Source organism: Chelatococcus reniformis (assembly GCF_014640075.1).
GTDB classification, from domain to species: Bacteria; Pseudomonadota; Alphaproteobacteria; order Rhizobiales; family Beijerinckiaceae; genus Camelimonas; species Camelimonas reniformis.
Genome location: NZ_BMGG01000015.1, coordinates 1,060 through 44,573 on the forward strand (window position 1 = coordinate 1,060; position 43,514 = coordinate 44,573).

The 43,514-nt window shown below is 62.7% G+C and carries 40 protein-coding genes and 4 pseudogenes; 26 read left to right on the forward strand and 18 right to left on the reverse strand.

Annotated elements, in window-relative coordinates; genetic code table 11:
* The 8 genes from IEW34_RS30840 to IEW34_RS29405 all read left to right on the forward strand — a co-directional run.
* The coding region (locus IEW34_RS30840) for a DUF892 family protein (protein ID WP_244642305.1) at nucleotides 1-242 on the forward strand (242 nt) is incomplete at its 5' end.
* A gap of 309 nt (nucleotides 243-551) precedes the next feature.
* Nucleotides 552-1,064: a DUF4142 domain-containing protein gene (locus IEW34_RS29375; protein ID WP_188612819.1), complete on the forward strand. Its 513-nt coding sequence runs from the start codon at nucleotides 552-554 to the stop codon at nucleotides 1,062-1,064.
* 1,385 nt (nucleotides 1,065-2,449) lie between these two features.
* Nucleotides 2,450-2,767 carry a PepSY domain-containing protein gene (locus IEW34_RS29380; protein ID WP_188612820.1) on the forward strand — a complete coding sequence of 106 codons (318 nt, stop codon included), beginning with the start codon at nucleotides 2,450-2,452 and terminating at the stop codon, nucleotides 2,765-2,767.
* A 27-nt stretch (nucleotides 2,768-2,794) separates the two neighbouring features.
* Nucleotides 2,795-3,397, forward strand: coding sequence for a general stress protein (locus IEW34_RS29385; RefSeq protein ID WP_188612821.1), 603 nt, complete (start codon nucleotides 2,795-2,797; stop codon nucleotides 3,395-3,397).
* 395 nt (nucleotides 3,398-3,792) lie between these two features.
* Nucleotides 3,793-4,563 carry an alpha/beta fold hydrolase gene (locus IEW34_RS29390; protein WP_280516351.1) on the forward strand — a complete coding sequence of 257 codons (771 nt, stop codon included), beginning with the start codon at nucleotides 3,793-3,795 and terminating at the stop codon, nucleotides 4,561-4,563.
* 473 nt (nucleotides 4,564-5,036) lie between these two features.
* Entirely contained in the window at nucleotides 5,037-5,804 is a 768-nt protein-coding gene (locus tag IEW34_RS29395) for a potassium channel family protein (RefSeq protein ID WP_188612823.1), read from the forward strand.
* Between the two features lie 742 nt (nucleotides 5,805-6,546).
* A complete protein-coding gene (locus IEW34_RS29400) occupies nucleotides 6,547-6,693 on the forward strand; it encodes a recombinase family protein (protein ID WP_188612824.1) in 147 nt (48 codons plus the stop codon).
* 65 nt (nucleotides 6,694-6,758) lie between these two features.
* Nucleotides 6,759-6,947: a hypothetical protein gene (locus tag IEW34_RS29405; protein WP_188612825.1), complete on the forward strand. Its 189-nt coding sequence runs from the start codon at nucleotides 6,759-6,761 to the stop codon at nucleotides 6,945-6,947.
* A gap of 78 nt (nucleotides 6,948-7,025) precedes the next feature.
* On the opposite strand, the gene IEW34_RS29410 is transcribed toward IEW34_RS29405, so the two are convergent.
* Entirely contained in the window at nucleotides 7,026-7,514 is a 489-nt protein-coding gene (locus IEW34_RS29410) for a YciE/YciF ferroxidase family protein (protein WP_188612826.1), read from the reverse strand.
* Between the two features lie 300 nt (nucleotides 7,515-7,814).
* Here IEW34_RS29410 and IEW34_RS31190 point away from each other — a divergent pair, with 300 nt between their 5' ends.
* Nucleotides 7,815-8,426 (forward strand): NAD-dependent epimerase/dehydratase family protein, encoded by a 612-nt coding sequence (locus tag IEW34_RS31190; RefSeq protein WP_188612827.1) that lies wholly within the window; start codon nucleotides 7,815-7,817, stop codon nucleotides 8,424-8,426.
* Nucleotides 8,427-8,824: 398 nt separating this feature from the next.
* Here the strand turns inward: IEW34_RS31190 and IEW34_RS29420 are convergent.
* From IEW34_RS29420 to IEW34_RS29440, 5 genes and pseudogenes are all read right to left on the reverse strand, one after another.
* Nucleotides 8,825-9,391: pseudogene (locus tag IEW34_RS29420) on the reverse strand (transposase); the annotation flags it as partial.
* A gap of 226 nt (nucleotides 9,392-9,617) precedes the next feature.
* Complete coding sequence (locus tag IEW34_RS29425; protein WP_280516350.1) at nucleotides 9,618-10,760, reverse strand: iron-containing alcohol dehydrogenase; 1,143 nt, start codon at nucleotides 10,758-10,760, stop codon at nucleotides 9,618-9,620.
* A gap of 139 nt (nucleotides 10,761-10,899) precedes the next feature.
* Nucleotides 10,900-12,150 carry an ABC transporter substrate-binding protein gene (locus IEW34_RS29430; protein ID WP_210324622.1) on the reverse strand — a complete coding sequence of 417 codons (1,251 nt, stop codon included), beginning with the start codon at nucleotides 12,148-12,150 and terminating at the stop codon, nucleotides 10,900-10,902.
* Between the two features lie 84 nt (nucleotides 12,151-12,234).
* Nucleotides 12,235-13,137: an alpha/beta hydrolase gene (locus tag IEW34_RS29435; protein WP_444542167.1), complete on the reverse strand. Its 903-nt coding sequence runs from the start codon at nucleotides 13,135-13,137 to the stop codon at nucleotides 12,235-12,237.
* A gap of 87 nt (nucleotides 13,138-13,224) precedes the next feature.
* Nucleotides 13,225-14,322, reverse strand: coding sequence for an LLM class flavin-dependent oxidoreductase (locus IEW34_RS29440; protein WP_188612830.1), 1,098 nt, complete (start codon nucleotides 14,320-14,322; stop codon nucleotides 13,225-13,227).
* A gap of 405 nt (nucleotides 14,323-14,727) precedes the next feature.
* Here IEW34_RS29440 and IEW34_RS29445 point away from each other — a divergent pair.
* Nucleotides 14,728-15,822 (forward strand): annotated as a pseudogene (locus IEW34_RS29445) (IS5 family transposase).
* The gene (locus tag IEW34_RS29450) at nucleotides 15,819-16,163 is read left to right on the forward strand and encodes a hypothetical protein (protein ID WP_188612831.1); all 345 of its coding nucleotides are present in this window, start codon (nucleotides 15,819-15,821) and stop codon (nucleotides 16,161-16,163) included. Before IEW34_RS29445 ends, IEW34_RS29450 begins: the two are co-directional and overlap by 4 nt.
* Here IEW34_RS29450 and IEW34_RS31195 read toward each other — a convergent pair.
* Nucleotides 16,160-17,167: an IclR family transcriptional regulator gene (locus IEW34_RS31195; RefSeq protein WP_373288358.1), complete on the reverse strand. Its 1,008-nt coding sequence runs from the start codon at nucleotides 17,165-17,167 to the stop codon at nucleotides 16,160-16,162. The genes IEW34_RS29450 and IEW34_RS31195 overlap by 4 nt on opposite strands.
* Before the next feature lie 357 nt (nucleotides 17,168-17,524).
* On the opposite strand from IEW34_RS31195, the gene IEW34_RS29460 reads away from it, so the two are divergent.
* From IEW34_RS29460 to IEW34_RS29530, 15 genes are all read left to right on the forward strand, one after another.
* Complete coding sequence (locus tag IEW34_RS29460; protein WP_188612833.1) at nucleotides 17,525-18,547, forward strand: PDR/VanB family oxidoreductase; 1,023 nt, start codon at nucleotides 17,525-17,527, stop codon at nucleotides 18,545-18,547.
* A gap of 70 nt (nucleotides 18,548-18,617) precedes the next feature.
* Nucleotides 18,618-19,385 carry an SDR family oxidoreductase gene (locus IEW34_RS29465; protein ID WP_210324624.1) on the forward strand — a complete coding sequence of 256 codons (768 nt, stop codon included), beginning with the start codon at nucleotides 18,618-18,620 and terminating at the stop codon, nucleotides 19,383-19,385.
* A gap of 40 nt (nucleotides 19,386-19,425) precedes the next feature.
* Nucleotides 19,426-21,000: a class I adenylate-forming enzyme family protein gene (locus IEW34_RS29470; RefSeq protein ID WP_188612835.1), complete on the forward strand. Its 1,575-nt coding sequence runs from the start codon at nucleotides 19,426-19,428 to the stop codon at nucleotides 20,998-21,000.
* A gap of 76 nt (nucleotides 21,001-21,076) precedes the next feature.
* Nucleotides 21,077-22,675, forward strand: coding sequence for an AMP-binding protein (locus IEW34_RS29475; protein ID WP_188612836.1), 1,599 nt, complete (start codon nucleotides 21,077-21,079; stop codon nucleotides 22,673-22,675).
* A gap of 204 nt (nucleotides 22,676-22,879) precedes the next feature.
* On the forward strand, nucleotides 22,880-23,998 hold the full coding sequence (locus tag IEW34_RS29480) for a cytochrome P450 (RefSeq protein ID WP_188612837.1): 1,119 nt from the start codon (nucleotides 22,880-22,882) through the stop codon (nucleotides 23,996-23,998).
* A 23-nt stretch (nucleotides 23,999-24,021) separates the two neighbouring features.
* Nucleotides 24,022-24,423 carry a Zn-ribbon domain-containing OB-fold protein gene (locus tag IEW34_RS29485; RefSeq protein ID WP_188612838.1) on the forward strand — a complete coding sequence of 134 codons (402 nt, stop codon included), beginning with the start codon at nucleotides 24,022-24,024 and terminating at the stop codon, nucleotides 24,421-24,423.
* Nucleotides 24,420-25,592: a thiolase family protein gene (locus IEW34_RS29490; protein ID WP_188612839.1), complete on the forward strand. Its 1,173-nt coding sequence runs from the start codon at nucleotides 24,420-24,422 to the stop codon at nucleotides 25,590-25,592. The genes IEW34_RS29485 and IEW34_RS29490 overlap by 4 nt, the downstream gene beginning before the upstream one ends.
* A 109-nt stretch (nucleotides 25,593-25,701) precedes the next feature.
* On the forward strand, nucleotides 25,702-26,136 hold the full coding sequence (locus IEW34_RS29495; protein WP_188612840.1) for a PaaI family thioesterase: 435 nt from the start codon (nucleotides 25,702-25,704) through the stop codon (nucleotides 26,134-26,136).
* Nucleotides 26,126-27,247, forward strand: a complete 1,122-nt coding sequence (locus IEW34_RS29500; protein ID WP_188612841.1) for a thiolase family protein — start codon at nucleotides 26,126-26,128, stop codon at nucleotides 27,245-27,247. Before IEW34_RS29495 ends, IEW34_RS29500 begins: the two co-directional genes overlap by 11 nt.
* Nucleotides 27,244-28,440, forward strand: a complete 1,197-nt coding sequence (locus IEW34_RS29505) for a thiolase family protein (RefSeq protein WP_188612842.1) — start codon at nucleotides 27,244-27,246, stop codon at nucleotides 28,438-28,440. The genes IEW34_RS29500 and IEW34_RS29505 overlap by 4 nt, the downstream gene beginning before the upstream one ends.
* On the forward strand, nucleotides 28,433-28,903 hold the full coding sequence (locus tag IEW34_RS29510; protein WP_188612843.1) for a Zn-ribbon domain-containing OB-fold protein: 471 nt from the start codon (nucleotides 28,433-28,435) through the stop codon (nucleotides 28,901-28,903). The genes IEW34_RS29505 and IEW34_RS29510 overlap by 8 nt, the downstream gene beginning before the upstream one ends.
* Nucleotides 28,904-28,990: 87 nt before the next feature.
* Nucleotides 28,991-30,223, forward strand: a complete 1,233-nt coding sequence (locus IEW34_RS29515; RefSeq protein WP_188612844.1) for an ABC transporter substrate-binding protein — start codon at nucleotides 28,991-28,993, stop codon at nucleotides 30,221-30,223.
* 624 nt (nucleotides 30,224-30,847) lie between these two features.
* Nucleotides 30,848-31,573, forward strand: coding sequence for a helix-turn-helix transcriptional regulator (locus tag IEW34_RS29520; protein WP_188612845.1), 726 nt, complete (start codon nucleotides 30,848-30,850; stop codon nucleotides 31,571-31,573).
* A gap of 259 nt (nucleotides 31,574-31,832) precedes the next feature.
* On the forward strand, nucleotides 31,833-32,471 hold the full coding sequence (locus IEW34_RS29525; RefSeq protein WP_188612846.1) for an acyl-homoserine-lactone synthase: 639 nt from the start codon (nucleotides 31,833-31,835) through the stop codon (nucleotides 32,469-32,471).
* A 20-nt stretch (nucleotides 32,472-32,491) separates the two neighbouring features.
* The gene (locus tag IEW34_RS29530) at nucleotides 32,492-33,412 is read left to right on the forward strand and encodes a LysR substrate-binding domain-containing protein (protein WP_210324625.1); all 921 of its coding nucleotides are present in this window, start codon (nucleotides 32,492-32,494) and stop codon (nucleotides 33,410-33,412) included.
* A gap of 31 nt (nucleotides 33,413-33,443) precedes the next feature.
* Here IEW34_RS29530 and IEW34_RS29535 read toward each other — a convergent pair.
* The 11 genes and pseudogenes from IEW34_RS29535 to trbB all read right to left on the reverse strand — a co-directional run.
* Nucleotides 33,444-33,656: pseudogene (locus tag IEW34_RS29535) on the reverse strand (DUF2274 domain-containing protein); the annotation flags it as partial.
* A 25-nt stretch (nucleotides 33,657-33,681) separates the two neighbouring features.
* Nucleotides 33,682-34,857, reverse strand: coding sequence for a TraB/TrbI/VirB10 family type IV secretion system protein (locus IEW34_RS29540; RefSeq protein WP_188612849.1), 1,176 nt, complete (start codon nucleotides 34,855-34,857; stop codon nucleotides 33,682-33,684).
* Nucleotides 34,854-35,897: a P-type conjugative transfer protein TrbG gene (gene trbG / locus IEW34_RS29545; protein WP_188612858.1), complete on the reverse strand. Its 1,044-nt coding sequence runs from the start codon at nucleotides 35,895-35,897 to the stop codon at nucleotides 34,854-34,856. Before trbG ends, IEW34_RS29540 begins: the two co-directional genes overlap by 4 nt.
* A gap of 59 nt (nucleotides 35,898-35,956) precedes the next feature.
* The gene (trbF, locus tag IEW34_RS29550; RefSeq protein WP_188612850.1) at nucleotides 35,957-36,637 is read right to left on the reverse strand and encodes a conjugal transfer protein TrbF; all 681 of its coding nucleotides are present in this window, start codon (nucleotides 36,635-36,637) and stop codon (nucleotides 35,957-35,959) included.
* Nucleotides 36,637-37,998 (reverse strand): P-type conjugative transfer protein TrbL, encoded by a 1,362-nt coding sequence (gene trbL, locus IEW34_RS29555; protein ID WP_188612851.1) that lies wholly within the window; start codon nucleotides 37,996-37,998, stop codon nucleotides 36,637-36,639. The genes trbF and trbL overlap by 1 nt, the downstream gene beginning before the upstream one ends.
* A 4-nt stretch (nucleotides 37,999-38,002) precedes the next feature.
* Nucleotides 38,003-38,380, reverse strand: coding sequence for a putative entry exclusion protein TrbK-alt (gene trbK-alt, locus IEW34_RS29560; RefSeq protein WP_188612852.1), 378 nt, complete (start codon nucleotides 38,378-38,380; stop codon nucleotides 38,003-38,005).
* Between the two features lie 11 nt (nucleotides 38,381-38,391).
* Complete coding sequence (gene trbJ / locus IEW34_RS29565) at nucleotides 38,392-39,153, reverse strand: P-type conjugative transfer protein TrbJ (RefSeq protein WP_188612853.1); 762 nt, start codon at nucleotides 39,151-39,153, stop codon at nucleotides 38,392-38,394.
* A pseudogene (gene trbE, locus IEW34_RS29570) lies at nucleotides 39,150-41,585 on the reverse strand (conjugal transfer protein TrbE). The gene trbJ and the pseudogene trbE overlap by 4 nt, the downstream one beginning before the upstream one ends.
* A 3-nt stretch (nucleotides 41,586-41,588) precedes the next feature.
* Nucleotides 41,589-41,870, reverse strand: a complete 282-nt coding sequence (locus tag IEW34_RS29575) for a VirB3 family type IV secretion system protein (RefSeq protein WP_188612854.1) — start codon at nucleotides 41,868-41,870, stop codon at nucleotides 41,589-41,591.
* Nucleotides 41,871-42,203 (reverse strand): TrbC/VirB2 family type IV secretion system protein, encoded by a 333-nt coding sequence (locus IEW34_RS29580; protein WP_188612855.1) that lies wholly within the window; start codon nucleotides 42,201-42,203, stop codon nucleotides 41,871-41,873.
* Entirely contained in the window at nucleotides 42,200-43,201 is a 1,002-nt protein-coding gene (gene trbB / locus IEW34_RS29585; RefSeq protein WP_188612856.1) for a P-type conjugative transfer ATPase TrbB, read from the reverse strand. The genes IEW34_RS29580 and trbB overlap by 4 nt, the downstream gene beginning before the upstream one ends.
* Nucleotides 43,202-43,514: the final 313 nt, after the last annotated feature.

Genomic DNA, 43,514 nt, shown 5'->3' on the forward strand with positions numbered 1-43,514 from the left:
CAGCGGACGACGAGATCATCAAAAACTCTCTCGCGAACTTTGCCTTTGAGAACTACGAAGTTGCCAGCTACCGGAGCCTGTTGACCGTAGCGGAAGCGGGAGCGTTCGCGTTCGCGACCCCGTTGCTTACTCAGTCTCTCAACGAGGAGCAAGCGATGGCCGACTGGATTGGCAGCAACCTTCCCGCGCTGACGACGAAGTATTTGTCATTGCGTTCGCATGGCATGCAAGCTGACCGATGAGCGACTCGAACCCCGGCCCGGCCAATTTAGCAGGTTGGACCGTGGCCTACTTCAATTTTGAAACCGCCTACGGCTCAGTCGCTAGTACGGTCATTAGGACCAATGGTTCCGAGTTGCTTTCTGAAATGCAGGCTGTGGACCGTCATGACGAGACGTTCAGAATTTGCGCAGTCCTCGAATTGACCTATGTCAGCTCGTTGACTTAGCGTCCGCTGATAGTATGCAGCACGACCGCTAATCTCGAGCAAGTAACCGAACGTCCTTCTCAGGGCAATTTTTATGTCCGACTCCCATGGATTGGAGCATCCCATGCAAAGACGCGCGCTTATTCTGGCAGCCGCAGGTGTACTGCCGATTGTCTCTGTTGCATATGCAGCGCCGCCTACGGCAAGCCCGATCGGATCAATGGAGGAAAAACATGTCCGCGACACACTCGCCACCGGAAAGCTCGCTCTTGAAACGAGCCGGATTGCGCTTCAGAAGGCCCAGCATGCGTGGGTGAAGAAATTCGCTCAGTTCGAGGTTGCGGAGCAAGAGACGCTGGCCGACGTTCTTCGGGTGGCAAGCCCTGCTGCGACGTCGGCTCCGCCAGCCGGCCAACCTGATGAGGTGGGCGAGCTGGCCAAATACTCCGGAGCCGAGTTCGACGCCGCGTATATCAGGCTTCAGCTTGACGGGCACAACAACCTACTCGCCATCCAAGAGGAGTACATCAAATCAGGCAAGAACCCGTCACACGCGGGGATTGCCAAGCTGGCTCGCGGTCAGATCAAGGAGCACATCGAGCTGCTCAACACGATAAGGCAGCAGGGCAAGGGCTGAGCGAACCAAACGGTCGCCGCCGTCGAGGGCAACAGCGCTGAATGAACCCGCTGCTGAACGGCAAAGCCGCGGTCACCTCGCGGTGCGGGGGCCGCCTGATCCGCGACGCCGACTTAGCGGCCGCGGCGCACGACGTACTTGCGCCAGGTCGCTCGCCTCCTCGACGGTCGAAACCTGGCACTGCCCGCTTCAGCCATCAGGGGCACGCGCTGCTCGGAATGGCGGAGACGCCACTGGGTGGGTGACATGCCAGGCGCTCGCATCTGCGAGGTTCACGGCGGCACCGATCTCATCTGCGCTCATCGTCGTGCTGCCCAGCAGGTGCGCCGCTGGCTCAAATCGAACGTCGTCCAGCAGGCGCCCGAAGCTCGTGCCTTCCGCCGCGAAGACTCCAGCCCGAGCGCTTCACGCTGGTAGGCGAGCCCCAACTGTGGGAACATAGAACCTTGCGGCGCCATAGCTGCCAGTGAACTCCGCTTTCCCCGCCCCGGCCTGGCTGGTCTCGCAAAGAGGCGAACGTGCCAAACAAGAACTACTTGCGCGCGTGGATATCGACATCGAGATCGGCGACACCCAGCTTCCGCGGCAACGAGAGCTCATCGCCGACCTTGAAGCGCGCGGCCAGCCATCTGCCTTCCCGCGGGAGATCCTCAGAGAGCTGGAGCTGATCCAGGAGAGGCACATCGCTCTTCGCGAAAAGCTGCGGGCGGAAGTGACGCGACGCGCCTGGTTGCGCAGGACGCCGCCGCCGATCGGCGCATCAATGGCTCGATTGCGCCTCGGTCTGCGGGCGGCCGCCCAATCACCTCGGCCGATGGTCAAGGCCCGAGGTAGCTCTTCCCCCGGAGGCTCTGTTGGATCTCCAGCACCAGCATCGACGGGATGTAGGTCGGGGCGTTCGGGTCCAGACTCTCGATACGTGCCGCGCAGTTGCGGCCGTACTTCTGCGGCTTTCGGCGCAGATCATAAGGGCTGTTTGGCCAGCGGCGGATGAACCGATAGAGCTGTTCCCCCAACGTGGCGTTGGACCCGAATCGCGCGACGCAGGCCGCGCCTGGAGGCGCCGCCGCGAGGGCAAAGGCGGCAGGCGAACGGGGTCTCGAGGTGCGGGTACGCCGACGTGGTGTCCCAAAGTGGGCAGCGGGTATAGAACATTTATAGAACACATCGCTGTGCGCCCCACCGATTGCAGGTTTTGCTCACCCCACCGTCGCCAGCGCCAGTAGGCGAAACTGCTGTTCCAAAGCCAAATCACGGCCTCTCCGGCGGCGCCAGCCTCCCAAATACGCCCATGTATTGCGCATCGTGGCCATCAAAGTGGTGACTACCTGGAACAAACGCTTCCCGGCCTTCTTACCCTCGCGCCGTAGGTAAGGGATATCGCAATGAAAATGATGATTCTGAGCATCTGCGCCATCGGGTTGGCCAGCAGCGCACTCTCACAGACCGCCCCGGCGCAAAATCCCAATGCGCCTTCTAACCCGGCTGTCTCCGCCAAAGAGGGCAACAATCCGGGGGCGCCCGCTCCCGGCGCCAACAGCTTCACCGAAGCCCAGGCCAAGAGCAGAATTGAGGCGAAAGGCTACAATGAAGTTATGAGCCTGAAGAAAGGGGATGATGGGATCTGGAGAGGGGCCGCATCGAAAGATGGAAAAACCCACCAAGTTGCTCTCGACTATCAGGGAAACGTCGTCGCCAAGTAACATTAAACTCAACAGATGGGGATTATCATGAAACAAACCATAACCGGTCTCTTTGATTCTTACGATGCGGCTCGCTCTGCGGTAGAACAACTTGAGGCAGAGGGCGTGCCGCACAGTGACATCAGCTTGGTCGCCAATCACGGCGAGGGAGCCGCTGACGATCGAGTGCGAGAGAGCGATACAGGTGAGGATGCTGCAAAGGGCGCGGGCATCGGTGCTGTAATCGGTGGAGCGGGAGGCTTGTTGGCGGGCCTCGGCATGCTGGCCATCCCGGGGATTGGTCCAGTCGTCGCCGCAGGCTGGCTCGCGTCGACCGCGGCAGGAGCCCTAACGGGGGGAGCCGTCGGCGGTGCGGCTGGTGGCCTGATTGGAGCATTGACCGATTCCGGCGTCCCAGAGAACGAAGCCAATGTTTACGCAGAAGGCGTGCGTCGTGGCGGGACTCTGGTTTCGGCACGCGTAAACGACGAGCAGGCGTCGGCAACCCGAGCAATTCTCCAACGCAATAACGTCGTCGACCCGGTTCAAAGGGGCGAGACTTACCGAAAGGCAGGGTGGTCCAGGTTCGATCCTGAAGCCTCTCCCTACACACCAGCGGAGATCGAGCGCGAGCGCGCCAGTTACCGTTAAGCGAAGTAGCGTCCGCAGAGAGAGATGGCTCAGCTTTGGCCGGGCCATCTCCGTTTCGCGGTCAAGCTATCGGGCGGGCCACGTCGGATACGTATGGCTCGGCTAAATGTTCGGGCTCGCGTGGGCCTCGGTAACCGGACGCGACCGCTAGGCCCTCAGCATGAAGGAGCCACCCGCACGCGGCGGGACACAGGCGCTGTGCTCTCGATCAGGCCACAAAGGCGAGGAACAACATCCCTCGCCGCGCGTATCCAGCGAGGCCGACCATATGCGGTGGAGCAAAATTGCAAGAGAATTTGGCGCAACGGAGCTACTCCCGCGCATTGCCCGATCGAACTGGGCGTCGCTTCACCACACGACTGGCATACGTGGAAGCTGGTCGCGGCCCGCCGGTCGTGCTGATACACGGCGCGCTTGTTGCGCTGGACGACATGGTCCTGAGTATCATGCCCCTGCTCAGCCGGCAGTTTCGCACGATAGCGTTCGACCGCCCCGGGCACGGCTTCAGCAGGCGAGCAAGGCTGACGGAAGCGAGCTCGTGGGCTCAGGCGAGAGCTGTTCGGGCGGCGTGCGAGGAACTGGGGATCCTTCGCCCAATAATCGTTGGACATTCGTTCGGGGGCGCCGTGGCGCTCGCGCATGCCATTCTTTATCCGGCCCATACAACGGGGGTGGTCGCGCTCGCTCCAATCGTCAGCACTGAGCCACGGCTTGAGCAGCTTCTCTTTGGTCCTCTAGCTCCACCCTTGTGGGGTGACTTCATACAGTCACTCTCGGTGACGCGGGCGTTACAGGATCGACTGCTCAGGATACTGTGGCGCTCAATGTTCTTGCCCCAACAGGTCCCACCGGGGTTCGCTGCCCTGTTTCCATTCGAGCTCGCAGCACAGGATGGCGCCATGATCGCTACCGGCGAGGATGCTGTCGGGGCTATCCCGGCGCAGATGTTCAATGACCTCGCTTATATGACCTCGTCAGTCCCTGTGCGCGTTCTGGCTGGAACGCACGATCTGGTTGTGAACAATCATCTACATGGCGCGAAGCTGCCCCACCTGATGCCAGCTGCATCTATTGAGTGGTTGGATGGCCTTGGCCACATGCTGCACCATTTCGCCCCGGAGGCAGTGGCGTGCGCCGTCGAGGAACTGGCACGGCTTCCCAGCTGATCAATGCCGACGAGCCCTGACCCGGCACTCGATCGTACTCGGCCTGGGAAAGCTGCCTGTCACACCCGTAACACCTGTCACACCCGAAAAAATCAGAGAGAGAGGCTGAGGCGACGGCCTTTCCGCGCGGCTCCAGCCTCGCCGGGCCCGCGATTGTCCGCGAACGGGTCAAGGGTGACGGGATACTGCGGCGGCTCGCATGGCGTCTGAAGGAGGTCGAGGCGGCGCAGTTGGCCTACGGGATAGCTGGACGAGTCTACTACGGACGGATGGTGACGACGACCGACCCTCGCCAAGGCGGCGGGATCGACCTATCGTCGTCGCATGGGATGGCGGGTTGCGCGGAAGTTCGACGACGGCCGGCGGGCGGAGCGCAGGGTCCGACCCTTGCAGGAACGGTTCGCATGGCGCCGGATCGACGGGGTGTCCTCGTCGCCGCCTTCTAGGTTGCGTATCCGTCGCTGGGGTGAGCGATGACCAGTCTCGTCGCCAAGCTGAAGGAGCTGTACGACGGCGACAGCAAACAGGCTTACCGGTTCCGCTACGCGCTCCTCGCCTTTGATCTCGCGACCATCCTCTTCGTGATTGCGTCGTCTTTCTGGCCGTTGACGCCGCTCATCATCGTGCTGGACGTGATCATCGGGCTGATCGTCCTGAGCGACTTCCTCGCGAGGCTGTACATCAGCGACAAACGGATCCGCGAGTTCCTCCGGCCTTCGACCTGGGCCGACATTATCGCCATCGTTGCGTTCCTGGCGCCCGTGCTCGGACACGGGGCGGGGTTCCTCCGCATCCTGCGGACGCTGCGGCTCTTGCGAACCTACAACGTGGTGCAGCGCCTTCGTGCCGACAGTACGTTCTTCCGGCGCAACGAGGACGTCATTGTCGCGGTAACGAACCTCTCGGTCTTCCTCTTCGTGATGACTGGCATCGTCTACGCGACCCAGCATCAGTCGAACCCGGCGATCAGGCATTACGTGGACGCGCTCTACTTCACGGTGACGTCGCTCACGACAACCGGCTACGGCGACATCACGTTGCCGGGAACCACGGGCAGGGTCATCTCGGTGGTCGTGATGATCTGCGGCGTCACCCTCTTCCTTAGGTTGGCGCAGGTGCTGTTCAGGCCACACAAGGTTCGCTTCCCCTGCCCGACCTGCGCCCTTCAACGGCACGATCAGGACGCGGTGTGCTGCAAGGCATGCGGGACCGTTCTCAACATTCCCGACGAGGACGACTAGGCTTTGGAATGTCCCAGTCGAGAAGGGGGCTGGGTCGTGGTGGCGGAGACGGGGCAAAAGTGAGGGCGCCCATACTTTTGCGGCAGGTTGCCGAACCATGGGCGCCCACGGTTTTCAAAACAGTCGCCGGCGATGGTTTTGCTCAGGCTACCGCCACCCTAGCCGTCCCTCCCCGGGCCCCTAGATAGAACGGTCCCACGTCAACGCAGGAGCAAGCCATGGCCGATGAAAACCGCGGGCCTACAGGCCCTTGCGAGCGCCATGCTACGGAGTGCCCCAAGGAGGACGTGACAATGCGAATGGTGATCGAACTACCCGATGCGCCGGGGCGTCTCCGACTTCCTGAGCGGGGGCAGCTGGTCGCTGCTGGCCGAGTTCGTGGAAATCGAGAGCGGCGAAGGAGCGCGCGGCCGAAGCTCGCCGACGCGATGGCGCTCTGCCGGATCCATGGCGCAACGCTCGTCATCACGTGACGCGCATTTCCTGCTCGGGCTGCAAAAGGCAGGGGTGAGGTTCGTGGCGTCGGCATGCCCGAGGCGAACGAAATGGCCGTCGGCATCATGGCGGTGGTAGCCCAGGCCGCGAGGAAGATGATTTCCCGCCCGCACCAAGGCGGCGCTCCCGCTGCAAAGGCGCGGGGCGTCAAGCTTGGCAACTCGGCAAAAACCTGCGGAAGCATGACTAGGGGCGGCGCCTGGGCCGGGAGACGCAGACGGCTACCGCACGGGCGCGGGCCGGTGATTTGCGCCAGATCATTGCCGACTTGCGCACCAACGGGGCCACGTCGCTGCGGCATCTGGCGGACGGCCTCAATCAACGGCAGATCCCCGCGGCCCGCGGTGGCGCCTGGTCGGCTGCTCAGGTCAAGCGCGTGCTGGAGCAAGTCTGATTGGCAGGCGGGAACAAGGAGCCGTACCGCCGGTTTCGCGGTTCCTTCATCCCACGGAGGCCACGATGACAAACGTACCCGGATCCGCGCCAGCCATATCAATGAAGGAGTTCAACGACCGCGCCAAGCGCGTCTCTGGAGCTCTCGGCGAGGTTCGTCCCGAAGAGACCGAGGAGGCAGCGCCGGTAAGGCCGGAGGAGACCGTGAGCTTGGACAAGCTGGCCGAGGGCATCAAACCCCTGGAGGAGCGATAGCTCTGCCCCCGGCAGCGCCGCCGGCTCGCCGCCCTGATCCTTTGAGGACGGCGAGCAATTGCAGCGGGCCGCTTCGGTTCAGGCTGCCTGTGCGTTGACCATCTCCTCCGCCAATTCCGAGAGGATGCTGTCGGTGTTCTCCTCTTCGATCAACGTCTCTTTGAGTGGTCCTTCCGCATCACTCAAGCCAAGCTGCTTTGCCCAAGCCAGGAGCGTGCCGTAGCGGGTGATCTCGTAGTGTTCAACAGCTTGGGCCGCGGCGATAAGGCCGGCGTCGAGCGCCGGAGACCCCTTGAACTCCTTGATAACTTCCTCACCCTCGGCGAGAATCCCGCTCATAGCTTTGCATTCAAGGGCTTCGGGCTTCTCGCCGAGCGCTTTGAAAACCTTTTCCAGCCGGGTGACCTGCTCCTTCGTTTCCTCCAGGTGGACCCCGAAGGCCCCCCGAAGCTCATCCGACTGCGCTGCCGCCGCCATTTTCGGCAGCGCTTTCACGATGGCTTGCTCGGCGCCATAGGTGTCCTTGAGTTGGTGCAAAAGCAGGTCTTTCAGTGTCGCGTTTGGCATGTGGCCTCTCCTCAGCAGGGAATCAGGAAAGTGAGGCGCATGCCGTTGGTTCCAGGATGCGACGTCACATGAGACGTCGGTCCTGCGACCTTGCTTGCTGTCCGATGTAAGCTATCTGTTGACGTATCCCGCGCAGCGTCGTGCGCTGAGCTTCCGCGCCTCCCGCAGAGAATCACCCGCTGAGTTGCGAACTCCGACGGCGCAACATCATTCGTTGCTCTCTGGAGCAATCGCAGCACCAGGACCTTGGCGGAGTGTAGTCGTCCGCACCGTCGCAGTTCGATAAGCGAGAGGCGCGACGTGACGCTCGACCTTGACCGCCGTTCGCCATCGCCCAGGGGCTCGATACTCTTGCTGGGTGCGACCGGACTGCTCGGGGCCGCCGTGTTCGCCCGGCTCCGCGACCAAGGGACGGAGGTGGTTGCTGTTTCACGGTCGCGCGGGTCGGCGCTTCAGCGGCTGAGCGCGGATCGCGTTCTCCAGCTCGACCTTCGCACCGCCACCAGCGTGGAGCATTGGCTGCCGCACCTCATCGGCATTACGGCCGTCGTCAACTGCGCGGGCGTGCTCCAGGACAGCGCGCGCGACTCGACCTTGGCCGTTCATGTCGAAGCCCCGCGCGCCCTTTATGCGGCTGCCGAGCGCGCGGGGGTGCGCCGCATCAGAGGCCGAGCGCCAACTCATGGCGACTGGCCTCGACTGGGTGATCCTGAGGCCATCGGTCGTGGTGGGGCGCGCGGGCTATGGCGGGAGCGCATTGTTCCGCGGGTTGGCCAGCCTGCCTGTTCTGCCGCGGATGGATGGCGCAGGTCCGATCTCTGTCGTCCAGCTCGACGACGTCGTAGAGACCGTCATTCGGATGTTGCAGCCCGACGCTCCGACGCGCTTGGCTCTCGATTTGCCGGGCCCTGAGCCGATGCGGTTCGAGAGCGTGGTCGCCCAGTACCGTGCATGGCTTGGCTGGCGCCCGGCCAGAGTGATCAGCCTACCTTCACCGATCATGGCGGTCGCCTGGCGGCTTGGCGATTTGGCCGGTTGGCTCGGTTGGCGGGCCCCTATCGGGTCGACTGGCCGCCGCGAAATGGTCCGCGGCGCCGAGGGCGATCCGGGGAACTGGACGCAAGCGACCGGGATCGTGCCGCGCTCGCTCGGCCTCGCCCTCGCGGTCGAGCCTGCGTCGGTCCAGGAACGCTGGTTCGCCCGCCTATTCCTTTTGAAGCCGCTCATCTTTGCCGTCTTCGGACTGTTCTGGATCCTCACCGGCATCATCTCCATTGGCCCGGGCTATGGGATCGGGGTCGAGCTCATGGAAAAGGGCGGAGCAGATCGACGCCGGCCGTCTTGGCCAGGCGCACCAGCCGCTCGCGGGCTCGGTGCATCAGCAGGGCGTCGGTCGGGAAGCTGATCGCCTTCTCCTGCACCGTGGTGTCGACGATGACGCGGGTGAAGTCGGTCGGCTTGGCCGCGCGGGTCTTGACCGCGACCGCCAGGCTCTCCTGGACGAGCGCCGTCAACCGGTCCTCGCCCATACGTTGACGCCAGCGGGTCAGCGAGGAGCGATCGAAGGGCAACTCGTGCTGGAAAAACGCCTCGCCGCAGAAGAACTGGAAATAGAGGTTCTCGACCCAGCGCTCGCACAGCGCCTTATCCGACAGGTCGTGCATGTGCTTGAGGATGGCGAGGCCGGCCATCAACCGGGTGGAGAGCGGCGGCCGGCCCGGGGCGTCGGTATAGGCCGTGCCGAAGCTGCGTTCCAGGAGGCCCCAATCGATCGACCGCGCCAGCCGCACCCGCGGGTGATCGAGCGCGATGATCTGGTCCAGCCGTGCCCGGAACAGATCGCGTTGACCACCGTCGACTGGCTCTCTTGGCCGCATCGAAGCCTCCCCATCCCTGCCTGTGACAGCGATAGAATCACGACCATGCGGCCAGCGCAAATTGCAAGAAAACTGCCGTCCGTCAGGCCAAAATCGGCAAGTCCAAATACTTGAGAATGCCAGATCCTTGCGTGATATCAACCGCTTGAGCGTTCTTCACAGACGACTCTTCCGCAGCTGCGAACAGAGCACTGTGCTCGCCGCGAGAAGCTGCCCCCTCCCCTGACTACCAGGCGCATTCCAGCAGCGCGCCGAGCGTCTGTACATCCGGAATTGGCCTTGGGTTAGCTTGCACCCAAGCGTCGCGCAAGGCGACCTCAGCGATATGCGGGAGGTTATCCCGCCTAACTCCCGCATCCCTCAATCGCGCTGGCAATCCGAGGACGCTGACCAACTGAGCAACGGCATCATCAAGCGCCGCCTCTTTAGAGCCCATCGCCTCCAATAACGCAGATTGCCGATCATTGTTCGCCGACGCGTTGAACCGCAATACATGAGGCAGCATCACGCATGACGTCTCTCCATGCGGCATGCCTGCCACGCCACCAAGCGCATGTCCAATTCCATGGCTTGCCCCCATGTTGACCCCAGCCGCCATCCCCTGGCTGGCCAACCATGCCCCTATTTGGCAATCCAAGCGCGACGCCATGTCGTCCGGATCCTTCCTGGAGGCCAGAAGGGCGTTCGGCAGGAGGCTCGCGGCGTGAAGGGTTGTCGCATCGCTCAACGGCGTAGAGTTTGTCGAGCACCAGGTCTCCACAATATGGTCGATGGAACGCATTCCCGTGCCGTGCCAAAGTCGCGGCGGAGTGGCGAGGGTCATACGAGCATCCAGAATGACAATGCTTGGAGCGATTTCGGCGTGAAAGTAACCCTGCTTACGGCTCTCAGCTTCATTGGTGAAACCTGCTATACTTGTATACTCGCCGGCCGAAAGAGTGGTCGGGATCATGATATAGGGCGGACGTGGGTCGGCAGCAGGAAATGGCGGCAACAATCTATCCATTTCCTGGTGATCCAAAATATTATTTGCCAGGCACAATCTCGCAGCTTTGATTGCGTCGCAGACTGACCCTCCACCGAGACCAACAACACCATCCGCCTCCGTGTCCCGCAACAACGTCGCTATTCCCGTAACGTTCTCGCGCGGAACATGGGCGCGCACCGCGTCGAACTCGCCCGAGTAAGCCGCCCCGATCGCGGCTCGGATACCTTCTATCAGACCGCCTGAGTTCGCCAGGCTGCGATTCGTAACGAGCACAACCCGAGTTAAGCACAGCTGCCGAATCGCATCCGGCACAGCTTGCCTCGCGGGGACTCCATATGAGATCGACTGTCCAGGTGCGGGTCGATGATAGCCCGATCGCATGCTTTGCTATCTCCCTTGGATCAACTTAAAGGGTGTCTAGCGTCGCGGTTCGCGGCTGTCGCCGTCTGCTCCCTCCGCCCAGAGCACAAATGGCAACACCTCTTATTCGACGCCTCGAGACGGACCTGCCTGCCGCGAACTATTGGCCTGGGGGCTTCTCAACGTGCTGCCAACGTCGGCCATCAAATCGAACCATCGGAAAGTCTTTGAAGGGGCTGCGTTCAGTGGCGGTAACTTTAAACCTCAACCCCGGCATAAACAGAGGAGGGGAAATGTCGACATCGGTTGCCATCTTCATGATGTTCTGGCGCGTCAGATCATCGCCAGCTCTTTTCAGTATATCAACTAAGATACTGCTGGTTGCATATGCGTAAATGAAGGTGAAACTCTCAGCATCCTCCTTTGGCAGATAGCTGGCCATGAAAGCTCTATAGGCACGGACGTCGCTATCAGCACTCACTTTGGGATCAGTGACGTCTTTGACAGCCGTATGCGTCAGAATTCCCTTGGCATTTTCGAGCCCCGCTGGTGCAAGGACGAGGGGAATTGAACCCGACGTCCAACTCAAGTATATTTGCGGCTTCCAATCTAGTTCTCCTATTTTTCGAATCGCCTGGGCGGAAGCCTTTGCCAGCGCGCCCAGAACCACAACGTCAACCCCGGCATTTCGCAGGCTAACGATCTGCGAGTCGACCGTCGGATCGGCGAACTGATAAGGTTGTTCGCTCACTATGAAGCGTGCGGCGTCAGCTCCGAAGCCGTCCTTTAATCCGCTAATATAATCACGCCCAAAATCGTCAGCTTGATAAAGAATTCCAACCCTAGCATTTTCATTCCTCCGCTTAATGTCGATCGCAAACAGCTTCGCATCAAGGTAATATGCCGGAACAGCTTTTGTCGTCCAAGGATTCTCGCTCGCTATATCGAATGTGACTGCCCCGGAATTCGCCAGAATCTGCGGAACTTGTCTTTGCGTCAGATAACGGCGTACAGCAATATTACCCGCCGTTCCTTGCGAATTGTATATGAACAGGACGTTATCGGATTCGACCAGCTTACGCGTCTTTTCGATAGCCTTGGGCGGCGACAAGCCGTCGTCCTCGCATAGCAGCGTGAGTTTGCGGCCATTGACCCCGCCACGGTCATTCACCATCGAAAAAAAGGCTCGCGTCGCCGCGCACGTCAACCCGTAGGCCGACGCCGGACCGCTCAGCGGCACGGTCATTCCAATCTTGATATCGGTGTCGCTCGCGCCCGGGTCATACTTTCCTTGAGCGACCGCAGCACCCGCGATCAACATGGCCGAAAGCGGCAACATGCTTGCCACACGCCGCACGGTTTTCATTTCCCTGGCCCTCCCTTTATCTTTTGAGCCGCCGAACTCGATCATGAGCGAAGCGTGCGTCGCGGCCGCCCCTACAAGGCGGATGCAGCCGTTAAGCCGGCGCAGCAGGCTACAGAGCCGATGCGACGATCACAGAAGCCTCGCTTTGAGCTGAAGGGCGGCTAGTGCCACCTCACTCTCGGCGACCCCGATGAACTTGCCCATCGTGACAAAGCCGTGCAACTGGCCTTCAACGAGCCGATAGGTAACTGGAACGCCTGCTTGCTCGAGCTTGGATGCGTAAGCCCTCCCCTCGGAGAGGATCGGATCAACCCCAGCTGCCATGACATAAGCAGGCGGCAGCCCAGCATGGGATTCTGCCAGCATCGGAGATGCACGCCAGTCGCTGCGGTCGGCGACGCCGTTCAGATAATGATCGCGAAAATAGTCGAGCCCGCCCGTGGTCACCGGCACGCCCGTCGTGAGCTCCTTTTCGGGCGCGCCCCCCCATGTAAAGTCGACGGCCGGATAGATCAACAACTGGAAGCCGAGTTCTGGCCCGCTGCCATCGCGCGCCGCAATCGCGACCGCAGCCGCGAGATTGCCGCCGGCGCTGTCGCCGCCGACGGCAACACGCGAAGGGTCAACACCCAGCGTTGTTCCGTTCGCCGCAACCCATTTTGTCGCAGCAAAAGCATCCTCGAAAGCGGCTGGAAACTTGCAATCCGGGGCCAGCCGGTAGTCGACTGAAACGACTGCACATTCGGCGAAATTCGCTATCCAAGCGCATGGTACCTCATGTGTGTCGAGGTTGCCGACGACCCATCCGCCCCCGTGGAAGTATACGAGCACCGGAAGCTGATCGCTCGGTCGAGTGCCGCCCCCGCGGAAGAGCCGCATCGCGATCTCTCCGGCTGGCCCTGGCGCTGCGAGCTCGCGCACCTCGGCGACCGCCGGCATTGAGGGTTGCAGAGCATGGCGCGCGGCAATATAGGTCGCGCGGGCCTGCTCTGGAGTGAGCGTTTCAAATGGCGGCCGGCCCGAGCGCCTCATAAATTCGAGCACTGCCGCTGAGTCGGGATGGATGTACACGGTGTGTCTCCGCATCACCTACCGAGAGAGGGATACTTGTACTTGCGGCTACGTCGGCGCATTCGTCGCTTTCGCGGGGCCCCACGTCTTTAAGACGGGCAACACCTCCTTCGCGAATAGCTTCAGGCTCTCCTCGGCGAGAGCGTACGGCGTGCCGCCAAAGCGAAAGCCGGCAGCGAAATCAAAGTCGCCGATCACCCGCCGACGCTCTTCAAGCCCACGGAGGATCTTGTCCGGGGTGCCCCAGCTCGAAGCTCTCATGTAGCCTTCGATTGCTCCGGGCAAGCCGCCGCCCTTGCGCGCAAGTTCCGCTTTTTCTTGATAGCTGTCGTAGCCCTTCACGGTCTTGAAGTGCTCGCCCAATAGCTCGTACATGTGGAAGTTACTTTCAACGAACTTACCTTGATGTTTCCGCGCTAGCTCCTCCGTCGCAGCAAGATCCGTTCCGCACACGCAATACTCGGCGATCAGATGCGGAGGCAAAGATTTATTATGCAGCTGCTGATAGAGCTCCCGTCCGCGATTGATCGCGGGCGCGCGAAGCTCCCATGGTCGGTCCGCAAACATCATCATGCGTGCTCCCAGCTTTGCCGCGGACGCGATAGAGTCTTCGCTCGAGGCTACAGCGTAGATCCGGCCATCGAACGAGTGCTGTGGCTTCGGCCTCAGTTCTACAAGCGGCTGTCTGTAGAATGGCCCGTTACCCTCCATGATACCGGTCTCGAGCGCCCTCACGATCATGGGAGCAGCTTCGTCAAACCGGGCTCGGGATTCGTCCATGCTTACGCGAAAACCTTCAAATTCGCGGCGCGCCAGGCCACGCCCCAGGCCAAGTCGAAGACGCCCGCCGGATAGTAGGTCCAGCACAGCGGCATTCTCCGCAACCCGCAGCGGATCATGCCACGGCAAGATCACCGCGGCCGTCCCCACGTCGACGTTGGGGCAAAGCGCGGCGAGATGCGTCATGAGCTGAATGTTGTCGGGGATCATCGAATAGTTGAAGAAGTGATGTTCAGCCGTCCAGAGCACGTCGAAGCCGCTGTCGGCGGCAAGCCGCGCAAGCTTGATCTCCTCACTCCAGACCTGATGGTCGCTCATCCCCTCCCAGCCATAGCTGGAGAAAATCATTGTGAAGCCGACATCCATTGCGCTTTCCTCTTCCACACGAGCCGTCGTTGCGGCGCATGCTGCTGAAATAGGTACGCCACCCTATGACCCGAGGCAAGCGGATTCGTTCGCCTTTGGCGAACTTCTCCGCCATTGGCGGATTCGAATCGGGCTATCGGCCGGATCATCTGCCAAGCGAACGCATCCCACGGCGCCTTATTGGACGCGGGCTCTCCAGATCTGCCATTTTTAGTAAGGTTGATGATGACCTCGGCCGCGGATGCGAGCGATGTCCGCGGCCGTCGAACCGCTTGCCGTGAGCGCGATGGAGCCGATCGAAAGCGGGCGGTTGTTCGAGGTCCCCTAGCAGGGTGTTGAAGAAGTTCCTCGTCTTCGGGTTTCTGTGATGATTCACTGGCTGCGTGGGGACAGGAGGAATGTAGCGTGCGTGGCAGCGATCACGGGACGGGCGAGCTGTTCAGCTACGTGGATCTGGAGGCGCGGGTTCGGCGGGATCGTCCGCTACGGGCGATCCGGGAGGTCGTGAACGAGGTGTTGTCGGGGCTGGCGGGTGAGTTCGCAGCGCTGTACTCGCCGCTGGGGCGGCCATCGATCCCGCCGGAGAAGCTGCTCCGGGCGCTGCTGTTGCAGGCGTTCTACTCGATCCGGTCGGAACGGCTGCTGATGGAGCGGCAGGAGTATGATCTGCTGTTCCGGTGGTTCGCCGGGATCGGCGTCGACGATCCGGCCTGGGATCATTCGGTGTTCTCAAAGAACCGGGACCGGCTGCTGGCGGGGGATATCGCGGCGAAGTTCCTGGCCGCCGTTCTGGCCCAACCCCGGGTGAAGCGGCTGCTGTCGAGCGACCATTTCTCGGTCGACGGCACGCTGATCGAGGCCTGGGCCTCGCTGAAGAGCGTCAAGCCGAAGGATGGATCGGGCGAGCCGCCGGCCGAGGGTGGCGGGCGCAATGTGGAGGTCGACTTCCACGGGCAGAAGCGGAGGAACGAGACCCATGCCTCGACCACCGATCCGGAGGCTAGGCTCTACCGCAAGGGGCGAGGCAAGGAGACGAAGCTGTGCTTCATTGGGCACGGGCTGATGGAGAACCGTCACGGCCTGCTGGTCGACGCCTGCCTGACCTAGGCGGATGGGTATGCCGAGCGGGTGGCGGCCCTGCACATGATCGAGCCGTATGCGGACCGGCCGCGGCCGATCACGCTCGGCGCCGACAAGGCCTATGACACGAAGGACTTCGTCACCGATCTGCGCGCGATGAACGTCACGCCCCACGTGGCGCAGAACACCAGTGGGCGCCGTTCGGCGATCGACGGGCGCACGACCCGGCATGCCGGCTATGGGGTCAGCCAGCGCCTCCGCAAGCGGATCGAGGAAACGTTCGGCTGGATCAAGACGGTCGCCGGTCAGCGCAAGACCCGGTTCCGCGGCCGCGACCGCGTCGGCTGCGCCTTCACCTTCACGGTCGCAGCCTACAACCTAGTGCGGCTGCCCAAGCTGCTCGACGCAGCGCCGGCATGACGGCCTTCACAGAGCATCCGCTCGTCGGCCAATGGCGGATCGTCGAAGCCGATCTGTGGGATCGCGGATATCTCGACCTGTGCGGTCCCGCCACGATCACCATCGGCGCCGACAACCACGGTGAAATCACCTTCGGCGCGATGCAGGCCACCCTCGACCTCAGCTATAGCCCTTCCATGGTCTTCTTCTCGTGGGCCGGCTTCGACGAAATGGATGAAGTCAACGGTGACGGCTTCCCCAAACAGCTCGACGACGGCTCGATCGAGATCACCTTCGCCTACCACAATGGCGACGAGGCCATCCTCAAGGCCAAACGCATCACTTCTTCAACAGCCTGCTAGAGGGAGTCCTGCTGGGGTGCGGGGCGATAGCCCAGCCTCTCCGATATTCGCTGCGCACAAGCGATGACCTTGCGCGCCAGATCGCCCTCTGGTTTGGCATCCGAAGCCGCCCCTGGCTTGACAAGCGCTATGGCCAACGCAACGGTCCCGTCCTGTTCAAAAGCTGGCGCACCGAGAGCTATTACGCCGGGCGTGGTCGCGCCCACGTTGCTGGCGACTCCAAGCCGCCGAACTTCGCTGACGTCGCGCTCCAAGGCCGACAGTGACGGAGGATGTTGCTGGCCGCCGAACCGATGGCTCTCAAATTTTAGCGCGGCCCGTACAACTGAACGGGGCATATAGGCAGCAAACACGCGCCCGGTCGCGGTTGTCGACAGAGAGAGTACGGTTCCAGGCCTCAGCACAACATGCAGAGGATAGTCAGCCTCTATGACAGAAACGGCTGCGGGACCTAAATTGCCCCAAACCGAAATGGCGCCGGAATGATCGGCGCCACTGCAAAGCTTCCGGACCTCCTCGTTTGCGATTCGTAACGGATCTAACCGCTGAAGCGCTGCTAGTCCAATGTGCAACGCTTGCGGACCTAGATCGTATCTCCCGGAGTCCGGATCTTGTTCGACAATCCGCAACCTGCCGAAGCTTACCAAGTATGGATGCGCCTTTGCGGGCGTCATCCCTGCCTCACGCGCTAAGTCCTTCAGCGTCATCGCCTTCCGGCTTCTGGCGAGCGCGAGCAAGAGCTCTCCACCTATCTCGAGTGACTGAATTCTCCGTTGTCCACGTTCCATCGGTAACCCAAAGCGCGATCGAGGGAGGGCGCACTGTATCAGTGCGCCGGCGCTGTCGCCAAGCCTCAGCCATCGCTTGACGCATTTCCGCCATTGGCGGACGTGTTGTCCATTGACAAATTTTCTCGCTGCCCGATTATGGGTGGACGGGACGCGGCTATGTCGGCCAGGGGGTTCTACCCAAGGTCGGCTCAACCGGGTTCTCGCCGTCTGCATTCGAGGGCCGGCTCAGTCCCACGCCCGATCGGCCGCGATCGAAGAATGTGAACGATAGTTACCTGATGCTCGCGAGACGGGAGCTTTGCTGACAGAATTGTGGTGCCCCAAGGCGGATCAGACTTTGCTTGCCAGGATGTCGGCATATGAGACGTAGCCACACGGCAAGCGCCGTCGACGAAGGGATGCGGATCCGTGGGCGCGGCGCAATCAGGCGGATGGCGGGATCCAGGTTGCGCGAGCAGTCGATGATTAGCAAACGCCCCTTGCGTCGACCGAGCGTCCCGTCAGGAGTGCTTAGACCGAACTGAGAATGATGTGGAATCCAGTTCCAGCGTTAGAAGGCGCCGCTTATCCGTGACCATCGACACTGACCTAGGGCTCGATCTTACCGCCCTTCCATCAAACAATCAGGGGCTCCATGCCGACCCGGACGAGCTCGATTGGATCGACGCAATTGTCAGCCATGTGCGGGACGAGGCCCTGGGCGTCCGGTCGTTTGAGTTCGCTGCGGCGAGCGACATCCCGTTGCCAGACTGGCCCCCCGGAGCGCACATCGACATTGAGATCGATGGTGGACGGATTACGCGGCAATTTTCGCTCTGCGGAGCGGCAAATAGCGGTACCTGGACTGTCGCGGTTCTATACGAGTCCGCTGGCCGGGGTGGATCGGTCTGGATGCATCGAAACGCCGTTCCGAAGGCGCGGCTGAAGGTGCGCGGCCCCCGCAACCATTTCCCGCTCCGCGAGGGTGCGCATACCAAGCTGGTCGCAGGCGGAATCGGCATCACGCCGATCATTGCCATGGTGCGAGACCTTGAGGCGCACGGCAGGAGCTGGGAACTGCTGTATGGCGGACGGCGCCGCGAGACGATGGCATTCTTGGACGAGCTGATGCAATTTGGGCCGAAGGTCATGATCTGCCCGGCAGACGAACTCGGCCATCTCAACCTCGACGCCTTTCTCGGCCGCCGGGATCCGGATACTAACGTATATTGCTGCGGACCTGAGCAGCTTCTTGACGCGGTGCAGATTTTTGCCCGCGAATGGCCCGACGGCGCCCTGCACCTGGAGCGCTTCCGACCTATTCGGGGCCGGACGTTTGAAGATGATCGCCCCTTCGAGCTTGAACTCTCGCGCTCCGGCGCAACAGTCACCGTTGCAGCAGGCGAGACCATGGTGGAAGCCGCCGCGCGTATAGGCGTCCATATCCCGACGTCTTGCGGCGAAGGCATCTGTGGCACCTGTGTTTGCGACGTCATCGACGGCATGCCTGAGCATCGCGATTCCTTCCTCAGCGACCTCGACCGCAATGAGAATAGGCGGGTCGCTCCATGCTGTTCGCGCGCCCGGACCAGCAAACTGGCGATCGACTACTAGGACGGAATGCTCAAGCGGCTTCATCGAAGGATTACTGTCCCGCGATCCGATCAGAAAATGGATGTCTACAGTGAGTGACGCGACCCGAACCTATATCATTACCGGCGCGGCGGGAGCCATAGGCGGCGCTGCCGTCGAGCGTCTGCTGAGCAAGGGGGCAAACATACTCGCTACGGATATCAGTCAGCGCCGCCTGGACATTCTCACCGAGCGTATGGCGGGGGGCAGCGGCCGGCTGGCAACCTTTCGAGCGAACCTCAAGGACGAAGGCGAGGTTAACGCCGCCGTCGCCTGCTGTCTCGAAACCTTCTCGTCCCTACACGGCGTTGCGAATGTCGTCGGCGGCATCGTCGGAATGGACGCCGAATCTGTGGACCGGCCGCTGAACAGGACTGGCCTTGATTATTTCCGACGGACCTTCGAGCTGAACGTCGATACGGTCTTTCTGATGTGCCGAGCGGTCGAGCCGCATTTCACCGCGCAGTCCTACGGCAAGATCGTTAATGTCGCTTCTCTTGCCGCTTTCGCGAACCGCAACGAGCAGGGCGATTTCCCCTACAGCGCTGCTAAAGCGGCCGTGATCGCGCTGACGCACCGGCTGAGCCTTCTTCTCGGTCCAGCGGGGATCCGACTGAACTGCGTCGCTCCGGGATTGGTTATGAGCGACCTACCCCAGGAGGTGTTCGATGCCGGCTATGTCGAGCGCCACATAGCCGATACCGCGCTCAAGAACCTTGCGACCGCTCACGACCAGGCGGAAGCGATCGCCTTCTTTCTCGAACCGCAATCCGACGCGATCACCGGCGAGGTTCTCCGGGTCGCGGCCGGAATGCGTTGATCCGGCCAAACTAGTTGAGAAGACCTTGAGAAGGGCGAAGATGCTGAGATACGAATTTGATTGTCTGAGCAGTGACATCCTCGTCCACAATGCGCGGGCTTATGCCAACTCCGATGCAGTGGTCTGTGAGGATCGTCGACTGTCCTGGAAGGACCTCAATGCACGCGTAAACCGGCTCGCGAATCTGCTGACTACGCGCGGGGTGCACAAGGGCGATAAAGTCTGCACGCTGATGTCGAATTCGATAGAGGCTTTCGTCGCTTTTTGGGGCACGATCAAAGCAGGCGCAGTGATCGTGCCGCTGAACCCGATGCTCGATAAGGATGCCTTCGCACGCCTTGCCGACGCATCGGACGCGGTTGCGATGATGTCGGACGGCCTGAACTACGCCTTAGTCGACGCTGCGCGATCCACGCTGACGAAGGTGCGGCAAGACTTATATCTCGGATTTGGTTTTGCCGCGCGGGGTTGGGAGGATGGCGAAGCGGCGCTCGATGCGCACTCGGATGCCGAGCCGTGTGTGCGTATCGGGCCGGAGGATACGATGACGATCATCTATTCCTCGGGCACGACGGGCGAGCCAAAGGGGATCGAGCACACTCACGGGGCGCGGCTCTACTACTTTCTCGCTTTCTCGCTCTCAACCGAGATCAATCGCAATTCGGTCGCGATCTGCTCGACACCGATCTATGCGACCGGAACCTGGATCACGATGTTCCCCGCTATTCTGCGGGGTGCGAAGATCGTGCTCCTCAAGAAGTTTACGCCGGAGGACATCCTGCGTGCGATCGAGACTGAGGGCGGGACTCACACCTTTATGGTGCCTGCACAGTACATCGCCATGCTGCAGGCCGATGGCGGCCGCTATAATCTCTCCTCACTTAAAGTCTTCGTTACGGCCGGCCAACCGCTGCCGGAAGTGGTTCAGGAGCGACTGCTTAAGTCGTACCCGGGTGTCACGATTCGCGAGGTCTATGGAGCGTCGGAGGGTTATGCGACGATCAGGCTTCCGGACGATGTCGGCGAACACGCGCGCAAGTCCGTCGGCAAACCGAATCTTCTCGATGAATTCAGAATCATCGGCGAAGCAGGAAACGAACTGCCCGACGGCGAGACGGGCGAGATCGTGGCGTATGGGCCCGGTATTATGAAAGGCTACTACAAGCGAGAGGACCTCACGCGAGCCGCGACATGGATTAGCCCAGGCGGAAGAACGTTTGTCCGCTCCGGTGACGCCGGATTTATCGATCAGGATGGCCATCTGCACTATGTCGGCAGGATCAAGGACATGATCAAGTCCGGCGGTATCAATATATATGCGATCGACATTGAGGACGTCATCATGCGTCATCCGTCGGTGGAGGAGCTGGCGGTGATCGGCGTGCCGCATCCAAAATGGGGCGAGGCGCCGCTAGCGATCATTGTGCCGAAGGCGGGCGAGGCGACTGATCCCAACGATATTCGCGAGTGGGCTAACAGCCGGGTCGCCAAATATCAGCGCGTTGCAGCAGTGATCTTATGCGAAGATCTGCCGCGTGCCACGTACGGAAAGATTCAAAAGCAGGCGCTGCGGCTGCGGTATGCGGACTTCTTCGGGGCGGAAGCGTTGCTGTGACGCCCACGCCCGCAAAGCATCTACGGCTTCACGACGTGCTTGCGCCCTTCAGCAAATGAACCCGGGAAATATTCCGATGTCCGATATTCGCGCGTTCGACTATGCGACGGTCGTCCGCCGTCAAGCTCGGGAGCGCGGCGATCAAGTGTATATGCGCTTCGAGAACATGAGCTACAGTTTCGGCGACGCGCACCGCTTGAGCAACAAGATTGCGAATGGATTGCTTCGGCTCGGGCTCGGTAAGGGGGCGGGTGTCGCCCTGCTGCTCGACAATTGCCCCGAAATAGCCTGGTACTACTTTGGCCTGGGCAAGATCGGCGCTGTGGCGGTGCCCCTGAATACGGCGTCGAAAGGCGAGCTCTTGGCCGGCTATATCAGACGCTCCGAAAGTGCTGCTATCGTGATCGACGCGGCCTATGTGGGCAAACTTGCAGCACTTAGTCCGGTCGGCATTAATGTCCGGACTTGCATCGTCGTCGGCGAGGCAGATGTAAGTCCGCTGCGGTACGCCGGGCTAACCGTCGTCCCACACGATCGAGTCATGGAAGCGTCCGACGTGGAGCCGGACGTCAAGGTTCGCTTCAACGATATCGCTTATCTGTCCTTCACGTCCGGCACGAGTGGCCCATCGAAGGCGAACATATCGACCCATTCGCACGCCCTGTCGATGGCGAAGGCTGTCGCCGACGCCTTCGACTACGGTCCCGATGAGGTTATGTATTCCTGCCTTCCGTTGTTCCATGGCAACGCCATGAGGTCGCTCTTCATCCCGATGCTCACGGGCTGCAGCGTTGCGGTCGGTCGCCGCTTCTCGTCCTCCGGCTTCTTCCCGGACGTCAAGCGATATGCCGCGACACAGTTCAATCTGCTCGGGGCAATGGCCAACATCCTGTGGTCGCTCCCTGAGAGCGAGGAGGATCGAAGCCACGGCGCCACCAAATGCATGATCATACCTGTGCCGGCTTTTTCTGACGCTTTCAGCCGCCGCTTCGGGGTGCAACTCCTGTCGGCCTACGCGCTTACGGACTTCGGCTACGTTTCGTTTCTCAATGCGACCCACCATCCTACCAAGCGGGCTTCGGCTGGCAAGGTGCAGCCGGATGTCGAGCTCACCATCCTTGACGACGACGATTTCGAGGTCCCGGGGGGCGAGGTGGGTGAAATTTGCCTGCGTCCCCGGCGTCCCTGGACATCGGCCCAAGGCTACTTCGGGATGCCCGAAGCAACCGTGATGGCATGGCGCAACCTTTGGTTCCACACCGGTGACCGCGGATACCTCGATGAGGATGGCTTTCTTTACTTCGTCGACCGGAAGAAGGACGCCATTCGCCGCCGCGGCGAGAACATCTCCTCATTCGAGGTCGAGCAGATTATTCTTGGCCATCCCGCCATTCTCGACGTCGCGGTCTTTGCCGTCCAGTCGGAGATGAGCGAGGACGAGGTCATGGCCTCCGTCGTGCTGAAAGAAAACAATGCACTTCGAGAGGAGGAGCTGATCAGGTACTGCGCCCGCGAGATGGCGTATTATATGGTTCCGCGCTATGTACAGTTCGTCGAATCTCTGCCACGCACATCGACGGCCAAGGTAGAGAAATACAAGCTGCGCGAGGCGGCCGAGCGCGATATCTCACACGTCTGGGATAGAGAGCGAGCTGGACTAAAAATTGCGAGATAGTTTTCAACTCTCGCGCTCAGCGACCATTTTCGGTTGCTCCTGGCCGGCAAGTCCACAACGGAGCACGTGTCTGTGCGCTTGAGGAAAAGAAATGAGGCCCCTATGCCCCCCGTTTTCGACCCCGACGATATAGGGATCCGCAGGGACCCGCATGCTTTGTTTGCTCGCCTCCGGGCCGAGGAGCCAGTGCACTGGAGCCCGAAGATGAAGAGCTGGATCGTGACCGACTTCGCGCTGGCGACCAGAGCCCTGACCGAATTCGAGACATTCACCGCCGAGCGAATGCGGGACCTTGAACCTCGAGTCGCCCCGGAGCGGCGCGGTGATCTGCAGCAGCTGATGTACTGGCTGAATCACTGGATGCTCTTTCGTGATCCTCCGCAGCATTCCGAGCTTCGACGCCGTCTTTCCGCAATCCTGAATCCAAAGGTATTCCTCAACCTGTCGGGTCACGTCAGCTCGGTGATCGATCACCAGTTCGCCGCTATCGAGCGGGCCGCCCCAGTTGAATTCGTCTCGAAGTTCGCTCACCCGATGCCAGGCTACGTCGTCATGGATATTCTCGGCGTGCCTCGCGACCGCCTGCTGGAGACGAAGGGATACTCAAATGATATGATGCTATTCATCGGCGGCTCGCGCAACGCTGATGACAAATATCAAAGAGCCCGCGCCGGAGCGGAGGCGATCGCAGACATCTTCCGTGATGCGATCGCGCGACGCAGGCGCGGCCGGGACGGGAACGACGTCCTTGGGCTACTTATCAACTCTGAAGTTGATGGCCGCAAGATGTCCGAGGACGAGATCGTCGGGACAATGATGATGCTCTTGAATGGCGCGCACGATACCACCGCAAATGCGATCTCTAATACTGTGATGCTTCTTGCCGCGCATCCTGGGATCGCGCAGCGCTTGAGGCAACATCCGGCGCAGCAAACCACCGCGATAGAGGAAATGTTGCGCTACGAAGGGCCGATTCTCTCTGTTGGCCGTCTTGCTGGAAAGGACACTGAGCTTGGAGGCAAGAAGATCGAAGCCGGGAATCGGATCTACGTCATGCTCGTTGCGGCGAACCGAGACCCGAGCATCTTCGAGGCTCCGGATGAACTTCGCATAGACAGGTCGCCCAACCCTCATATGGCATTCGGCAAAGGGCAGCACTTCTGTCTTGGGGCGCCGCTGGCGAAGCTAGAGGTGCAGCTGACTGTCAAGCACCTGCTTCAGCGCTTCGAGCGGATCGAGATCAACACGCCTCCTGAGGACATGCAGTGGCACGACTCGCTGGTCGCGCGGGGACCGATGGCGATGTCGATCACGCTTCAATGAGCGATGGCCGGAGAGAGCACGACATGGGCGTCGAACCAAATCCGAACTGGGTCACCAAAGCCTTCTGGGAAGCGGCTGGGCAGCGTAGTCTGATTTACCCGTGCTGCGACCGCTGCGATAACCGCTTCTTCCCGCCGCGCCCGGCCTGTCCGAAGTGCCTCAGCCTGCAGTGGTCCTGGAAGGACAGCGCTGGCAAGGGCACGATTTATAGCGCGGTGACGGTGCACAAGGCGCCCATACCGGACATGGCGACGCCCTACGTGCTGGCTATCGTTACATTGGATGAAGGCGTGCACATGCTCGCCAACATCGTCGGATGCCGGCCCGCGGCAGCGCAGATCGGGCAGCGTGTCGCGGTAAACTGGGACACGTGCGCGCGCGGCTATACGGTTCCCAATTTTGAACTCTCGGCTGACCTGTCATGAGTCATATCGTCAAAAGCCCGCCTCCCCTTGCCGCGGCGGTTGTCGGCATTCACACCACTCAGCAGGGGATGAGCATCGACCGTCCTGCCGTTCACCTCGTTCTTGATGCCATTGCAGCGGCCCTCGCCGACGCGGGCATCGACAAATCAGAGGTTGACGGCATCAGCGCTCGTTGGCCTGGCCCGACCGGAACTGTGATGCTTCCGGGCTCTATCGACTGGGGGGCGCAACTCGGCATTCCGTTGCGCTGGGTCGACGACAGCTATCCGGCCGGTGTCCCAGCCCTGATGGCGGCGGCGGCGGCCATCACATCTGGCCTATGCAATACCGTCGTCGTCGCCGGCGGCCAATCGCGTACGCGGATTCCCGGCGCGGTCCTGGAATATACCCGGCCGGATAACGAGTTCACCGCCGTGTTTGGCTCCTATACGCCGGCTCAGTTCGCGCTGGTAGCTCAGCGTTACTTTCATGTCTTTGGCGCCGACCCGGCGAAGATGGCCGGGATCGCGGCAGCAATCCGGAGTATGGGCAGCATTCGCCCGGGTGCCGCGCTGTTCGGGCGGGGACCCTATGCAGCCGAAGACATCATGGCCTCGCCGATGATCGTCGAACCATTTCATCTCCTGGAGCTCTGCCTTGCCAGCGAGGGCGCGGTCGCCTACGTGGTCACTTCGCTCGACCGAGCGAAGGATTGCGCTCGTCGACCCGTGCGGGTGCTCGGCGGTGGGATGGAGTACAAGCGACAACAATATGTCGATCCGCCGCTGTACGATGAGGCGAAGAACCTCGGCGCCGACGCCATTGCACGCGCCACCGCCATGGCGGGCGTGTCTATCGGGGATATCGACACCTTCCAGCTTTACGACGCCAATGCCTGGGAGGTCGCCCGGCAGTTCGAGGCCCTCGGCTACTGCGCCGAAGGAGAGGGACTGGATTTCGTTATGGAGCGAGGCGCTGGGCCGGAGGGCCTGGCGATCAACACCGATGGCGGACTTCTGTCATTTGGCCATCTTGGCTCAAGCGGGCCGACGCTGAAGATCGTCGAAGCAGTAAGACAGCTTCGCGGCGATGCACCGACCTCTCAGCGCGAGGGTGCCGAGCTGGCGTTGGCCACCGGAGCGGGCGGCGGAGCGCTCTACTACAACCTCGCCATTCTCGGACGCGCCTGAGTAGCGGAAATACGGCGCTAGCATCGCCTAGCACCTCCAAGGCGAAAGTCGGACGCTAGCAGTTATACACTAACGTAACAATTCGTTCGGGAAAGGTTTCGTCAACTCAATGCCGATATCCGCGTGCCCACCGCAGACCCTTCAGCAAACCGAACTTGACGAACTGGCGATTCCCTCGCCGTTCCGTGACATGTTGGGAGTGCATGTCGCGGAATGGGAGCAGGGCCGCTGCGCCGTCGAGCTTGACGTGAGACCGGACCTTGTCAACTTTTCCGGTGCCATCGCCGGCCCGGTTGTCGCTGCCATGGTCGATATCGCGGGTGGCCTCGCCGGCTGCTACAGCCCCGACCGCGACAATCGCATCACAGCGGTGACGCTCAGCGTCACGATCGCTTTCATGGGCACCGTAAAAAGCGGGCGGGTCCGGGCCGTGGCAGTCAAGCAGGGCGGCGGCCGACGCGTCTATACAGCGACTGTACATGTCTATGGTGAGGACGGTCACATGATCAGCACCGGCCAAGGGACTTACCGGTATGTTTCCTAACATCGCGTCCGAGAAGATCTACGTCATTGGGCTGGCCATGCACGCGGCCGTCCACGCCGAAAGAGGCTTGCGCCTGGAGGAGATGGTCTTTGAGGTGTCCCATCGCGCTCTGCGCAACGCCGGGATCAGCCGCAAGCAACTTGACAACGTCGTAATTGCCGCGTGCGACGAGCTGGACGGGCGCCCGATATCCAGCATGCTGATGGCTGCTCCGGCTGGCGGCTACCTTGTAGACGAAATCAAGGTGACCGAGTCTGGCCTGAATGGCCTGGCTGCCAGCGTCGCGCGCCTTCGCTCGGGTGAATTCCAGGCTGGGCTCGTCGTGAGCTGGTGCAAGAGCTCAAAGACGGACATCAGCGCGGTCATGCGGCTTCGCAATGATCCGTTCTACTACCGCTCGCTGAATATCGGCGGCCTGGTTTCGGACGGAATGTTAGCCCAAGCCGTTGCGAGCGAGTTCGCGGTGACCCGCGATGAGATCGCACACCGCGTCAGAGCGGCTTATGCGCGGGGAGCGTCAAACCCCCGCGGCCTTGGCTCGCCCGTCCCAACCGTCGACGTCGTTGAAAATGGGGCCTTTACGGCGCTGCCAATGCGCGAAACGGACCTCGCACCGCTCAGCGACGGTGCGGTGACGCTCGTCCTCTGCACCGAGAGGTTTCTAGCTGACAACAGGCAGTGCGTGCCGCTCGCTACCTTGTCCGGTATCGGCTGGGCGTCCGATTCCTACCTGCTGGGGATGCATCGCCTAAGGAGTTTCACAGCCGCGCGCAACGCTTGGGAGATGGCCCTGGCGCAGTCGGGCCTGTCGGCAGACGAACTCGACTTCGCCGAGCTGGATACGCCGTCCGCTTGGCATGAAGCGGCCCTGGCACGAATTTTTGGGCTGATTGATGCCCAGATCTCCCCCTCGGGCAGCAACTTCTCCCAGAACCCGTTCTTCTGCATGGGCCTGATCAACGCGGCCGAGGCCGTTCTAAAACTATCCGGTGCGGGCGGCGAGCCGGCGAACGCGCGCCCCCGGCGCGCCGCGGCACACGGATGCCACGGATTTGCGCAGCAGGGCCATGTGGTCGCGATATTCGAGGCGATAGGGGGCCAAGTCAATTGAGCACACAAGACGTCGCCGTTCTCGGCACTTATCAGAGCGATTTCCGCACCCACGATATGTCGCAAACCTACGTCGAGCAGGTGCAGAAAGCGGCGATCGGAGCACACCGGGACGCCGGCATGTGTGTTGACGATGTGGACGCTGCGGTGATTTCGCTGGCGCCCACATTCTTCCTTGGGGTCGCCGATGCGGACCGTTGGGCGATCGACAACATCGTCTGCGCGGGCAAGCCAGTGCTTCGGGTCCATACCGGCGGTGCGACGGGCGGGTCGGCTGTCCACATAGCCTATTCGCTCATTCAATCCCGCATGGCGCGGTCGGTCCTGATCGTCGGCGCCGAACGGATTGCTGAAACACCCGATGCACAGAAGGTGTTGAACCTGATTTTCGACGCCTTCTATGAGCGGGACATGCCGCTTTCGACCAACACCCTCGTGGCTTTGCGGGCGTGCGCGTACCTTCATCGCCACGGCTTCACGCAGGAAGATCTCGCGCGCGTCGTCGTGCGGGCCCGGCGCAATGCGATGAAGAATCCGCACGCTCATCTCAAGGGTGATATCACCGTTGACGACGTGATGGCGTCGAAGATGATCGCCTACCCGCTCAAGCTGTTCGACATCTGTCCAAGATCGTCTGGCTGCGCGGCCATGATCCTGGGTAACATGGATATGGCCAAGCGTTACCGGACTAATCCGGCCTTTGTGAACGGAATTGGCTCGCTGAGTGACACCTATTGGATGGGCGACCGCACGGGTCCGACGGCCGATACCGATCTGGTTGAATACGATCTGATCCGGATGGCCGCGACGACCGCCTATAGGCGCGCGGGTGTAACCGATCCATTGAAGCAAATCCAGGTAGCCGAGTTTTACGATCCCTACAGCGTCAATACACCGATTTCCTTGGAGCAGGCGGGCTTCTGTAGCCGCGGCACTGCGCTGAGGCTCGAAAAGGACGGCTACTGGGATCGCGATACAGGCGCCGTAGCCGTCAATCCGTCCGGCGGCACGCTTTGCACGAACCCTATTGCGATCACGGGTCTGGTCAGGTGCATCGATGCCGCCACTCAAGTCATGGGGACGGCTGGCGATATGCAGGTCAGGAACGTGCGGCGCGCGCTCGCGACAGCCAGCGGTGGCACGGCACAGTTCTACAACTGTACAGTCTTTGGAGCGGAGCCAACTCATGGATAACGGGCTTGCGGAAGCCGGACACGACGTGATGTCCGACGAGATCACGCTGCGCTATGACTACGCTCTGGGCAAGGTCGCCGGGCGCTTCATGCGCGGGCTGAAGGAAGGCAAGATCCTTGCCACGAGGTGTTCCAAGTCCGGGCTCACCTATCTCCCGCCCCGCGCCTACTGCGAGCGCAGCTTCGAGCCGTGTGACGAATGGGTCGAGGCGGGTTCGCAGGGCGTTGTCGAGGCCTCGACCATTGTCGTGCGCGGCTACGAAGGTAAGCGAAAAGCGCCCGTCGCGATTGCGCTTGTGCGGCTTGATGGCGTGGATTCGGCGATCGCGAACTATGTCGACGGCCTCGATCTGTCCGATCCTGCGTCGGCGATGACGCGTATCGCGCCCGGAACACGATTGAGGGTGACATTCGCTGCCGAGCGCGAGGGCCGGATCACCGACTTTTCGTTTCTGCCGCTCTAGACCGACGGCGAGGGCATACGTGCAAAACAATAAAGAATATCGGCTCTCCGGCACATGTACGACCAGCCTTTAAGGAGGGGATGAGTTATGCGCAATATCGAACTTTCTCGCCTCGCGACTTTTGCGGGTTGCCTAGCATTCGCGGTTTCGTTCAACGGACTCGCGCATGCTCAGAAAAAATACGATCCGGGAGCGAACGATACAGAGATAAAGATTGGAAACATTTGCGCCTACAGTGGTCCGGCTTCGGCCTACGCGACTGTTTGCAGGATCGAGGCGGCCTACTTCAGGAAAATCAACGACGAGGGGGGCATCAACGGCCGCAAGATCAACTTCATCTCCTACGACGATGCCTATAGCCCGCCCAAAGCTGTTGAGCAGGCTAGGAAGCTCGTCGAAGGCGACGAGGTGCTGCTTATTTTCAACCCCGTGGGTACCGCGTCCAACGCGGCAATTCAGAAGTACATGAACGCCAAGAAGGTGCCGCAACTTTTTCCTGCGTCGGGCGCGACCAAGTGGGGAAATCCGAAGGCGTATCCCTGGACGATGGGTTGGCAGCCAACCTTCCGGAACGAAGGAATCATCTACGCTAAGATGATACTGCGCGACCAGCCCAACGCGAAGGTCGGCATTCTCTACCAGAACGACGACTTGGGAAAAGACTACCTGGCCGGCGTCAAAGACGGCTTGGGCGATAAAGCCAAGGCGATGATTGTGGCCGAGGCGTCCTACGAGCTAGCTGATGCAACGATCGACTCGCCTTTGCTCAGAATCAAGGCGGCTGGCGCTGATGTGCTGCTCAACTTCACGACTTCGAAGTTCGCGGTTCAGGCGATACGCAAGGTCGCCGAGATGACCTGGAAGCCAGTGCATTACCTCGCGAGCGTGTCACAGTCGGTCGGAGGCGTGATGAAACCGGCGGGACTGGAGAGCGGAAAGGGCATTATAAGTAGCTATTACCTAAAGGATCCAACAGACCCCGCCTGGAATCGTAATGACGCCATGATAAAATGGAGCACATTTCTAGATAAGTACTTCCCAGAAGCCGACCGCTCCAATGTATTGAATGTGTATGGTTATGCGGTCGCGCAGACCTTAGTCTATGTGCTCAGACAATCTGGTGACGATCTCACACGCGAGAATATCATGAAGCAGGCGGCCAATATCAAGGACCTCCGTCTGCAGACGCTCCTGCCCGGCATTATCATCGGCACGAGTCCGACCGACTATTATCCAATCAAGGCGCTACAGCCGCTGCGCTTCGACGGCGAAAAGTGGGTGCCGTTTGGATCAGTTCTCGTCGGGGCAACCGAGAAGTAGCCAGCCTTCTGCGACGCGCGTGACTTGCTGGCCGCCCCATCGCGTGCGAGCCACGGCGTTTGGTTCAAGCAGCCGCCCTTGAGCGGTCAGCGACGTTCGTTGCAAGACTGCGATACTAGGCGTTGATCGCGTAGGGGATTCCGGCGTCTGGCGAATTTGATTCAGGGGCAGAGCTAAGCGGAGGCTTAGCTTGGTGGGTTCGGCCCTACAGGCTGGATCTTCGAGACCACGCGCTGGCGCGGGGACAGCGGAGGCGAGAGCCGACGTTGACGTCGCGGCAGCGAAGTCTCGCCGCGCCGGACGGACCCCGCGCCGCCGAAGGGTGCCGTGCGTAACGTCAGAAGATGCGGCTCTGGGGAGACCGCATGGCCGAAGCGCGGGCGGCAAGGCGACCACTGGCCCCAGTGGCACCGATGGCTGCTCAGCGGCGGGTGCGGCTTGAGCCTCGCGACCAGGCGCACGGCACAGGGCGCAGGTCACCATACGCAAATGTGCAAAGGCACCTGCCACACAGATTGCAGCGTGTGCGCTTAGCTCCGGCCAACGCTCATGGCCGGAGGACAACAGCAGCTGTGCCGAATGATCTGCGCGAGTGCAGACCAATAGCTCGGCCGCGGAGCTTGGATGGAGTATCTCGAAACGGCGCTCAGCGAGCTATTGGACTCACTTGAGGCGGCCAATAGCGAGAGCGAATTTTATGCGGCTGCGGAGCGATTAGCCCGACGATCGGGCTTTCGCTGGTTTGCGTACTTTGCCAACGCCGGGGCGAACCGAAAGGCGTTGTCTTCATACCCCCGCTCTTGGGTTAGACGTTACCTCGACAAGAGTTATGAGCACCTGGATCCCGTCATCGCGAAAGCGCAGTCGACCCACAAGTATTTTCTATGGGATAGTCGCGCGACAAGCGTGAACGCAAAAGCGCAGCGCCGCTTTTTCGATGAAGCCGCCGAGTTCGGTATACGATGGGGCATCACACTGCCAATTCGCAGCGGACAGGGTCGCTTCGCTGCCCTCACGCTCGCAGCCGAAAGTGCTGACGCATTTTCGGCTCTATCCGAGATCGGTTCTATTGAGCTGCTGCAGATTGCGGCTCTATATTATCACGCACACGCTCACGCCAAACTTCAGTTCGGTCGGGTGCGTACCGTGGACAAGCTTCTGACAGAAAGAGAAGGACAGTGCCTGTGGTGGTCGGCTCAGGGCAAGACCACGTACGAGATTGCGACAATTCTCGGCATCAGCAAGCGCACGGTCGTGTTCCACCTTGAAAACGCGCGAAGCAAATTGCAGGTCTCGAACATTACCCAGGCGGTGGCCCAGGCTTTGCTGCGGCGCCTTATCGGGCCGTAGATCGCCGCCCTGCGGCCTCCGTTCGTAGCTGCCGTAGCCCGCGGCGACCAAGGAGGCCTAGGCTTGGATCGCCTACGGATCGGCGGGCAATCTCGCTGTCCTTCACACACGTAGGTCGAAATCCGACTGGGATGCTGGCTCGACGCTGAGATGCATCGAGCCTTGGTTTCGACAATTTACCATATACCTGGAAAATTCTACAGCTAAATCAAAAGCGCATAGATGGCTATTTTCGCGCATCGGTAGCACGGAGGACCCGATGCGCGTGCTTGCTCTTTGTACTTCCGAGGTCAGCCGCCACGCTCAATTGATCGCCGATATGCATGCGCTGCGTCAACGGATTTTCCGAGGTCGGCTCAAATGGGACATTTCAAGCTCAGGAATCGTTGAGGTCGATAGCTACGATGCTCTTGGCCCGACCTACCTGATCGGTCTCTCGGACGCCGATGAAGTCGTGGGTTGCGCACGGTTGCTGCCAACCACTGGCCCGACGATGCTGGCCAACACGTTTCCTGCTCTGCTTGGCGGTCATCCGGCTCCGTGCAGCCCAACGGTCTTTGAGAGTTCGCGCTTCTGCGTCGACACCGCGCATTTTGATGATGTCGGAGCGAAAGGCCTGCGCGAGATGACGTTTGTCATGCTTGCGGCCGTTCTAGAGTGGGGGCTTTACGGTAAACTGGACGCGGTTGTCACGGTGACCGATACGCGGTTCGAACGCATCCTGAAACGTGCGAGTTGGCCTTTGGAGCGTTTCGCGCCGCCGCAGCAGATCGGCAACACTCAGGCCGTTGCCGGCCGTCTTCCCATTGCGCAGAGCGCGCTAAGCGCAGTGCGGCAGGCGGGAGACCTCGCCGCTCCTGTGCTTGTTCTGCCTCGGGGCGACTGCGTCGCGGCCTGAGGGCCGGCTTGAACACATTCATGATGAACTTCGTTTCGATCAAGCACGCGTTGGCGGTCGCCGACCACCATAGCTTCCGCCGCGCCGCCAATGCGCTAGGCGTGAGGCAATCGGTCGTAAGCCGACGTGTGCTTGCCCTGGAGGACGTTCTCGGCGTCTCGCTGTTTGAGCGGCATCATCGCGGCGTCGTCCTCACGCGGGCGGGCGCGGAGTTCCTGGCAGCGATGCGTCGCGTCTTCGGTGATTTGGAGAGCGCGGCCCTCACGGCTCGAGCCGCCGGTCGCGGCGAGCTCGGCCGCTTGTCGCTTGGGCTCAGGACATCGCTTGCTGGCGGCCGCCTCAGGGATTCGCTGATCGTGTTCCTCGATCGCTTTCCCGATGTGGAGGTTAAGGTCATTGAACGCTCGCGAGAGGAGCTGATCGAGGGCTTGCAAGCGGAAACGATCGATATCGCCGTTGTCGGCCAGCTGATTGATCAGCTGCTCGCTGACAATGCGATGCCACTTTGGGACGAGCGGATCATGGTCGCCCTTCCGGAAGCGCATGCGTTGGCGACGCGGCCGTGGATTGCGTGGTCAGGCCTGAGGGGATGTCGCATGCTTGTGCAGCGCCGCGACGCTGGCATTCAGCTGCATGAATACCTCATCAGGGCGATCGAGGCGCCCGATGCTCGGCCCTTGATCGTCGAGCAGGATGTACCGCGGGACAACATCCTCGCCCTTGTGAGCGCCGGCCTTGGCGTGAGCCTCGTTGGCGAGGCCGTGACCACCGTGGTGTACCCTGGCGTGGTCTTTCGCGAGCTGCGTGAGCACGGCTTGAGCAGCACCATCCCGTACTTCGCCTATTGGAATGATAGGAGCGACAACCCGGCACTGCGCCGCTTTCTCAGCCTGTTGAGGGAGCGCTACCCGGTTCGCCGGTCCGATCCAACGAATGGCTGAGCGCGGCTGCCGCGCGGCCGCGGCCTTCATGCGAACGTCGCGCCTGGGCAAAGCCTCTATCGGTCGCCATGAAGCGCGTGAGCATGGGCGCGATAAGTTTGGCTGGATCGAGCTTGGCCTGCCTGGTCTCCCGCGCGAGCACTTCGGCATAAGCGACGAGATCGCGATGCACGGTGGCCGGCAACTCAACGGTGAGCTTGACCGGCTTGTCGTCGGCGATCGGACCGAGTTTCAACTTGGCCACGTGAGTCTCCCTGAACAGCGATGTGTCAGCCCGGATAAGGCGCGAGGACGAGGTCGCGCGTGACGATCACCCGAATGACGAATCCTGGCCGAACGGTGAGCGTCGGCGGGACGTTGAGCTGCTTGCGCACGATCTGCTGGCCGGCGTCGTTGATGGTGTCCTGGCCGCCGTTGCGGATAGCCCGGATCAACCGGTCCTCGTCATCGTTACCCAACTCAGCGCTGACGCTCAGGAGGGTGGAGAGGCCAGCGGCCTTGGCGAGATCCCCCCAGTGATAGTCGACGCCATCCTCGAGGCCGGCATAGCCCTGGGGGTCGGCGCCCGGCTGACGCTCGAGCACAATGGAGCGGCCGTCCGGGAATATCAGCCGGTTCCAGACGAGAAGGATGCGGCGCTGGCCGAAGCCGACGTCATTGTCGTACTGGCCGATGAGGCGCGTACCCTGCGGGATGAGCAGGAAACGGCCAGTCGCGGTGTCGAAGACCGGCTCGGTCACCTGAGCGGTAATCTGGCCAGGCAGGTCGGAGCGAATACCAGTGATAAGCGCGGCCGGAATGACCGCGCCCGCCTGCAACAGGTAAGGCGACGCCGGCCGGGCGATCCGTTCAGCGCTGACGATGCGCCGGTCGACGGGGCCGTTCAAGAACGCGGCCTGGCGCTCGGCCGACGTTCCGGACAGCCCACCAGCGCCAGTCGATGCTGCAGCGTTCGAAGCCGGAGCAGCTGCACGTGCCTCGAGGCTGGCGAACAGGCGGCTGACGCGCGCCGCCTCGGTCTCCTGAAGCCTGCGCTGCTCGGCCGGATCGACGGTCGGCGATGGAAGCGGCCCGGGCACCGGCACCGGCTGTCCCTGCTCCTGGGCGCGCAGGATCGGCCGCCCGAGGTCGCCCGGCAGTGGCGGTCCGAGCTTCGGAATGCCGGTGTAGTCACGCGGCAGGCCTTGCAGGCCGTCCGCCGGCGGACGGTTCTCCGTGCTGTAGAGCTCGGCGGGCAGCCCAGAACCCTTGCGGCCTTGCAGGGCATAGATGAGCGCCCCGCCAAGCCCGATGCAGACGATGGCGCCGAGCCCAGCCAGGACTTTTCGCGAGAGCCTAGTCACAGGGGGGCGTTCGGCCCGCAGACGCAACGCCCGCGCAATGTCCTTGGGCCGCGGCGCATCGCGCGGCGCAGCGTCAAGATCGACCTCTGACTCCTCGCTCATGACCGGCTCCCGTCGCTACGGACGATCCTGACCTTTTGCTGATGCTCGCCGCCCAGACGGAGCTCGGCTGCGGCGAACAGCCGGTCGACAATCAGCAGGTTGGCATGGGCCCGGTAGTTGACGATTTCCGGTTTGCCATCCGGACCGATAACGAACAGCGGCGGCAGCTCGCCCTGCACGATCCCCCGTGGGAATTCGATGTAGACCTTGCGGCCATCGTCATAGGCTGCGAGCGGCCGCCACGGCGGCGCGTCGCCCTCGATGGCGTAGCGGTAGCGCCGATCGGCGAACGATGGCAGCACCGGTGTTGCCGGCGCTGCCGCGCGAGCCCGGGCGGTACGGTCCTCCGGATAGGCCCAGGCGACGGCCGGCATGTAGGGCTTTTCGCGCGAGCGCAGCTCGATGAGATAGGTGCGGCGATCCGTGTTGATCACCAGGTTGCTCTGAAGGTCCGGTCGCGTCGGCTTCACCAGGATGTGGACGCGCTTGTCGTCGCCGCTGCCGCTTTCGGTGTCGCCGATGATCCACCGCGCGGTGTCGCCGGCGGCAACCGGGCCCGAGCCCGTGAGCTGCTCGCCCGGCTCGAGCGCCACGTCGGTGATCTGCCCGGGCGCGGCATACACCTGATAGAGCGCGCCAGGACTGTAGGCGTAGATCTGTACGGCATTGAAGTAGCCGCCACGCCGCGGCTCGACACGCGCCGCGGCGTTGGCCGTCTCCACCCGGCTGATCGGCTCCTTCGGCTCCGCGGCACCGGGCTTGCCCCCACGCGCCGGCGTCCAGGCTGGCGGCGCGAGCTGCGGTTTTGGGCGCGGATCGGCCGGCGCGGGATCTGCCGGGAGCGACGGCACGTCGGTGTCGTAGCTGATCCGCGGCGGCTTGTAGGCGCAGCCGGCGAGCGCCGAAGCGCAGAGCAGCAGAAGCGGCCATGCGGATTTGCGCAAAGCCGCCGATCCGGAGCTACGGATCCGCGCACATGCGGACGACCGCAAAGCCGGATCTCCGCCGCTACGCGGACCCGACAATGCGGCAACACGCATCCACGGGACTGCGGATCTCAGGGAAGCCGCGCTTCCGGCTTTACGGAAAGACGGCGTCATCATCCGAGCTCCCGGGACCAGCTGATGGCGTTGACGTAGATGCCCAGCGGATTTTTCCGGAGCCGCTCGGCATCCCGCGGCGGCTGCACGACGATGGTCAGGATGGCGGTCCACCGAGAGGTTTCGGCGAGCGAGCCGTCCTGGTAGCGGCGCTCGCTCCATGCCACCCGAAAGCTGTCGGGCGAGGCACGGATGACGCTAGAAACGTCGACGGCGACCTGCTGTCTGCCGACCTTGGCGAAGGGATCGTCGCCCTGAGCATAGTCGTTGAGGGCGAGCGCACCGCGGTCGGTGACGACGTCGTAGGCGCGCAGCCAGTTCTGACGGACGATGATCGGATCGGCCGAGACGGACCGGACCCCTTCGATGAACCGGGCAAGGTGCCAGGCGATCTGCGGATCGCTCGGCTGATAGTCGGCTTGCGCAGCCGCCACGGTCTGCGCCTGACCCAGCTTGTCGACCTCGACGACCCAGGGCACGACCGTGCCCCGGAGCGATTGCCAGATCAGAGCCCCAGCGAAGCCAGCCGAGAGCGCGAGCGAGCCGAAGGCCGTCAGCCGCCAGTTCTTCGCCTGCACACGAGCGGAGCCGATACGGTCATCCCAGGCCTGCGCGGCCCGTTGGTAGGGTGTGACGGGTTCCGGCGTCTTGCCGTAGTGGGTCGATGATCTGCGGAACATCATTGGCTCTTATCGGCGAGGTCGATGGAGGCGCCGCTGCCGTGGCTGTCACCGGCACGGACGGCTTGAGCGGCCGCAGAGACACCATGGCTGAACTGCTGCGAGCGCTTCATGCGCCGGGCCCAGGCGGGCGGGCCGTCGGCTGAGGGCGATGTGGATGCAGCCGTCGCGCCGGCATCGCTCGATGCGGCAGGCATGCCCCCGGCCGATGAGCCGAGCGCTTCGGCGCCAGCCTTGCCGCCATTTGCAAAGCTCGACTGCAGGCTCTCGGTGGCGCGCGTCGCCGCACGGCGCAGCGGCGAGATCGCTGCGCCTCCCGCGGCGCGTGCTACGCCGCCGAGACCGGCAGCGACACCGGCAGCGCCGGACTGATCGGCGGCACCAGCGCTGTAAGCGGCCGATGCGCCGCCGGCGAGCACTGCACTGCCACGTGCTGCCGAGGCGGCACCGCCGGCGAGTGCGCTGACACCGGAACCGGCGGCCCCCACCGCTGCGCCAGCTGCTACCACTGTGCCGCCGGCGGCGAGGCCGGTGCCGACCGCAGCCCCCGCCCCGAGCTGCGGGCCGCCGGAGACGAGCCCGTTGGCGATGCCGGGCCCAAATATGCCGAGGCCGAGCAGCGACAGCGCGGCGAGCACGATCGCCATGGCTTGGTCGATGGTCGGCATGTCGCCGCCGAAGCCGGCGGTGAACTCGTTGAACAGGGTCGAGCCGATGCCGATGATGACGGCGAGCACCAGCACCTTGATGCCGGAGGAGATGACGTTCCCCAGCACCCGCTCGGCCATGAATGCCGATTTGCCAAAGAGGCCGAAGGGGATCAGCACGAACCCGGCAAGCGTGGTCAGCTTGAACTCGATGAGCGTGACGAACAGCTGGATCGCCAGGATGAAGAAGGCGAGCAGCACCAGCGCCCAGGCCAGAAACATGCAGGCGATCTGGATAAAATTCTCAAAAAACGACCAGTAGCCCATCAGGCCCGAGATCGATTCGAGCAGGGGCCGGCCGGCGTCGAGCCCGGTTTGCGCCACCTTGCCGGGATGCAGCAGATCGGTGGTTGAGAAACCGGTGCCGGAGGCCTTGAGGCCGAGGCCGGCGAATGACTCGAAGACGATGCGGGCGAGGTTGTTCCAGCTCGAGATCAGATACGCGAACACGCCCACGAACAGCGTCTTCTTCACCAGCCGGCCGACGATGTCGTCATCGGCGCCCCAGCTCCAGAACAGGGCCGCCAGCGTCACGTCGATGACGATCAAGGTTTTGGCGATGAAGGCCACCTCGCCGCCGAGCAGCCCGAAGCCACTGTCGATGTAGCGGGTAAAAACCTCTAGGAAATGATCGATGACGCCTGTCCCGCCCATGGCGTCAGCGGGGCTCTAGCGATGGGGGGAGAGGCGTCAGCGAGGTGGCAGAGTCTGGCGGAGCGGCCCTTCTGCACGTCGGGCCATCCGCTGCGGCACTGGCACGATCCGGCAGCGGACACGACGCTGTGCGGGAGCCGCCGAGAAAGCGCTTGCGGTTGTCTGCCCAGGCTCTGAGGCACGCGGCATCCCGTGTCGCCGCCTCGCCCAGAAGCTGACAACGCTCCAGCTCGCCCCGCCGCGCATCGCGCGTCATTTTGCTCCCATCCGCAGATCGCCCCGGCGGCACATCCGTGCGCTCTCCGAACTCGAGCGCCGTCGCAGCCATCGCGATCACGACGAAAACCGCGGCGCCGAGACGGGCGAACATCGTCGAGTCCATGCCTCCTGCCCTCAGTTGCCGCCGTAGAACATCTTGGCGCTGCCGGCCTGATAGCCCGCGCCGGGCGCCAGAAAGCGCCGGCGCTGCTCACGACCCTGATCAGCGGCCGCAGCCTGCTCAGCCGATTGCAGCGCCTGAGCGCGCCCGTTGGCGGCCAACACCGCCGTCAAGTCGCCGAGCTGCTGCGCCTGGAGCGCCAGCAGCTGATTGCCGGCCTGGGCTGCCTGGAGCGCACCGCTGGCGCCCTGGCTCTGGCCGACCAGCGCCGACAGCTGCGTGCGGTTGGTATCGAGGTTGCCGACGATGCCCGCTTGCACCCGCATGGCATCCTGGAGCCCGCGCACCGTGTTCTGCCAGCGGCTCTTGGCATCGGTGATGAGCTGCTGGACCGACGATAAGGGATTGGCGGCGCCGTAGGTGGTCTGGAAGGCGCGGTCGACCTGGTCGACGTTGAACGCGATGCTCTGGGCTTGGCTCAGCAGCTGCTGCGTGCGCTGGATCGACTGCTGGAGCTGCTGGAGGGACGAGTACGGCAGGCTCGCCAGGTTCTTGGCCTGGTTGATCAGCATCTGCGCTTCGTTCTGAAGCGAGGTGATCTGGTTGGTCACCTGCTGCAGGGACCGAGCCGCCTGGAGCAGGTTCTGGCCATAGTTGGTCGGGTCGTAGACCAGCATCTGCGCCGCCGCGGGGCGGACGGTGAGAGCAGGCACAGCGAGCACAACGGCAAGAGCCGACGCGGCCCGAAGCACAGCGCCAGAGCGATGGTGAGTCATCCGAAAATCTCCAGATTGGTGAGGTCGGGGATCAGGTCGGCGGCCCAGCTCGCATCGCGGTGGCGCAGCCACATCTCGAGGAACTTGTCCCGGCCATGCTCGCTCAGAATGCCGGAGATGGCGGCCTGGTCGGTCTTGGAGGAAGCGGCGCAGAGTGCCAACGCCACCTCGCTCAAGCCCAGCTCGAACAGCCGGTTGCCGCGGCGCGACTGGCAGTAGTAGTCGCGCTTCGGCGTGGCGTGGGCCAGGATCTCGATCTGCCGGTCGTTCAGGCCAAAGCGCCGGTAGATGGCCGTGATCTGCGGCTCGATCGCCCGCTCGTTCGGCAACAGAATGCGCGTGGGGCAGCTCTCGATAATCGCCGACGCGATGGCCGAGCCGTCGATGTCGGAGAGCGACTGCGTGGCGAAGACCACGGACGCATTCTTCTTGCGTAGCGTCTTCAGCCACTCCCGAAGCTGGGCGGCAAAGCCCTCATCGTCCAGGGCGAGCCAACCCTCATCGACGATCAACAGGGTCGGGCGCCCATCGAGACGGCCTTCAATGCGGTGAAACAAGTAGGAGAGGACAGCAGGTGCCGCACCCGTGCCGATGAGGCCTTCGGTCTCGAAGGCCTGGACCGAGGCCGACCCGAGCTGCTCGCTCTCGGCATCGAGCAGCCGGCCATGCGGGCCACCGACGCAGTAAGGCCGTAGCGCCTGCTTGAGGTCGTTGGATTGGAGTAGGACGGCCAGGCCGGTGATGGTGCGCTCGCTCAACGGCGCACTGGCAAGCGAGGTCAGCGCCGTCCAGACATGCTCCTTGGCCCCGGGCGTGATGGTGACGCCTTCGCGCATGAAGATGGCGACGATCCAGTCGGCGGCCCAGGCCCGCTCCGGCACCTCATGGATGCCGGCGAGCGGCTGAAGCAGGACGCTATCGGCCGCATCCTCCGTCAGGCCACCGCCGAGATCGTGCCAGTCGCCGCCCATGGCGAGCGCGGCGGCGCGGATCGAGCCGCCAAAATCGCAGGCGAAGACCTGCGTCTCCGGGTACCGGCGGAACTGGAACGCCATCAGCGCCAGCAGCACCGACTTGCCGGCGCCGGTCGGGCCGACCACCAGGGTGTGACCGACGTCACCGACGTGAAGGGATAACCGGAACGGGGTCGAGCCGGTCTTGCCGAAGAGCAAGGGGGGCGCACCGAAGTGCTCGTCCCGTTCCGGCCCCGCCCACACCGCCGAGAGCGGGATCATGTGGGCGAGATTGCTTGTCGAGATCGGCGGCTGCCGCACGTTGGCGTAGACGTGGCCGGGCAATGAGCCGAGCCAGGCATCGACCGCATTGATGGTCTCCGCCATGGCGGTGAAATCGCGGCCCTGGATGACCTTCTCGACCAGCCGCAGCTTCTCGGCCGCAAGCCGCGGTTCATCGTCCCAGACGGTCACTGTCGCGGTCACGTAGGCTTGGCCCGCGACGTCGGCGCCGAGTTCTTGTAGCGCCAGGTCGGCATCGGCTGCCTTGTTGGCCGCATCGCTGTCGACCAGCACCGAGGCTTCGTTGGTCATCACCTCCTTGAGGATGGCGGCGATCGACTTGCGCTTGGCAAACCACTGCCTGCGAATCTTGGTTGTCAGCCGAACCGCATCGGTCTTGTCGAGCAGGATCGCTCGCGTGCTCCACCTGTAGGGAAAAGCGAGCCGGTTCAGCTCATCAAGCAGCCCCGGCGTCCTCGCGGTCGGAAAGCCGACGATAGTCAGTGTGCGGAGATACGTATCGCCGAGGCGCGGCTCTAGGCCCCCGATCAGCGGCTGATCGGCCAGGAGCGCATCGAGATAGATCGGCGTCTCCGGGACGCGCACACGGTGGCGCTTGGTCGAGACGGTCGAATGCAAGTAGGTCAGGGTCTCGCCGTCGTCGAGCCAGCGACACTCCGGCATGAAGCCGTCGATGAGCAGAAGCACGCGGGCCGTGCGGTCGACGAAGCCACGCAAGAGCTCCTGGGCGTCACCCCCCTGCCCCGCCTTGCCCTCCTAGAGCCAGCGCTCGGTGCGGGCGAGATCTTCGGGCGGAGACAAGTAGGTGAAGGTCAAAAAATAGCTCGACTCGAAGTGAGCCGCGTCCTCCTCGAAGTCGGCCTTGCGCTCGGCGTCGACGAGGGCCGAGGCGGCATCCGGGAAGCGGCTCGCTGGATAGGCCCCGACCGGATGTCGCTGCGCCTCGACGAAAATGGCCCAGCCGGAGCCCAACCTGCGAAAGGCGTTGTTGAGCCGGCCGGCGACGGCGACCAACTCGGCGGAGACAGCTGAATCCAAGTCGGGGCCGCGAAAGCGGGCGGTGCGCTGGAACGAGCCATCCTTGTTCAGCACGACGCCTTCGCTGACCAGGGCGGCCCAAGGCAGGAAGTCGGCGAGGCGCGCCGCGGTCTGGCGGTATTCGGCGAGGTTCATCATGGCTCACACGCCCAGGAAACCGGGGATGCGCAGATGCCGTCGCGCCACATCGACGAACTGCGGATCCCGCCGCGCGGCCCAGACCGCGGCGAAGTGCCCGACGGCCCAGAGGCCAAGGCCGACCAGCCACAGGCGCAGGCCGAGGCCAAGCGCTGCGGCCAGCGTGCCGTTGAGGATGGCGATGGAGCGCGGGGCGCCGCCGAGCAGGATCGGCTCGGTCAACGCTCGATGGACGGGAGCGGCGAAGCCTGGCACCTCGGCGGCGTGATCGATGAGGCCCGTCATCTAGATCAATGCCCCGCCGCCGAAGCTGAAGAACGACAGGAAGAAGCTGGACGCGGCAAACGCGATCGACAGGCCGAAGACGATCTGGATCAACCGGCGAAAGCCGCCCGAGGTGTCGCCGAAGGCGAGCGTCAGTCCGGTCACCACGATGATGATCACCGCGATGATCTTGGCTACGGGCCCCTCGACTGATTGCAGGATCTGCTGCAACGGCTGCTCCCAGGGCATGGACGAGCCGGACGCCAACGCAGCCGGAGCGAGCATCGGGCTCGCAAAAGCAGCAGCAGCCACCGCCGTCAGATGGTGGCGGACACGACACAGGGATCGGATCATGAGGCATCTCCGGAAGGAACAAGGGTGAGGATCGGCGCGGTCTCGGCCTGCGTGACGCAGTAGTCGCCGTCTGTGGCGAGCCCCTCGACGGAAGCGAGCTCGATCAAGCGGCGAGCCGAGCCACGGCCGGCCAGCACCGCAATGACGTCAATGGTCTCGCCGATGAGCGCCCGCGGCACGGTGACGACAGCTTCCTGGATGAGCTGCTCCAGGCGCCTCAGCGCCCCCACCGCGCTGCCGGCGTGGATGGTGCCGATGCCGCCGGGATGGCCCGTGGACCAGGCTTTGAGTAGATCAAGTGCTTCAGCGCCGCGGACCTCGCCGATGGGGATGCGATCGGGCCGCAGGCGCAGCGACGAGCGCACCAGGTCGGAGAGCGAAGCGACGCCGTCCTTGGTGCGCATGGCCACCAGGTTGGCGGACCGGCACTGCAGCTCGCGGGTATCCTCGATCAGCACCACGCGGTCGGAGGTCTTAGCAACCTCTGCTAGCAAGGCGTTGGTCAGCGTCGTCTTGCCGGTCGACGTGCCGCCAGCGACCAGGATGTTCTGTCGCTCGGCAACGGCAGCCTGGAGCGCCTCCGCCTGGGCCGCGGACATGATCCCCGCCACCACGTAGTCCTCAAGCGTGTAGACGCTGAGAGCCGGCTTCCGGATAGCGAAGGCGGGAGCAGCCACGATCGGCGGCAGCAGCCCTTCGAACCGCTCGCCCGTTCCGGGCAACTCGGCCGAAATTCGCGGGCTCCCGGTATGGACCTCGGCGCCAACGTGGTGGGCGACCAGGCGGATGATGCGCTCGCCGTCGGCCGGCGGGAGCCACTCGCCCGTATCAGCCAGGCCTTCCGATAACCGGTCGACCCAGAGCCTTCCGTCGGGGTTGAGCATCACCTCGACGACCTGCGGGTCCTCCAGGAAGTCCGCGATGGCAGGCCCGAGCGCCGTGCGCAGCATACGCGCGCTGCGGAGCAGCGACTCGGATTGCTGATAGGAAGCTGCCACTTTGTCCCCGTCCACCTGCGGGCGCACACGACGGCGGCCCTGGATCGGGGATGATTAGAGAAGGCAGGAATGATGACGCCGCAACAAGGTCAAGGGAGTAGTAGTAGCCTGGCGGGCAAAGACAGGAGGACGGCGGACCTCTCTGCGTTGCAACGAGAGAGGATTCATCCCCCTCTGATGTCCGCATCGCGCAGTGGCCGCAATGCGCCGATACCGTTGAAAAAGTCGGCATTGCTGAGTTGGTGAAGTCCTGATTCAGTCGTCTTGGCGGAGGGCGGCGCGATGATGGGCGAGCGGCAGGTGGCGCAGGAGG

What these genes read in the sequence shown, in the direction of transcription:
- IEW34_RS29500 (WP_188612841.1), top strand. Translation starts at nt 26,126, where the DNA reads ATGTTTCCTAACATCGCGTCCGAGAAGATCTACGTCATTGGGCTGGCC.
- IEW34_RS29580 (WP_188612855.1), bottom strand. Translation starts at nt 42,203, where the DNA reads ATGATCCGATCCCTGTGTCGTGTCCGCCACCATCTGACGGCGGTGGCT.
- IEW34_RS29380 (WP_188612820.1), top strand. Translation starts at nt 2,450, where the DNA reads ATGAAAATGATGATTCTGAGCATCTGCGCCATCGGGTTGGCCAGCAGC.
- IEW34_RS29375 (WP_188612819.1), top strand. Translation starts at nt 552, where the DNA reads ATGCAAAGACGCGCGCTTATTCTGGCAGCCGCAGGTGTACTGCCGATT.
- trbJ (WP_188612853.1), bottom strand. Translation starts at nt 39,153, where the DNA reads ATGACTCACCATCGCTCTGGCGCTGTGCTTCGGGCCGCGTCGGCTCTT.
- IEW34_RS29425 (WP_280516350.1), bottom strand. Translation starts at nt 10,760, where the DNA reads ATGCGATCGGGCTATCATCGACCCGCACCTGGACAGTCGATCTCATAT.
- IEW34_RS29495 (WP_188612840.1), top strand. Translation starts at nt 25,702, where the DNA reads ATGCCGATATCCGCGTGCCCACCGCAGACCCTTCAGCAAACCGAACTT.
- trbG (WP_188612858.1), bottom strand. Translation starts at nt 35,897, where the DNA reads ATGCGTGTTGCCGCATTGTCGGGTCCGCGTAGCGGCGGAGATCCGGCT.
- IEW34_RS29530 (WP_210324625.1), top strand. Translation starts at nt 32,492, where the DNA reads ATGATGAACTTCGTTTCGATCAAGCACGCGTTGGCGGTCGCCGACCAC.
- IEW34_RS29385 (WP_188612821.1), top strand. Translation starts at nt 2,795, where the DNA reads ATGAAACAAACCATAACCGGTCTCTTTGATTCTTACGATGCGGCTCGC.
- IEW34_RS29410 (WP_188612826.1), bottom strand. Translation starts at nt 7,514, where the DNA reads ATGCCAAACGCGACACTGAAAGACCTGCTTTTGCACCAACTCAAGGAC.
- IEW34_RS29395 (WP_188612823.1), top strand. Translation starts at nt 5,037, where the DNA reads ATGACCAGTCTCGTCGCCAAGCTGAAGGAGCTGTACGACGGCGACAGC.
- IEW34_RS29525 (WP_188612846.1), top strand. Translation starts at nt 31,833, where the DNA reads ATGCGCGTGCTTGCTCTTTGTACTTCCGAGGTCAGCCGCCACGCTCAA.
- IEW34_RS29430 (WP_210324622.1), bottom strand. Translation starts at nt 12,150, where the DNA reads ATGATCGAGTTCGGCGGCTCAAAAGATAAAGGGAGGGCCAGGGAAATG.
- IEW34_RS29405 (WP_188612825.1), top strand. Translation starts at nt 6,759, where the DNA reads ATGACAAACGTACCCGGATCCGCGCCAGCCATATCAATGAAGGAGTTC.
- IEW34_RS31195 (WP_373288358.1), bottom strand. Translation starts at nt 17,167, where the DNA reads ATGCAGACGGCGAGAACCCGGTTGAGCCGACCTTGGGTAGAACCCCCT.
- IEW34_RS29470 (WP_188612835.1), top strand. Translation starts at nt 19,426, where the DNA reads ATGCTGAGATACGAATTTGATTGTCTGAGCAGTGACATCCTCGTCCAC.
- IEW34_RS29485 (WP_188612838.1), top strand. Translation starts at nt 24,022, where the DNA reads ATGGGCGTCGAACCAAATCCGAACTGGGTCACCAAAGCCTTCTGGGAA.
- IEW34_RS29490 (WP_188612839.1), top strand. Translation starts at nt 24,420, where the DNA reads ATGAGTCATATCGTCAAAAGCCCGCCTCCCCTTGCCGCGGCGGTTGTC.
- IEW34_RS29480 (WP_188612837.1), top strand. Translation starts at nt 22,880, where the DNA reads ATGAAGAGCTGGATCGTGACCGACTTCGCGCTGGCGACCAGAGCCCTG.
- trbF (WP_188612850.1), bottom strand. Translation starts at nt 36,637, where the DNA reads ATGTTCCGCAGATCATCGACCCACTACGGCAAGACGCCGGAACCCGTC.
- trbL (WP_188612851.1), bottom strand. Translation starts at nt 37,998, where the DNA reads ATGGGCGGGACAGGCGTCATCGATCATTTCCTAGAGGTTTTTACCCGC.
- IEW34_RS29575 (WP_188612854.1), bottom strand. Translation starts at nt 41,870, where the DNA reads ATGACGGGCCTCATCGATCACGCCGCCGAGGTGCCAGGCTTCGCCGCT.
- IEW34_RS29515 (WP_188612844.1), top strand. Translation starts at nt 28,991, where the DNA reads ATGCGCAATATCGAACTTTCTCGCCTCGCGACTTTTGCGGGTTGCCTA.
- IEW34_RS29435 (WP_444542167.1), bottom strand. Translation starts at nt 13,137, where the DNA reads ATGAGGCGCTCGGGCCGGCCGCCATTTGAAACGCTCACTCCAGAGCAG.
- trbK-alt (WP_188612852.1), bottom strand. Translation starts at nt 38,380, where the DNA reads ATGGACTCGACGATGTTCGCCCGTCTCGGCGCCGCGGTTTTCGTCGTG.
- IEW34_RS29440 (WP_188612830.1), bottom strand. Translation starts at nt 14,322, where the DNA reads ATGGATGTCGGCTTCACAATGATTTTCTCCAGCTATGGCTGGGAGGGG.
- IEW34_RS29450 (WP_188612831.1), top strand. Translation starts at nt 15,819, where the DNA reads ATGACGGCCTTCACAGAGCATCCGCTCGTCGGCCAATGGCGGATCGTC.
- IEW34_RS29540 (WP_188612849.1), bottom strand. Translation starts at nt 34,857, where the DNA reads ATGAGCGAGGAGTCAGAGGTCGATCTTGACGCTGCGCCGCGCGATGCG.
- IEW34_RS29520 (WP_188612845.1), top strand. Translation starts at nt 30,848, where the DNA reads ATGGAGTATCTCGAAACGGCGCTCAGCGAGCTATTGGACTCACTTGAG.
- IEW34_RS29475 (WP_188612836.1), top strand. Translation starts at nt 21,077, where the DNA reads ATGTCCGATATTCGCGCGTTCGACTATGCGACGGTCGTCCGCCGTCAA.
- IEW34_RS29510 (WP_188612843.1), top strand. Translation starts at nt 28,433, where the DNA reads ATGGATAACGGGCTTGCGGAAGCCGGACACGACGTGATGTCCGACGAG.